The sequence below is a fragment of the Alkalihalobacillus bogoriensis ATCC BAA-922 genome (genome assembly GCF_000621445.1).
In the GTDB taxonomy this organism is placed as follows: domain Bacteria; phylum Bacillota; class Bacilli; order Bacillales; family Bacillaceae_F; genus Bacillus_AO; species Bacillus_AO bogoriense.
In genome coordinates, this window is sequence record NZ_JHYI01000036.1 from 1 (window position 1) to 47,822 (window position 47,822).

Annotated in this window: 42 protein-coding genes and 1 riboswitch; of the genes, 36 read left to right on the forward strand and 6 right to left on the reverse strand. The window is 36.5% G+C overall.

Going from position 1 to position 47,822, the window contains the following annotated elements; genetic code table 11:
• The 8 genes from T323_RS0113605 to T323_RS0113640 form a co-directional block, all read left to right on the forward strand.
• Positions 1 to 223: IS200/IS605 family transposase (locus T323_RS0113605; protein WP_026673788.1), on the forward strand; the 223-nt coding region annotated here is incomplete at its 5' end.
• A 421-nt stretch (positions 224 to 644) separates the two neighbouring features.
• The gene (ganR, locus tag T323_RS0113610) at positions 645 to 1,637 is read left to right on the forward strand and encodes a galactan degradation operon transcriptional regulator GanR (RefSeq protein ID WP_026673789.1); all 993 of its coding nucleotides are present in this window, start codon (positions 645 to 647) and stop codon (positions 1,635 to 1,637) included.
• A 203-nt stretch (positions 1,638 to 1,840) separates the two neighbouring features.
• Positions 1,841 to 3,127: a galactooligosaccharide ABC transporter substrate-binding protein GanS gene (gene ganS / locus T323_RS0113615; RefSeq protein WP_026673790.1), complete on the forward strand. Its 1,287-nt coding sequence runs from the start codon at positions 1,841 to 1,843 to the stop codon at positions 3,125 to 3,127.
• A 95-nt stretch (positions 3,128 to 3,222) separates the two neighbouring features.
• Positions 3,223 to 4,479 carry a galactooligosaccharide ABC transporter permease GanP gene (ganP, locus tag T323_RS0113620; RefSeq protein WP_026673791.1) on the forward strand — a complete coding sequence of 419 codons (1,257 nt, stop codon included), beginning with the start codon at positions 3,223 to 3,225 and terminating at the stop codon, positions 4,477 to 4,479.
• A 3-nt stretch (positions 4,480 to 4,482) separates the two neighbouring features.
• Positions 4,483 to 5,334, forward strand: coding sequence for a galactooligosaccharide ABC transporter permease GanQ (gene ganQ, locus T323_RS0113625; RefSeq protein WP_026673792.1), 852 nt, complete (start codon positions 4,483 to 4,485; stop codon positions 5,332 to 5,334).
• Between the two features lie 35 nt (positions 5,335 to 5,369).
• Positions 5,370 to 7,430 carry a beta-galactosidase GanA gene (gene ganA / locus T323_RS0113630; RefSeq protein WP_026673793.1) on the forward strand — a complete coding sequence of 687 codons (2,061 nt, stop codon included), beginning with the start codon at positions 5,370 to 5,372 and terminating at the stop codon, positions 7,428 to 7,430.
• An 89-nt stretch (positions 7,431 to 7,519) separates the two neighbouring features.
• Positions 7,520 to 10,342, forward strand: coding sequence for a glycosyl hydrolase 53 family protein (locus T323_RS26720; protein ID WP_084309279.1), 2,823 nt, complete (start codon positions 7,520 to 7,522; stop codon positions 10,340 to 10,342).
• A 339-nt stretch (positions 10,343 to 10,681) separates the two neighbouring features.
• Positions 10,682 to 11,737, forward strand: a complete 1,056-nt coding sequence (locus T323_RS0113640) for an LLM class flavin-dependent oxidoreductase (protein ID WP_026673794.1) — start codon at positions 10,682 to 10,684, stop codon at positions 11,735 to 11,737.
• 45 nt (positions 11,738 to 11,782) lie between these two features.
• Here the strand turns inward: T323_RS0113640 and T323_RS0113645 are convergent, their stop codons facing one another.
• Positions 11,783 to 12,757, reverse strand: a complete 975-nt coding sequence (locus tag T323_RS0113645; protein ID WP_026673795.1) for an HD domain-containing protein — start codon at positions 12,755 to 12,757, stop codon at positions 11,783 to 11,785.
• A 224-nt stretch (positions 12,758 to 12,981) separates the two neighbouring features.
• On the opposite strand from T323_RS0113645, the gene T323_RS0113650 reads away from it, so the two are divergent.
• From T323_RS0113650 to motS, 13 genes are all read left to right on the forward strand, one after another.
• Positions 12,982 to 14,148 carry an ROK family protein gene (locus tag T323_RS0113650; RefSeq protein ID WP_026673796.1) on the forward strand — a complete coding sequence of 389 codons (1,167 nt, stop codon included), beginning with the start codon at positions 12,982 to 12,984 and terminating at the stop codon, positions 14,146 to 14,148.
• A gap of 185 nt (positions 14,149 to 14,333) precedes the next feature.
• Positions 14,334 to 14,960, forward strand: coding sequence for a chromate transporter (locus T323_RS0113655; protein ID WP_026673797.1), 627 nt, complete (start codon positions 14,334 to 14,336; stop codon positions 14,958 to 14,960).
• Between the two features lie 2 nt (positions 14,961 to 14,962).
• Positions 14,963 to 15,502, forward strand: a complete 540-nt coding sequence (locus T323_RS0113660; RefSeq protein ID WP_026673798.1) for a chromate transporter — start codon at positions 14,963 to 14,965, stop codon at positions 15,500 to 15,502.
• 126 nt (positions 15,503 to 15,628) lie between these two features.
• The gene (locus T323_RS0113665) at positions 15,629 to 17,233 is read left to right on the forward strand and encodes an ATP-binding protein (protein WP_026673799.1); all 1,605 of its coding nucleotides are present in this window, start codon (positions 15,629 to 15,631) and stop codon (positions 17,231 to 17,233) included.
• Between the two features lie 302 nt (positions 17,234 to 17,535).
• Positions 17,536 to 18,633 (forward strand): ATP-binding protein, encoded by a 1,098-nt coding sequence (locus tag T323_RS28015; protein WP_169737903.1) that lies wholly within the window; start codon positions 17,536 to 17,538, stop codon positions 18,631 to 18,633.
• Between the two features lie 205 nt (positions 18,634 to 18,838).
• The gene (locus T323_RS0113675; RefSeq protein ID WP_026673800.1) at positions 18,839 to 20,005 is read left to right on the forward strand and encodes a TraB/GumN family protein; all 1,167 of its coding nucleotides are present in this window, start codon (positions 18,839 to 18,841) and stop codon (positions 20,003 to 20,005) included.
• A 256-nt stretch (positions 20,006 to 20,261) separates the two neighbouring features.
• Positions 20,262 to 21,443, forward strand: a complete 1,182-nt coding sequence (locus T323_RS0113680; protein WP_026673801.1) for a carboxylate--amine ligase — start codon at positions 20,262 to 20,264, stop codon at positions 21,441 to 21,443.
• 18 nt (positions 21,444 to 21,461) lie between these two features.
• A complete protein-coding gene (locus T323_RS0113685) occupies positions 21,462 to 22,985 on the forward strand; it encodes a Mur ligase family protein (protein WP_026673802.1) in 1,524 nt (507 codons plus the stop codon).
• 53 nt (positions 22,986 to 23,038) lie between these two features.
• Positions 23,039 to 24,883: an asparagine synthase (glutamine-hydrolyzing) gene (gene asnB / locus T323_RS0113690; RefSeq protein WP_026673803.1), complete on the forward strand. Its 1,845-nt coding sequence runs from the start codon at positions 23,039 to 23,041 to the stop codon at positions 24,881 to 24,883.
• A gap of 68 nt (positions 24,884 to 24,951) precedes the next feature.
• The gene (locus tag T323_RS28020; RefSeq protein ID WP_051556530.1) at positions 24,952 to 26,025 is read left to right on the forward strand and encodes a C39 family peptidase; all 1,074 of its coding nucleotides are present in this window, start codon (positions 24,952 to 24,954) and stop codon (positions 26,023 to 26,025) included.
• Between the two features lie 30 nt (positions 26,026 to 26,055).
• Positions 26,056 to 26,781: a cysteate racemase gene (cuyB, locus tag T323_RS0113700; RefSeq protein WP_026673804.1), complete on the forward strand. Its 726-nt coding sequence runs from the start codon at positions 26,056 to 26,058 to the stop codon at positions 26,779 to 26,781.
• 21 nt (positions 26,782 to 26,802) lie between these two features.
• Positions 26,803 to 27,009 (forward strand): hypothetical protein, encoded by a 207-nt coding sequence (locus tag T323_RS0113705; protein WP_026673805.1) that lies wholly within the window; start codon positions 26,803 to 26,805, stop codon positions 27,007 to 27,009.
• 304 nt (positions 27,010 to 27,313) lie between these two features.
• Positions 27,314 to 28,063, forward strand: coding sequence for a flagellar motor protein MotS (gene motS, locus T323_RS0113710; protein ID WP_035178711.1), 750 nt, complete (start codon positions 27,314 to 27,316; stop codon positions 28,061 to 28,063).
• A gap of 103 nt (positions 28,064 to 28,166) precedes the next feature.
• Here motS and T323_RS28025 read toward each other — a convergent pair whose 3' ends face one another.
• Entirely contained in the window at positions 28,167 to 29,207 is a 1,041-nt protein-coding gene (locus tag T323_RS28025) for a D-alanyl-D-alanine carboxypeptidase family protein (RefSeq protein WP_051556531.1), read from the reverse strand.
• 175 nt (positions 29,208 to 29,382) lie between these two features.
• Positions 29,383 to 29,470: riboswitch (cyclic di-GMP riboswitch) on the forward strand.
• Positions 29,471 to 29,604: 134 nt separating this feature from the next.
• Between T323_RS28025 and T323_RS26740 the strand changes: the two genes are divergently transcribed.
• On the forward strand, positions 29,605 to 30,681 hold the full coding sequence (locus T323_RS26740; RefSeq protein WP_051556532.1) for a GGDEF domain-containing protein: 1,077 nt from the start codon (positions 29,605 to 29,607) through the stop codon (positions 30,679 to 30,681).
• A 3-nt stretch (positions 30,682 to 30,684) separates the two neighbouring features.
• Here T323_RS26740 and T323_RS0113725 read toward each other — a convergent pair whose 3' ends face one another.
• Positions 30,685 to 31,404, reverse strand: coding sequence for a DUF1287 domain-containing protein (locus tag T323_RS0113725; RefSeq protein ID WP_084309282.1), 720 nt, complete (start codon positions 31,402 to 31,404; stop codon positions 30,685 to 30,687).
• Positions 31,405 to 31,503: 99 nt separating this feature from the next.
• Between T323_RS0113725 and T323_RS0113730 the strand changes: the two genes are divergently transcribed.
• From T323_RS0113730 to T323_RS26745, 6 genes are all read left to right on the forward strand, one after another.
• Complete coding sequence (locus T323_RS0113730; RefSeq protein ID WP_026673808.1) at positions 31,504 to 31,926, forward strand: GNAT family N-acetyltransferase; 423 nt, start codon at positions 31,504 to 31,506, stop codon at positions 31,924 to 31,926.
• 13 nt (positions 31,927 to 31,939) lie between these two features.
• Positions 31,940 to 32,521 carry a DNA-3-methyladenine glycosylase gene (locus T323_RS0113735; protein WP_026673809.1) on the forward strand — a complete coding sequence of 194 codons (582 nt, stop codon included), beginning with the start codon at positions 31,940 to 31,942 and terminating at the stop codon, positions 32,519 to 32,521.
• Between the two features lie 136 nt (positions 32,522 to 32,657).
• Positions 32,658 to 33,695 (forward strand): agmatine deiminase family protein, encoded by a 1,038-nt coding sequence (locus T323_RS0113740; protein ID WP_026673810.1) that lies wholly within the window; start codon positions 32,658 to 32,660, stop codon positions 33,693 to 33,695.
• 13 nt (positions 33,696 to 33,708) lie between these two features.
• On the forward strand, positions 33,709 to 34,587 hold the full coding sequence (gene aguB / locus T323_RS0113745) for an N-carbamoylputrescine amidase (RefSeq protein WP_026673811.1): 879 nt from the start codon (positions 33,709 to 33,711) through the stop codon (positions 34,585 to 34,587).
• A 436-nt stretch (positions 34,588 to 35,023) separates the two neighbouring features.
• A complete protein-coding gene (locus T323_RS0113750) occupies positions 35,024 to 35,233 on the forward strand; it encodes a hypothetical protein (protein WP_026673812.1) in 210 nt (69 codons plus the stop codon).
• Positions 35,234 to 35,266: 33 nt separating this feature from the next.
• Positions 35,267 to 36,745: a sensor domain-containing phosphodiesterase gene (locus T323_RS26745; RefSeq protein ID WP_281175740.1), complete on the forward strand. Its 1,479-nt coding sequence runs from the start codon at positions 35,267 to 35,269 to the stop codon at positions 36,743 to 36,745.
• Positions 36,746 to 36,805: 60 nt separating this feature from the next.
• Here T323_RS26745 and T323_RS0113760 read toward each other — a convergent pair whose 3' ends face one another.
• Entirely contained in the window at positions 36,806 to 37,204 is a 399-nt protein-coding gene (locus T323_RS0113760) for a DUF4870 domain-containing protein (RefSeq protein ID WP_169737904.1), read from the reverse strand.
• Positions 37,205 to 37,614: 410 nt separating this feature from the next.
• Between T323_RS0113760 and T323_RS0113765 the strand changes: the two genes are divergently transcribed.
• The 3 genes from T323_RS0113765 to T323_RS0113775 all read left to right on the forward strand — a co-directional run bounded on the left by T323_RS0113765 (position 37,615) and on the right by T323_RS0113775 (position 40,428).
• On the forward strand, positions 37,615 to 38,841 hold the full coding sequence (locus tag T323_RS0113765) for an EAL and HDOD domain-containing protein (protein WP_026673814.1): 1,227 nt from the start codon (positions 37,615 to 37,617) through the stop codon (positions 38,839 to 38,841).
• A 145-nt stretch (positions 38,842 to 38,986) separates the two neighbouring features.
• Positions 38,987 to 39,565, forward strand: a complete 579-nt coding sequence (locus T323_RS0113770) for an IMEF encapsulin system ferritin-like cargo protein (protein WP_035178714.1) — start codon at positions 38,987 to 38,989, stop codon at positions 39,563 to 39,565.
• A gap of 11 nt (positions 39,566 to 39,576) precedes the next feature.
• Complete coding sequence (locus T323_RS0113775) at positions 39,577 to 40,428, forward strand: family 1 encapsulin nanocompartment shell protein (protein ID WP_026673816.1); 852 nt, start codon at positions 39,577 to 39,579, stop codon at positions 40,426 to 40,428.
• A gap of 44 nt (positions 40,429 to 40,472) precedes the next feature.
• Here the strand turns inward: T323_RS0113775 and T323_RS0113780 are convergent, their stop codons facing one another.
• Positions 40,473 to 40,937 carry a hypothetical protein gene (locus tag T323_RS0113780; RefSeq protein WP_026673817.1) on the reverse strand — a complete coding sequence of 155 codons (465 nt, stop codon included), beginning with the start codon at positions 40,935 to 40,937 and terminating at the stop codon, positions 40,473 to 40,475.
• Positions 40,938 to 41,082: 145 nt separating this feature from the next.
• Here T323_RS0113780 and T323_RS28030 point away from each other — a divergent pair, with 145 nt between their 5' ends.
• From T323_RS28030 to glnA, 5 genes are all read left to right on the forward strand, one after another.
• Entirely contained in the window at positions 41,083 to 41,463 is a 381-nt protein-coding gene (locus T323_RS28030) for a 2Fe-2S iron-sulfur cluster-binding protein (RefSeq protein WP_051556534.1), read from the forward strand.
• 219 nt (positions 41,464 to 41,682) lie between these two features.
• Entirely contained in the window at positions 41,683 to 43,308 is a 1,626-nt protein-coding gene (locus tag T323_RS0113790; RefSeq protein WP_026673818.1) for a catalase, read from the forward strand.
• Between the two features lie 253 nt (positions 43,309 to 43,561).
• Positions 43,562 to 45,034 (forward strand): degradosome RNA helicase CshA, encoded by a 1,473-nt coding sequence (gene cshA, locus T323_RS26755; RefSeq protein ID WP_051556535.1) that lies wholly within the window; start codon positions 43,562 to 43,564, stop codon positions 45,032 to 45,034.
• A 109-nt stretch (positions 45,035 to 45,143) separates the two neighbouring features.
• Positions 45,144 to 45,896 (forward strand): LysM peptidoglycan-binding domain-containing protein, encoded by a 753-nt coding sequence (locus T323_RS0113800; protein ID WP_026673819.1) that lies wholly within the window; start codon positions 45,144 to 45,146, stop codon positions 45,894 to 45,896.
• A gap of 281 nt (positions 45,897 to 46,177) precedes the next feature.
• Positions 46,178 to 47,530: a type I glutamate--ammonia ligase gene (glnA, locus tag T323_RS0113805; RefSeq protein WP_026673820.1), complete on the forward strand. Its 1,353-nt coding sequence runs from the start codon at positions 46,178 to 46,180 to the stop codon at positions 47,528 to 47,530.
• On the opposite strand, the gene T323_RS29575 is transcribed toward glnA, so the two are convergent.
• Positions 47,453 to 47,812 carry a hypothetical protein gene (locus T323_RS29575; RefSeq protein ID WP_281175741.1) on the reverse strand — a complete coding sequence of 120 codons (360 nt, stop codon included), beginning with the start codon at positions 47,810 to 47,812 and terminating at the stop codon, positions 47,453 to 47,455. The genes glnA and T323_RS29575 overlap by 78 nt on opposite strands.
• Positions 47,813 to 47,822 lie beyond the last annotated feature (10 nt).

Here is a 47,822-nt window from a genome sequence, read left to right on the forward strand (position 1 = left end):
AATGATATTTGATAGGCATGCAAATCTAAAGTATCGATATGGGAACCGAAAATTCTGGTGCACAGGTTTCTATGTGGATACAGTAGGAAGAAATAAAAAGGTGATTGAAGAATATATAAGAAACCAAATACAAGATGATATAGTCGCGGAACAACTAAGCTTGTTAGAGTATGTGGATCCGTTCACAGGGGAAGAAATAAAGCGGAAAAAGAAAGTGAGATAGGCCTTTAAGGTCTGGCCAGTGAAAGTAGTACAATTGGCGAACCATTCAGTAGCCCTTTAGGGCTTGGTCAGTAACAAAGGCTTTCAGCCGCAGAACAAACCACCCGTTCACACGGGTGGTTTTGATTTCAGATACCTCCTCCATTATTTGGGTTAAAATTAGTGGCTCATCGTAAAGTAACGGAACCAATGTCCGTAAAGTTCTACCCTTAGTGTTACCATTCTATAGAAGACTTGATCAGCGTGACAGCAGTCTCAGATTCTCGTTAAAATGGCCTGTTTCTTCTCCTCTTTTCTTTCCGTAATTATTAAGTTATCGTAACAAAAATTTGCAGATACTTGACTTTTTTCGAAAATGAAGTAAAATTTAGTAAAATATTTTACTTAAAAAGTAGAGAAAAATGAGTGGAGGCTTTTTTAAAATGGCAACAATTAAAGATATTGCAGAAATAGCTGGTTATTCAATATCTACGGTTTCTCGAGTGTTAAATAATGACCAAAGTTTATCTGTTCCTGATGAAACGAGAGATAAAATATATGAAGTAGCGGAAAAACTAAATTACCGAAAGAAAACAGTAAGACCGATTGTGAAAAACATTGTATTTCTCTATTGGTTAACAGATAAAGAAGAGCTTGAAGATGTTTATTTTAAAACGATGAGATTAGAAATCGAAAAAATGGCGAGAAAATTTAATGTGGAGCTTACGACTTATAAAATTGGAGACGGCATTGATAGTATTCCTGATAATACAGAAGGGTTTATTGCTGTTGGTACATTTTCAGATAAAGAGCTCAAATATTTACGAGGAATCACGACAAACGGAGTTTTTATTGATTCAACCCCAGATCCAACCCATTATGACTCTGTAAGGCCGGATTTAGTCCAAATAACAAAAAACACGATCGACTTTTTAGTGGAAAAAGGCCATAAGAGTATAGGATTTATCGGGGGAACATATCATAATCCAAATACAGACAAAGATGAGATGGATTTGCGTGAACGAGAATTTCGAAAAATTATGGATGAAAAAGGATTGCTCAATGACCAATTTATTTTTTGCAGAAGAGGATTTTCAGTTGATAATGGCTATTATTTAATGTCTAATGCGATAGAAAAATTAGGGGATGCGTTACCGACAGCATTTTATATTGCAGCCGATCCGATTGCTGTTGGTTGTCTGCAAGCGTTAAATGAAAATGGGATTGCAATTCCTAATCGAGTTAGTGTCATCAGTATCAATAATATAAGTGTTGCAAAATATGTATCTCCTCCGTTAACAACATTTCATATCGACATGAGAGAAATGTGTAAAAATGCAGTTCAATTGTTGTTAGAACAAGTTATAGAAAAGAGAAAACTTGTAAAAACCTTATATTTAGGTTCTGACATGGTTACTCGTAAAAGCACAAAATAAACGCCTGTGCGGCGTTTTTTTTTTTGTGCGTAAAAATGAATATTAGGCAAAAATATGTCTAGTAAATTAATTTTGTAAACTTTTTTACTTGAATGAGTAAAAAAGTTGTTTACATGTTTTCTCCTAGGTGCTATATTAAATTTACTAAAGCGTTTACAGAAAAACGTTTTACTCTACTAACCAATTTGAAGGGGTGTCAAACAATGAAAAAGCATAAAAAATATGTTGGCATTTTAGGTGCAATTGCGTTAAGTTTGTCTCTAGCCGCTTGCGGACCTCAAGATAGTGGTTCTGAAGGCACTGAGCCGAAAGAAGCGCCAAAAAGCAACAACGAGTATGATTTACTTGTATGGGAAGATATTGAAAAAGCAGATGGTATTCGTGAGGCTATTGCAAAGTTTGAAGAAGAACATGATGTAACTGTTCGAATCGTGGAAAAACCATATGCACAACAAATTGAAGATTTACGTCTTGACGGACCAGCTGGAACAGGCCCAGATGTTTTAACAATGCCTGGTGATCAAATTGGAACAGCGGTAACAGAAGGATTATTAAAAGAGCTTTCTGTAGGGGAAGATGTTCAATCTATCTTTACAGAAGTCGCGATGGAATCACAAACAGTTAATGGTAGTGTTTACGGATTGCCTAAAGCTGTTGAAACGACAATGCTTTTCTATAACAAAGATTTAATTGCTGAGGAAGATGTACCAACTACATTAGAAGGATGGTATGAGCATTCAAAAGAAGTAACAGATGGAAGTCAGTTTGGATTTTTAGCTTTATTTGACCAAATTTACTATGCCAATAGCGTATTGAGTGGATATGGTGGATATATCTTTGGAAAAGATGCAGAAGGAAACTTTGACCCGAGCGATGTTGGTTTAAATAACGAAGGAGCAATTGAAGGAGCACAAGAAATTCAAAAGTTTTATAGTGAAAAGCTCTTCCCATCCGGAATTATCGGGGAGCAAGGAATTAATGTGCTAGAGTCATTGTTTACAGAAGGAAAGGCAACAGCTGTAATTTCTGGTCCATGGAATGTAGAGCCATTTGAAAGAGCAGGAGTTAATTACGGTGTTGTAAAACTACCTGAATTAGCAAACGGTGAAAACATGAGTTCGTTTGTTGGGGTAAAAAGTTATAATGTAAGTTCATATTCTAAAAACGCAGAGCTAGCTGAGCAATTAGTGATTTTCCTAACAAATGAAGAAAACTCAAGAACACGCTATGAAGTAACAAAAGAAGTACCAGCTGTACAAGCATTAGCAAATGACCCTGTTGTTGCTGAAAGTGAAGCAGCACAAGCAGTTGCAGAACAATCTCAATTTGCTGAATTAACGCCTAACATTCCTGAAATGAATGAAGTTTGGTCTCCGACTGATGCAGCTCTTCAAACAATTGCAACGGGTAAATCACAACCAGAAGAAGCATTAAACCAGGCTGTAACGATCATAGAAGGACAAATTGAAGCGAAGCATGGTGGGCGATAACGAATAAACAGTGGTGGTGCCAGCCGGAGTCGGTTTTGGCACCATTCATCTATAACGACACCATTCCATGTCGTTATCTTAAATGAGGTGAAAAGATGCAACATCGTAAATTGGCTTTAATATTATCGATTATTCCTGGAGGCGGCCAGTTTTATAATAAACAATGGGTAAAAGGGTCAGTGTTTCTTACTCTCGGTATCTCCTTTTTTGTCGTGTTTGGAGACCTTTTAAATATGGGATATTGGGGGCTAATGACTCTTGGAACAGAAGTCCCACGTGATAACTCTATTTTTCTATTAGCAGAAGGTATTATTGCCGTTATTGTGACAGTTTTTGGTCTTGGTTTCTACTATATAAACTTGCGTGATGCATATAAAAACGGAAAGATGCGTGATCAAAACTTAAGATTAAGTTCGTTAAAAGAGCAATACCATCATTTAATTGAACAAGGTTACCCCTATGTTATTAGTGGTCCTTCTTTATTCATTTTGATTTTTGCTGTTATTTTTCCAATATTATTTAGTTTTGCTCTCGCATTTACAAACTATGATTTATATCACTCACCACCTGCAAATTTAGCAGATTGGGTTGGGTTTCAAACATTTACTCAAATCTTTACCGTTGATATTTGGCGTTCAACTTTCTTTGATGTGTTAGGCTGGACCATTATTTGGACTCTTGTTGCGTCTACGCTCCAAGTTAGTCTTGGGATTTTCTTAGCTGTTTTAGTGAATCAAAAAGATCTTCGTTTTAAAAAGTTTTTTCGCACCGTATTAATTTTACCTTGGGCAGTGCCTGGGTTTGTTACGATTCTTGTGTTTGCAGGATTGTTTAATGATAGTTTCGGAGCGATTAATACGGATATTTTAGCGGCATTTGGCATCGATCCTATACCATGGATGACAGATGCAAACTGGTCAAGAGTGGCGTTAATTTTAATGCAAGGTTGGCTAGGGTTTCCATATATTTTTATCGTTACAACAGGTGTTCTTCAATCGATTCCAGATGATTTATATGAAGCAGCGACGATTGACGGAGCTTCTATCTTTTCGAAATTCCGTAATATTACGTTGCCATTAATTTTAATTGCAATGGCGCCTATTATTATTACTCAATATACGTTTAACTTTAATAACTTCAATATTATTTATCTATTTAATGGTGGTGGCCCTGCAATGCCAGGTTCAACTGCGGGAGGAACCGATATTCTTGTTTCGTGGATTTATAAATTAACACTGCAATCTAGTCAATATTCATTAGCCGCAGCGTTAACTATTTTACTATCAGTGTTTGTAATTACGATTGCATTATGGCAATTTAGACGAACAAATTCATTTAAAGAGGGGGCGTAAGAAATGCAAGGGAATATGAAAACACATAAGTTCTTACGACTGTTCACCTCCTATTCGATTTTGTTCTTTGTCGTTGTTATTATTGTGTATCCACTCCTCTGGACGATTGGAGCTAGTTTTAATCCTGGAAATAGCTTAGTGAGTACATCTATGATTCCGCAAAATCCAACGCTCGATCATTACCGAGAGCTGTTCGCGGGCAAAGAAAGTTTGCAGTATGGACAGTGGTACTTAAATTCCTTAAAAATAAGTTTGTTTACGATGGTTGGAACATTAATTAGTGTTTCGTTTACTGCTTATGCATTTTCACGTTTCCGATTTAAAGGAAGAAAAAATGCGTTAATGTTGTTTTTACTATTGCAAATGATTCCACAGTTTTCGGCATTAGTCGCTTTGTTTGTATTAGCGCAAATGCTAGGAATGGTAAACAGTCATTGGTTATTAATTTTGCTTTATATTGGTGGGCAAATTCCGATGAATACGTATTTAATGAAAGGATATATGGATTCGATTCCAATGGACTTAGATGAAAGTGCGAAAATTGATGGTGCAAGTAATACTCGGATTTTTTGGCAAATTCTTTTACCACTATCAAAACCTATGCTTGCAGTTGTTGCAATGAATGGATTTACGGGTCCACTTGGAGATTTTGTGCTATCCTCAACAATTTTACGAACTCCTGAGGCATATACGTTACCAATTGGGTTATACAATTTAGTAAATGATGTAATGGGAGCTAGCTATACGACATTTGCTGCCGGAGCAATCTTAATTAGTATTCCTATTGCGATTATCTTTTTAATGCTACAAAAATATTTCGTTTCAGGACTTACTGCGGGTGGAACAAAAGGATAAAAAAATGGGTAGTAAGGAAGGACAAGGAGAGAGCTATGGCTAAACATGAGAAATCTTATACGACAAAAGCAAAGTTTATGCTTCATGGAGGAGACTATAATCCTGACCAATGGTTAGACCGACCGGATATTTTAGCAGATGATATTCAACTCATGAAGTTATCACATACAAATACATTTTCAGTCGGAATCTTTGCATGGAGCGCACTTGAACCAGAAGAAGGCGTATATCAATTTGAGTGGTTAGATGAAATTATTGAAAATATTTATAGCATTGGCGGACGTGTCATTCTTGCGACACCAAGTGGAGCACGTCCTGCGTGGATGTCGCAAAAATACCCGGAAGTGTTGCGAGTAAATGCAGCAAGAGTAAAACAACACCATGGAGGAAGACATAACCATTGCTTTACATCAAAAGTATACCGTGAAAAAACTCAATCGATGAACCGCTTATTGGCAGAACGCTATGGCAATCACCCAGCTTTAATTTTATGGCATATTTCAAATGAGTATGGAGGAGATTGCCATTGTGATGCTTGTCAGGATGCATTCCGTGAGTGGTTAAAAAAGAAATATAAAAATCTAGACGCTCTAAACAAAGCATGGTGGGGTCCGTTTTGGAGCCATACGTATTCGGACTGGTCTCAAGTAGAATCACCGTCACCAATTGGTGAAAGTGCTGTTCATGGCTTAAATTTAGACTGGCGCCGATTTGTGACAGACCAAACGATCTCATTTTATGAAAATGAAATCGTTCCTTTACGTGAGCTCACACCTTCGATTCCGATAACAACAAACTTCATGGCAGATACACATGATTTAATTCCGTTTCAAGGGTTAGATTATAGTAAGTTTTCTAAGCATTTGGATGTGATTAGTTGGGATGCTTACCCAGCTTGGCATAATGATTGGGAGAGTACCGCGAATTTAGCGATGAAAGTTGGTTTTATCGATGACCTATATCGTAGCTTAAAGCAACAGCCATTTTTATTAATGGAGTCCACACCTAGTGCGGTGAACTGGCATAATGTCAACAAAGCAAAACGCCCAGGTATGCATTTGTTGTCTTCTATGCAAATGGTATCCCATGGGTCAGATAGTATTTTATACTTCCAATGGCGGAAATCAAGGGGTTCATCTGAGAAATTTCACGGGGCCGTTGTTGACCATGATAATAGTCCGAATAATCGCGTATTTCAAGAAGTTGCCCAAGTTGGTAAAACGCTTGAACAGCTTTCCGATATTGTTGGTACAAACCGAACATCGGATGTTGCGATTTTATATGATTGGGACAATAACTGGGCTTTAGATGATGCCCAAGGATTTGGATTAAAAACAAAACAATATCCACAAACATTGCAAGAGCATTATCGAACGTTTTGGGAAAATGATATTTCAGTTGATGTCATTACGAAGGAACAAGATTTCGCTCCGTATAAGCTATTAATTGTACCGATGCTTTATTTAGTAAGTGAAGAAACGATTGCGAGATTTAAAGCTTTTGTTGCTAACGGCGGGACAATCGTAATGACGTATATTAGTGGGTTAGTCAATGAATTTGATTTAACCTACATGGGGGGCTGGCCAAAAGATTTACAAGACATCTTTGGAATAAAGCCTTTAGAAACAGATACGTTTTACCCGAATGACCGAAATGCGGTCACTTATGATGGTAAGTCATACGAAGTGAAAGATTATGCGACAGTACTCGAAGTCGATTCAGCGAACGTGGTGGCAACGTATGAGCAAGACTTTTACGAAAGCACACCAGCAGTTACGAGTCACCAATATGAAAAGGGACATTCATATTATATTGGAGCACGCTTGTCAAAAGAGTTTCATCGCCAATTTTATGGAACACTCATTGAAAAGCTTGAACTAAAGCCGGCATTTTCGGTTCAACATGGCGAAGGTGTTTCGGTTCAAGTAAGGCAAGCACCAGATAAAGATTTTGTGTTTGTCATGAACTTTACCGAAGAAAGCCAAGTCGTATCATTTCCTTCTTCTGTAACAGACATTATCACAAAAGAGGAAATAGTAGGCGAAGTAACATTAAAGAAATATGAAGTGAAAATTGTAGAATCGGTGAGAAGCTAGGAAACCAACGGGGAGGGGCGAACTCTCCTCCCTATCTAACAACATTGATAACGCTTACATATAAAATACTTAGTAAAGGTGCGATGAAAATGGGGAAACGCGTTAAAAAATCAGTTGTTCAATTGGTTGCTTTTATGTTAGTCATTAGTTCAATTTTTATAGGGTATCAACCTTGTGTTGCTAATGCTAATGAAGATAACCTACTGAATAATGGTAGTTTTGAACAAAGTTTTTGGAGTGAAGAAGGGCACTGGTCAGTAGATACACCGAATTGGGATGGGTGGGATATAGACCATTTTGCCTACGCAGATAATGAATGGGTTGAACCTAGTGAAGGCGAGCATAGCTTGAAGTATTGGGTACAAGGTACGGCAACAGGAACACAGTCTTTTACTGTAAAACAAACGGTATCTTCTCTTCCGGCTGGAACGTATGAACTTTCGGTGAAATCAATGGGGGGAACTGGTGTGGAATCTGGAAAAGTACAACTTTTTGTTGGAGAACAAACCGCAGACCCTATAGCAACTACAGGATTTAATGATTGGGCGACAGTTCGTTATACGTTTGAGGTAGAAGAAGCGCAATCAAATATTAACGTTGGTGCTGTTGTGAGTGGTAATAGTGGTGCTTGGGGCTATGTGGATGATTTTCGTTTAGTAGTGTCTTCATCTGAGTCAGGACCAGCCCCAGTTGAAGCAGACATTTTCGTTGAGCGAGTAGATGGGATTAGCGAAGATTTTATTAAAGGTGTTGATATATCTAGTATTATTGCACTCGAAGACAGTGGTGTTACATTTTATAATGAAGCAGGCGTAGAACAAGATATTTTCACAACGTTTCGTGATGCGGGTGTAAACTATGTTCGTGTTCGGATTTGGAATGACCCGTATGATTCGAATGGTAATGGCTATGGTGGCGGAAACAATGATGTTGATAAAGCAATTGAAATTGGAAAGCGAGCAACAGCGAATGGAATGCAATTATTAGTAAACTTTCATTACTCTGATTTCTGGGCAGACCCAGCAAAACAGCAAGCACCAAAAGCATGGGAAAATATAAGCTTTGAACAGAAAAAGCAGGAAGTGTATGATTTTACAAAAACAAGTGTAGAAGCGATGCTTGCGGAAGGAATCGACATTGGCATGGTCCAAGTCGGGAATGAAACAAATGGTGCATTTATTGGTGAACGTGATTGGACAAAAATGAGCGAACTTTTTAATGAAGGAAGTAAAGCGATTCGAGATATTGATCCTTCTATTTTAATTGCCTTACACTTCACAAATCCTGAAACAAGTGGAAGATATTCATCCATTGCCCAAACATTACATCAAAACAATGTCGACTATGATGTCTTTGCCAGCTCATATTACCCGTTTTGGCATGGGACATTAGCAAATTTAACGTCTGTGTTAACACATGTTGCAGACACGTATGGTAAAAAAGTGATGGTCGTTGAAACATCGTACACGTATACAGACCGCGACGGTGATGGCCATGGGAATACAGCACCACAACGAACAGGACAAACATTAAATTACCCAATTACAGTGCAAGGTCAAGCTACAGCAGTTCGCGATGTATTCCAAGCCGTTGTTGATGTAGGGGAAGCAGGAATTGGAGTATTTTATTGGGAGCCTGCGTGGTTACCTGTAGGACCACCAGAAAATCTTGAACAAAACAAAGAAATTTGGGAAACGTATGGTTCCGGATGGGCAACAAGTTATGCAACTGAATACGACCCAGAAGATGCAGGTGAATGGTATGGTGGAAGTGCCGTCGATAACCAAGCTTTATTTGATTTTGATGGTCATCCACTAGCATCGATTAATATTTTTAACTATGTTGATACAGGTGCAGTTGCTCCACTTCAAATTGATGAAATAAAAGATGCGAGAGTTCAAATCATTTTAGGTTCTGACATATCGTTACCAAATACAGTAGATGTTGTTTACAATAATGGAACAACAGGTACCATTCCGGTAAGCTGGGACATGGAGGCTGTTGACCAAGCTTTAGCTCAAGGTATCGGCTCTTATGTCATTTCAGGAGTGGCTGAAGGAGAAAGAAGTGTGAGGTTATTCCTTGAAATCACACCGGAAAACCTTGTCGTAAATCCGAGCTTTGAAGATTCTGACCGAACGATGTGGGTTAGAACGCACCGGAATGAAACAAGTAATCATACTCAATTTTTAAATAATAGCTCTGATGCTAGGACAGGTAACTATTCTTTACATTTTTATTCAGCAAGTGCGGTAGATTTTCAAGTTGAACAAACAGTCACTGGTTTAGAACCGGGCTACTATAACTTGTCGATGTTTATTCAAGGTGGAGATGCACATCAGTCTGATATGTATTTATTTGCGAATACAAATGATGAAGAATATAAACAATCGACAAATGTTCGTGGATGGGTTCAGTGGGTAAATCCTACAATTGAAGAAATTCTTGTATTAGATGGTATGATTACAATTGGTGCAAGCATTCAAGCCAATGGTGGGGCATGGGGAACACTTGATGACTTTTACTTATACCAAGTAAGACCGTATGAAGATGATGCGGAAGGAGAAGGGCAAGTTCCTCCAGGTAATGGGCAACAACCAGAACCACCAGCAGGCGAGGGGGCTGATGACGATAATAACACCCCACCAAATAGTGGAGGGCAACAACCAGGAACAGATAATGGAGATGGCGATAATACACCTGGAACTGGGTCAGAAGATGATGAGGAACAAACGGAAGAAAGTGAAGATGTAATCGAAAACGATAAAGACAGCGAAACAGAAGTGTCCGATGGTGCGAAGTTACCGAAAACAGCAACAACAATGTTCAACTTCTTACTAGCAGGAATCATTTTGTTAGGAAGTGGAATCGCGTTTTACATTTATAAACGACGCCAGAAGGTGGAATTATAATAAAGCTGCTCCAAAAGGTCTTTACCTTTTGGGGCTTTCTTTTCTAGCGGACATCGTTCCGCTAATAGGTTAAAAAAGATCGAATGTAAAGTCGTATCGGACATCTGTTCCGTTAATGTCGCAAATTGAGAGAGAAACTCTTTAATAATTGTTAAGTAGTGGAATAGATGTCCGTTAAAAAAATAAATACAGGCAAAATCTAGTGTCATAACGGAACAGATGTCCGATAGCGAAAGCTTCCCTTGACTACACCGATAACATAAAAGCACAAAACTTGATATCCCGGACTGAAAAGGGGAAAATAACAAGGAAATGAAGTTTCGGCTTAGGAGGCTCGTTATGGAAATAGGTATTAGTACATTTGTAGAGACAACTCCTGATGTGAAAACAGGTGAAGTCAAAAGTCATGCTGAACGAATACGAGAGGTCGTTGAAGAAATTATCCTTGCTGACGAAGTCGGGTTAGATGTATTTGGTGTTGGTGAGCATCATCGCCAAGATTTTGCTGCGTCAAATCCTGCGGTTATTTTAGCAGCGGCGGCCCCACAAACGAAACAAATTCGGTTAACAAGTGCCGTTACCGTACTTTCTTCGGCTGATCCAGTTCGGGTATTTCAAGATTTTGCAACACTTGATGGGATTTCAAATGGACGAGCTGAGATTATGGCTGGGCGTGGTTCATTTATCGAATCGTTTCCGTTATTTGGGTATGACTTGAAAGATTATGATGAGTTATTTCATGAGAAATTAGAGCTTCTTTTAAAAATATGTGAATCAGAAAAAGTAACGTGGGAAGGGGAATTTCGCCCTGCGATTGAAAATCTCGGAATTTACCCACGTCCTGTTCAAGAGCCATTACCTGTCTGGATTGGGAGTGGTGGAAATACACAATCAGTAATCAGAGCCGGGATGCTAGGTTTACCGCTTGTGCTTGCTATTATTGGAGGAAGTCCAGTTCAATTTGCGCCACTCGTGAAATTATATGAACGAGCAGCTCTCCAAGCTGGACATGACCCAACGAAGCTTCCTGTCGCTTCACATTCCCATGGTTTTGTGGCCGAAACGACAGAAGAAGCGGCTGAGAAATATTTTGCACCAACACAGCAAGTGATGAATAAGCTCGGACAAGAGCGAGGATGGGGGTATTATGACCGGGCAAGTTATGATGCGGCACGAAGCTTTGATGGTGCACTGTATGTTGGAGATGCTCAAACAGTCGCTGACAAAATTATTCATTTACGAAAACAAGTAGGAATTACTCGCTTTATGCTCCACGTCCCTGTAGGCTCCATGCCGCATGATGATGTAATGAAATCAATTGAATTATTAGGAACAGAGGTTGCCCCTCGAGTTCGTGAAGAAGTTTCGAAATGGGAAATAGAAAAGGAAAGCTAAATGAAGAAGGTATCCGAGAATGCTCGGGTACCTTTTCGTTATTTTTTAAATGATGGTAAAGTAATATTGTCGTTGTAACGATCGAATGGATTCCAACAACTGATGTGACTCATGACAAAGGGAAGTGAGTGGAATCCCGTCTACTAACGGTGATTTATCATACACTTTTTTGACATCCACTGTTCTTGTATTTTCACCTGAGACTTGTTGTACTGATATTTTTTCAGGGTAAAACATAATAATAGAAAGGAAATCATGAATCAGTTGAACATGACTGCTTGCTAACAATTGTATGAGTTCTTGGTTTGTTAGCCCTTTGATGACAGAAAGTTCAACATGATGATGCATAGCATAAACTTTGATTGCTTCCGCTAATAAAACGTCTAGCGCTAACAATGTAGGATGAAGAAAGTGCGTATGGTCGAAATGGATCGCTTCCATTATCGTCTTGGCTGTATCGATATCTGCTTCAACATAATGGTGATGAAATGTAATTTTTCGTATGATTTCAGCAGGATGTTTCATTCGTTTTCCGAGCATATAAGAATCACGGAGGAAACTGTCTAAATGGTCAGCGCTTAAATTATATGTTTTATGTGAAAGCGGAGAATCCATATTTAAAATAGCAATAATTCGTAATGGGTCAAACCCATATGTTTGCAAAATAGAACCAATGGCTTCGTCTTTTATTAAGGACTCGGTTAAACCATGATGATTAAATCCTAATGTGCGTTCAACCGCATGTGAAAAAGGAAGATGTCCGATATCATGAAGAAGAGCAGCGAGCCGTAGTTCTTCTTCTTTTTGAAAGAAGGTAGAAATAATTGTCCATACACCAAGTGTATGCTCAAATCGACTATGCTTAGCTGAAGTCGTGAAAGAACCTGTTCCATAATGGGAAAGGAATTTCAGTCGTCGTACGACAGGGGATTGTAGCAGGTCACTTTCCCACGGATAAATCTCGAATGTCGTTTGGTAAAATGGGTCAGTAAATTGATTTTTGTTGGCTACGATGTACATAAATTTTCCTCCTTTACAACGGAAAGGACCGGCTTCATATCCTGTTAAAGATACGAAACCGGCCCATATTTGAGAGTGGCATGCAACCACGGTTTATCAGCCCGTAAAATATATGTAAAATTATACATATAAATTAGTATCTGTCAATCAATATAATCGATACTTTGCTATTTTAGTGGAAATCGCTATACTAGAGCTATTATCGAAGTGTAGTAGGTGATGAAATGTTAAAAGGATTTTTGGAAGACGATTCTATAAAAAATCAAATGTCAAAAAAAATATATCATCTCATTCATCAGCGGGGACCGATCACTAAAAATGACTTACTTCATTTAACGAAAACAAAACAAACAACGTTAAATCGTTTTATGGATGACTTGGTACATTCGAATGTCATTGTAGAATGTGGATATGGGGAATCAAGTGGAGGGCGGCCACCTGTATTATATAAAGTGAATGAAAAAGCAGCTTATATTATCGGAATTGATATTTCAAGAATTCAAACAAAGCTCGTATTAGTTAATCTTGCATATCATACAATTGAACAAACTTCTTTTGCAATGACAGAAAAGGAGACCCCTTCGATTGTTTTTGCAAAAATGAATCAGATTATTACCAAGTGGATTAGTGAGTATAATATAGCTTGGAACCAATTACTAGGCATAGGTGTTGGAACTGTAGGTCCCGTACAGCGAGAAGAAGGGGTTATCGTAAAGCCTGAAGCGTTTCTAGCTCCAAGATGGGAAAATGTACATGTCGCTCGACAATTACGTGAGTATTTCCCAGTAAAAATCATCGTCGATAATGGTGCGAACTCTGCTGTTGTCGCGGAGTATAGTCAATATCCATCTTATGAAAATATATTATATGTCATTGGTGGCTATGGGATTCGTTGTGGTGTGATTTGTAATGGTCAACTTCTACATTCAAAACTAGGAGATTCAAGTGCGTATGGTCATATTATTGTCCATGCTGGAGATACACCAACGACTAAAGGCAAAAAAGGCTCGCTTTCTCACTTTGCAACGTTTGGGGCTATGGTCAAAGAGTGGAAACAGACAATAAATGAAGAAAGGGACGTTACATTCTCGGATTTACTCTATGAGTTGAAACGGGGTAACCCGTCCGTCATCAAAATTGTCGAAAAGGCAGCTTATTACTATGGCATTGGGATAGCAAATATGGTGAATGTGCTTCATCCGGAATTAGTTGTATTACATGGTCACCTAATTTCAGAGTCAAATTGGTATTATCAAGAGGTTGTGAAACAAGCAAAATCTCATTTGTATATTGAAGATAAAAGTTTAATAACATTTAGTAAGGGGACGTTTGGGGCAGATGCGATTGCGATTGGAGCAGCAATCCAAGTGTTTCAGTCTTATTTTGGGTAAAATTTCTTTACAGACGATTCATAAAAAAAATAAAGATTTATAGTTTTTTTACCACTTTAAACCCTTTTGGGTAAAAGTATAAGTGTGGTAAACTAATAATAACTACATCTCTTTTTTTTACAAACTTTTTTCCGATTTGGTTAAAAGGTGAGAGGGAAAGGAAATGAGCAGAAAGAAGGGGTAATATGAAATCGGCGAAAAGCAGAATATTATGGCAGCTGTTCTGGTCATTTTTTAAAATAGGCCCTATTACGTTTGGTGGAGGCTATGCGGTCATTCCTGTGATAGAGCGGGAGCTAGTTGATAAACAAAAATGGGTCAAGAAGTCTGAAATGGATGATGTCATTGCTGTCGCAAGTTCACTTCCAGGAGCCATTGCGATTAACTCAGCAACCTTTATCGGATATCGACTGGCTGGCATTCGTGGTGCCGTTGCAGCATTACTAGGAATCTTTTTACCTACTTTTTTAATTGTTATTGGGATAAGTATCGCTTTTTACCATGTTCAAGACCATCCTAAGGTAGAAGCAGCGTTCCAAGCGATTCGGATTACGGTCATCGCACTTATCGTTTATGCAGCGTATTCAATCGGGAAAAAAGCGATATTTGATAAAACAACGTTATCAATCGTATCCGCATCGTTATTTTGCTTGCTTTTCTTACACATACATCCAGCTTTGTTAATTATAATTGGGATTTTCTTAGGCATTTTTATTATTCAGTGGAAAGAAAAATTAGGCTATCTTCAAAAAACTGAGGAAACTAACCGAGAAGAAAGAAAATATGAGTGGTTTATGGGAGAAGGGATTTAAGCATGGTTTTACTTGAATTGTTTTTTGCCTTTTTTGTTATTGGCATCGTTTCTTTTGGTGGAGGCTATGCGATGATCCCCATCATTGAGTTAGAAGTTATGAAACAAGGGTGGATGACATCACAGCAATTCACCGATATTATTGGATTAGCCGGGATGTCACCGGGGCCTATTGCAACGAATAGTGCCATTTTTGTAGGACACCATGTTGCAGGTATTCCTGGTGCTATTGCAGCAGGGTTTGGAATGGTGTTGCCGTCGTTTTTATTTGTCATTTTGATTTCAATCTTTTTTTATAAAATGAATGATAATAAGCATGTTAAATCAGCTTTTTATGGTTTGCGGCCGATAATTACGGCCCTCATTGTGTATGCCGCGATTCGATTTGCGATTGTAAATGATGTTATTTCCCCTCTTTCATGGAATACAGTCTCTGTTTTCTTTATTTTCTTTTTCTCTTTATTCGCGCTAACAAAGTGGAAGTTGCATCCAGTTTTTGTTATCCTTTTATCAGGTTTAGTTGGTATCGCGATATTTTCATAATTTTTTGGAATGATAATGGTTTTTAATTAGATAAATGAAGGAGATATGTTATATACTATGATGTAGTATTTTACATTCTCTTTTTTTGTTTGTAGGAAAAGGAATGTATAAAATGAGGGGTTTATGATGGTAGATAGTATTGACAATTATATAAAAGTCTCTCACCAAAGATGCTTGAATGAGTTCAACATGACTCCTAAAGATAGGTTAATTCCAAAAGTTTGTATTACGAAAAATAAAATTAAGGAAATCAAGGATAATTTAGGTAATGTCATTTCAGTAGCAAGAAAATTTATGACAAAGCTTATTTCTGACTTAGAACATACACCTGTGTTAATTGTCATTTCAAATAATGAAGGCATTATTTTAGAATTGTACGGAGATGAATCGATAAAAGGTCAAATTGAGTCTTTAGGATTATCGATAGGGATTCAGTTTACCGAAGAAGAGCTTGGAACGAACAGTGTATCATTAGCACTTCATTTAGATCAGCCGATTCAAATGATTGGAAAAGATCACTTTCATGAGAGCTTACATGAAAGTGCGTGTTTCTCTGTTCCTTTTACAAATGGGGGGGAAGTAGAGGGTACAATTTCTGTCATGATGGCAGCACAAAATGCAAGTTCATTTCATCTAGGATTATTAAAATCAGCTGTTGATTCCATTGAAAGAGAAGTAAAAGTAAATAAGCAAAACAAAGAACTATTAATTCTCAATCAAGTTATCGTGGAAAATAGTCGAAATGGAATTATCATTACGAATGAAGATGGGTTAGTTATTGAATTAAACCCTTATGCTGAACAAATATTAGGATGTAATAAATATGATGTGATGCATCAATCGGTCAAAACGATTGACTCTATTGGACATTATATGAAAGATGTAATAGAAGGAAAAATGAAGTACGAGGATGTTGAGATTAAAGTTGCTGACAAAATCCTACTTTTCGATTCGTATCCAATTTATGATGACCGCCATGAAATCATTGGTGCATTCGGACAGCTTCGTAATATAACGGAACGGCTATTATTAGAAAAACAACTCATGGCGAGTGAAAAATTATCAGATATCGGAAAGATTAGTGCGGGGTTAGCGCATGAAATTCGTAATCCATTAACGTCGATTATCGGATTAATGCAGTTGTTTAAAGCCTATCTTAAACCTGAAGATAAAAAGCTTGAAGACTATTTCCGTATTATCTTTAGTGAACTAGAACGGATTAAAAGTTTAGTTCAGCAGTTTGTATTAATGGCTAAGCCGAATCAAAGGGAAATAACAAAGTCTTATACCCAGATTCAAGAACTTATGCAAGATACGATTACCTTAATGGAAAGTCAGCTTTCAAGTAAAAACATTCAGCTTTCCTTTGATTGCACATATAACGACAAGACTTACGTCGATAAAGATAAACTAAAGCAAGTGTTTATCAATATATTGCAAAACAGTTTAGATGCAACAGGAGAAGATGGAAAGGTCTATATTTCGGTACGTTTAAGTGAAGATAACCAATTTATTGAAATTAAAATCGAAGACAATGGCATTGGGATGGATGAAGAAACCGTGAAAAAATTGGCGACCCCGTTTTTCTCAACAAAAGAAAATGGCTTAGGGCTTGGAATGGCAATGAGTTATAATATTATTGAACTGCATAAAGGAAAAGTCTTTGTTCACAGCGAGAAAGGAAAAGGAACGACCTTTACAATATGGTTACCAACGAACGGTTCGCACTAACGGACATTTGTTCCTCTAATATCGTAAACATCTCTGTTTTTCAAACACTATCGGACACTGGTTCCGTTAAATTAATAGAAATAGTAGAATTTCATAGTTGTTTCTGGTGAGTAGCGGAATAGATGTCCGAAAGAAATGGAAAAAAGCCCATGTAGAGCAAAATAGCGGAATAAATGTCCGTTTGGAAACAGCAACTACTCCCAAGTTGCTGTTTATTCACTTAAAGTAAAAATCCATTTCGACAGATAAGGAAAATTCAGGTATAATTGATGAAAAAGGACAAATTTATGTGTGATAAAAACTTGGGAATTCAAAATGATATACAAAATGAATTAGAAAAAGCCAATCATATTAACCAACTCATTTTAGACTCTGTAGCTGAAGGAATTTATGGGATTGATCTGCAAGCGAATGTTGTTTTTTGGAATAAAGCGGCTGAAAATTTGACGGGTTACTTGATTACGGACTTTGCTTATAGTAATTTACACGACTTAATTCATCATACAAATAAAGATGGTCAACATGTTCCGTTGACTGACTGTCCTGTTTTTCATGCATTAACAAATGGGGAGAGCATGTTTATTGAAGATGATATTTTTTGGCATAAAAACGGTACGTCCTTTCCCGTTGAATATACAGTAAAACCAATGCTTGAAAAAGGAAAACATGTAGGAACGGTCATCACATTTCGAGACGTGACTGAAAGAAAGAAGACCGAGCAGCTGTTGCAAGAGTGGGAACAGTTAGCGTTTCTTGCCCAAATGTCTGCAGGAATCGCACATGAAATTCGAAATCCTCTTACGTCGTTAAAAGGGTTCATGCAACTAATCAAATCAAACAAGCAATGGAATGAACATTACTTTGATATTATGGATATGGAATTTAACCGAATTGAATCGATTATTAAAGAACTGTTAACGTTTTCGAAACCGCAACTTTCTGATTATAAAGAAGTGAATATAAAAGAATTACTAGACCAAGTGATTGTTCTCATGCAGCCACAGGCCATTATGAAAAATATTACGATAGAATCTTTATACGAAAGTCCTTTTTATCGGATGGAATGTATTGAACATCAAGTAAAACAAGTGTTCATTAATATAGTAAAAAATGCGATAGAAGCGATGCATAAAAGTGGGAAAATTACAATTGGTTTGAGGAAAGACCAAGAAGAGTATGAAATAACGGTAACGGATGAAGGTCCTGGAATGACTCAAGAAACAATCGATAGGCTAGGCGAACCTTTTTTTACAACGAAAAAAGAAGGAACAGGACTAGGTTTGATGGTTACGAATAATATTATTAAAAACCAGCATCAAGGTTCACTCCAAATTAAAAGTGAGGTAAACAAAGGTACTCAGTTTATTATACGATTTCCCGAAAAGGCTTGTCTTAGATAGACGAGCTTTTTTAACGTCAGTCACTCAACGCTCCTCCTATAGAAAAAAGAAATCCATACATTTTCATAAAATAACAGAAAAAATGAATATAAAAAAACATGAAAAAATAGTACGATATACTAGTATAGATAGAGGTTGAATCATTAACTATAATATACATATTACAAAATGTTGGCGAATCGAGATTAGAGAAGGAAGGTATATGATGTCTGAGGAGAATATTACGCGAATACAGCTCGGAGATAAAGAAATTATTCTTATCGGGACTGCTCACGTTTCGAAAAAAAGTGCGGAGCAAGTAAAAGAAGTAATCGAGTTCGAAAAGCCTGATTCTGTTTGTGTAGAATTAGATGAACAACGATTCCAATCGATTAAGGATAAAAATAAGTGGAAAGAGATGGATATTTTTAAAGTGGTGAAAGAAAAAAAAGCCACATTGTTGCTTATGAATTTGTTTATCTCTTCTTTTCAAAAAAGGTTAGCGAAACAGTTTGGCATTAAACCTGGACAAGAAATGATTCAAGGAATTGAATCAGCAAAAGAGATAGGTGCTTCGCTCGTATTAGCAGATAGAAATATTCAAGTGACCTTTTCAAGAATATGGGGGGGCATGGGGTTTGTAGGAAAGTCAAAATTGTTACTAGGCATATTCTCAGGGATATTTAGCAACGAGACGATTTCTGAAGAAGAACTAGAAAAAATGAAGTCACAAGACATGCTTAACTCGATGTTAGATGAGTTTACAGAATCATTTCCTCAATTAAAAACACCACTTATTGATGAGCGAGATCAATATTTAGCTCAAAAAATTAAAGATGCACCAGGAAAAAAAGTCGTTGCAGTACTAGGTGCTGCGCATGTCCCTGGAATTAAAGAAGAAATTAAAAAAGACCATGATTTACAAGCGTTAACAAAAATACCACCAAAATCAAAGATTCCCAAAATGATAGGGTGGGCGATACCGATTCTAATCCTTGCGATTATCGGTTATACCTTTTATGCGAACCCAGCAGCAGGACTGCAACAGACGATTAGCTGGATCTTATGGAATGGTTCGTTTGCAGCAATTGGAGCTGCCCTTGCATTTGGACACCCACTTTCGATAGTAACGGCTTTTGTTGCGGCACCTATTAGTTCATTAAATCCACTAATGGCGGCTGGTTGGTTTGCTGGTATCGTACAAACTTATTTTAAACGGCCAAGTGTGGGAGATTTTGAAAGCCTATCTGAAGATGTATTTACTGTAAAAGGCTTTTGGGGTAATAAAGTAACTAGAATTTTATTGATTGTTGTTTTAACGAATTTAGGAAGCACATTAGGAACGGTTATTGGTGGCGCCGATGTCATTCGTGTATTTTTAGAAAATATATAACAAATAATGAATAAAAATGCAGTTGTTATAAAAGAAATGTTCGAAAAATACGATCAGAATATACCAAGTAGATAGACAAGGAAATGAGCGAAATTTGCATGTATAGTTTATATTTGGCAATGATACATAATAAACCATAGTATGCCTTTGATATCTAGACAAAAACGACCATTTAGTATTGCAAATTTGCTCACTTCTATGTCAATATGTATATATCGGTGCATACCGAGGGTCAAGTTATATAAGAGGTGAAAGCATGGGTAATAAAGCAGTAATATTAGGAAGTAACTATTATATAGGATTAAGCACAATTCGTTGTTTGGGGGTTCACGGCATTCATACAGTGGCTGTTGATTATTCTGAACAAGAAAGGTATGGTGCGGAATCTAAATACTGCTCTGAGAAGCTTTTATCTCCTCATTATAAAGAGGACCCGGAAGGCTTTATTCAGTTTTTAAAGGAATATGCAAAAAAACAAAATCTTAAACCTGTTCTCATTCCATGTCATGACTCATATGTCGAAGTTATTGATGCTCATTTGGAAGAAATGAAAGAATATTATTATATTCCTCAAACAGAACAAGGATTATATACGAAAGTCATGAATAAAGAAAGATTGCATCAGCTAGCGATGGAAAAAGGACTTGCTGTACCTGAAACAGTTCGGTTACACGAAGATAATTTTATTGAAAAAGTAGAAACGACATTAAAGTACCCTTGTATTGTGAAACCAACCGATTCGCCTTCTTTTGTAGCTAAATTTAGAAAAAAACTTTTTAAAGTTCATAATCGAGAAGAGCTAGAAGAAGCCATTCAAAAAGCAAAAGATGCGAATTTGGAAGTCATTGTTCAACGGATCATTCCGGGATTTGACGACCATATGCATACGTTTGATGCATATTTAAATCAAGACGGAAAAGTGACACATTGGACAACTTGTCAGAAATATCGCCAGTATCCTATTAATTTCGGTGCTTCAGTGTACACAGGACAAAAGCATATACCTGAATTATATGAAATCGGGGCTTCTTTTCTAGAAGCGATCGGCTTTAAAGGGTTTGCTGAAATTGAATTTAAGAAAGACGCTGAAACAGGTCAGTTTTATTTAATCGAAATTAATGCTAGAATTACGAACTTTAATCATTTATTATATAAGATTGGGATGAATGTTCCATATATTACCTATATGGAATTAACAGGTTCACCCCTCCCTCCAAAAGCTATCGATTATAATACGAATCGCGTCTTTTGGTATGCGTTTGAAGATTTACTTGCCATAAGAGATTATGTGAAAACAGGACAGCTTACAATTGGACAAGTATTCACATCGTTTTTTAAACGGAAGGTTTATGCAATTTGGGATTGGAGAGACCCACAACCAGCCTTCTCTTTTACGAAGAATTTAGTCGGGAAAATTATCGGAAGACGAAAAAAATAGTAGAAAGGGGCGTATCTGATGGTTTCATTACAACAATTGTTACATGCAACAGCCGTACAAGAGGCAAAACAAGAACAAGACATTGACATTACAGGAATCTCCTATCACTCAAAAAAAGTGGAAAAAGGTCAGCTTTTTGTATGTATACGAGGATATAAAACAGATGGACATAAATTTTTACCGAATGCAGTAAGCAATGGTGCGGTGGCTGCCATTGTGGAAGAATTTCAAGATGATGTGGAAATTCCACAATTTTTAGTAAAAAATAGTAGGATTGCGTTAGCTCAATTAGGCGCTGCGTTTTATGGAAATCCATCTGGAAAAATGAAAATGATCGGTATAACCGCAACAAATGGGAAAACAACAACGACGTATATGACAAATGCCATGTTAGAAAACCATGGTTATAAAACAGGGTTAATTGGTACGGTTTCGATAAAGATTGACGATACATCAATTCCTTCAGAATTAACAACACCTGAATCTCTTGATTTACAGTTTTATTTAAAACAAATGCATGACAAAGCTGTTAGCCATGTAAGTATGGAAGTATCTTCTGCTGCATTAGAAACCTATCGTGTTGAAAAAGTGGACTATGATATAGTCGCCTTCAATAACATTAGCCGCGAACACATTGATTCCCATGGAACATTTGAAAAATACTTTGAAGCAAAATCAAGTTTAATTACAGAAGCTAATGAAAAAAGTGTAGCTATTTTGAATTTAGATTGTCCATATTCAGCGTCGCTAGCCGATAAAACAAAGGCATCTGTTATTACATTTGGTCTTGAACAGTCAACAGGCCATATTCATTGTAAAAATTTAGATTTAACGACAGGACGAGCAAAATTTACTTATGAGATTAAGAAACCTTTTTCTTATGATCATCAAGAGTTTTCTCCTGGTGAGTTTACCGTTGAACTTTCGGTACCTGGGCTACATTCTGTTTATAATTCAATGGTGGCGATTACCGTTGCTCTTCTATCTGGAGTATCCATCCAAACGATTCAAGAAACAATGAAGGCATTTGGTGGAGTAGAAAGACGCTTTGAGTTTGTGTACGAAAAAGATTTTAAAATTATTGATGACCATTTCGCCAATCCAGGAAATATCAATGTGACATTACAAACGTTAAAATATATGGATTTTGATCAATTGCATCTCGTATATGCCATTCGTGGAGAACGAGGACCTACAGTGAACAAAGAGAATGCAGAAGCGATTGTCGAATGGGCAAAAAAATTAAACTTAGAAGAAATCATTGCTACTAAAAGTGTGTCTCATGTAACGGATAAAGATAAAGTGACAGATGAGGAAGTTAATGTGTTTATGGATGTTATGTTTCAGGCAAACATCAAAGTAACTTTACTTGAAGAGCTACCAGATGCTACGGCTTATGCCCTTACAAAAGCAGGGCAAGGAGATTTAGTTCTGTTAGCTGGATGTCAAGGTATGGATCATGGTGCGGAAATTATGTTGCACCAAATTAATAAACAAAATCCTGAAGATCCGCAATCCACTTCTCTCTCTTTTACAACATAACAAAAAGCGTTAACAATAAATGATGATTGATTCATAATGAAAGGTGATAGCACATGTGTGGGTTTGTAGGGTTTGCTCATAGTTCAGTTGATAACAAAACAGAAACGATCGAGAAAATGATGAATGCCATCATTCATAGAGGCCCTGATAGTGGTGGGGTTTATTCAGATCAGGATGTGACATTTGGTTTTAGAAGATTAATGATCATTGATTTATCAGAAGAGGCAAGTCAGCCGATGTTTAATGAAGATAGGCGGTATGTCCTTGTTTTTAACGGTGAAATTTATAATTATCAAGAATTGCGGGAAGATTTAATTGAAAAAGGTCATTCTTTTCAAAGTCATAGTGATAGTGAAGTCATCATCCATGGTTATGAAGAATATGGTGTAGACTTACTGCAAAAAGTCCGTGGAATGTTTGCCTTTGCTATTTGGGATACAAAGGAAGAAACATTATTTATGGCGCGAGATTTTGTAGGGATTAAGCCATTATACTATTCACAAAATACGACAGATGGCTCTCTTCTTTTTGGTTCAGAAATTAAATCTTTTCTCCATCAACCTGCCTTTAAAAAGGAATTAAACAAAAAGGCGCTCAAACCATATTTAACGTTTCAATACTCGGTTTTAGATGAAACGTTTTTTAAAGGTGTTTTTAAGCTAAAACCTGGCCATTATATGATTTATAAAAAAGGAAGTATGGAAATTAAACCGTACTGGGATATTTCTTTTGATGAAAAAGAAAATAGTTTAGACCATTATATTAAAGAAATTAAAGCAACGTTAAAAGAGTCGGTGGAATACCATAAAATTAGTGATGTGAAAGTTGGTTCATTTTTATCTGGTGGTGTAGATTCTAGTTATATTACCGCATTGCTCATGCCAAATAAAACTTTTTCTGTCGGATTTAAAGACCATGAAGGGATTTTTAATGAAACAAATTTAGCAGAGCGACTGTCTGATATATTAAAAATTGAAAATAATAAAAAAATGGTTGATGCAGATGAATTTTTTGAAAAAGTACCGACGATTCAATATCATATGGATGAACCTCAATCGAATCTATCATCTGTTCCATTATATTTCTTATCAGAGCTTGCTAGAAAGCATGTAACGGTTGTATTATCAGGCGAAGGCGCCGATGAAATATTCGGTGGGTATGTATGGTATCAAAATTCACCAAAGATGGAGAAGTATAAAAAGATTCCATTTGGCATTCGACGTTCACTTTCTTCAATAAGCAAAAAGCTTCCTGAAAACCGTATTACATCTTTTCTCGTAAAAGGCGGTCTTAAAGTAGAAGAGCAATTTATTGGACAAGCGAAAGTGTTCGAGGAACAAGATGCGCTAACCGTATTAAAAGAAGATTATCGAAATGCGCCATCCATTGAAAGTATCACGAAAGAATATTATGACAATGTGAAAGATAAAGATGACTTAACAAAAATGCAGTATATTGATATGAAACTATGGTTACCAGGAGATATATTGCTTAAAGCCGATAAAATGAGTATGGCTCATTCGATTGAACTTCGTGTTCCGTTTTTAGATAAACAAGTCATGGAAATGGCGTCCCATATCCCAGCTCCTTTACGAGTGAATGAAACAAATACAAAGTTTGCACTAAGGGAAGCTTCCAATGAAGTGTTACCAGAAGAGTGGGCGAATCGGGAAAAAGTAGGGTTTCCAGTGCCGTTTCGTTACTGGATCAGGGAAGAAAAGTATTATAATCTAGTAAAAGAAGTGTTTCAATCAGAAGAAGCACATGAGTTTTTTAATGTTGAGGAACTCATGCGTTATTTAAATGAGCATTTCGAAGAAAAACATAATTATGCCAGATATATTTGGACTGTGTATGTATTTTTAGTATGGTATAAAAAATTTTTTAAAGAGTTATAAAGTAAGGATTAATGCTGGTTTTCCCTTTTATGAGGGTACTTTATATCTAAATAGGAGGGATGTACGAGATGAAAAAAATAGTCACCGTGTTAATGTTGCTACTTCTACTTGTTTTCACAGTTGGTATGTTCAATCAAGAAGTCCTAAAAAATAGTAGAGATTATATGAGAGATCATAGTGTGTTCGAGGCTGCTAGTCAATTAATCAAGAAAACAAAACAAGGAACAATCACAATTGAAAATGTCGATGTGATGCAGGAACCAGTTCGAGCTGCAGAGTATGTGGTAGTGAACAAAAGTACAGATGAAGAAGTGGCTGTGATCGTCACAGATGATAATGGGATAGGAACGTCGAAACCGATTCCGTTTGGGAAAACGTATCAAGTGATCCAGCGCTCTGTTGCTCATCCTTATCAATTACAAGAAGATGAAGTTGTTATTGAATTAGAAGAAGATTACGAGCTCAAAATTGAGAATGAGCTTTTAGATTATGTAAAGGATATTCAGTATACGGACGGAAAGATTCAAATTACAGAATCGTATATTCCGGTAGCTACCCTCATGCAAAACCCTGAATTGCCAAATGGTTGTGAAATTGTTTCTTTAACAGCCGTTTTAAACTATTATGGTTATGATGTTTCAAAAACAACGATGGCTGACGACTTTTTACCGAAACAACCATTTGCTAGGCAAAATAATAAGTTATATGGTGCCAATCCGTATGAAGCCTATGCGGGTGAACCGAGAGACAGATCAGGTTTTTTCGTTTATGCACCACCGATTTTGCAAGCTGCAGAAGACTTTATGAGTACTGTGGATAGCAATCATAAAGCGATTGATGTAAGTGGGAGTACAAGAGAAGAGCTTATTGAATATTTGAAACAGGGCATTCCTGTCGTCACATGGATGACATTAGAGTTAGATGCTCCAAGAGTGACGTATTCTTGGTATTTTCATGAAACAGAAGAATTTTTTGAAGCACCAGTTAATTTACATGCAACAGTCTTAAATGGCTTTATTGGGGAAGATAAGGTACATGTCATGGACCCATTAAAAGGTCAAATGGTGTATAGCGCAGAAAATTACTTTACTAGCTATGATGCATTAGGTAGCCATGCTATGATCCTAGTCGAAGATGAATAATCCTTAATTTGAGATAAAGTAGGTTATATAATGAAACAAAAAAGCTTAGGTGTGATAGGTGGGATGGGACCTAAGGCAACATCAGTTTTCTTTGAAAAAATCGTAGATAATACAGTTGCCAACAATGACCAAGACCATATTGATATGGTAATCCTAAATCATGCTTCATTACCAGACCGAACGAATGTCATATTAGAAAACCAATCCACTCAGTTTGTTGAGCTCTTAATGAAAGACATTCATTTACTAGAAAAGGCCGAAGTGTCTCATATTGCAATACCATGTAATACGGCCCATTATTTTATTGACGAGCTTCAAACAAAAACAACAATCCCAATTATCAATATGGTTGAGGAAACAATTCGAGAAATCCAAAGGAAATATGGAAAAGGAAGTAAAGTAGGGATTTTAGCAACAAACGGTACGATACGAAGCGGCACATATAAAAAAGCATGTGAAAAATATGGGATGGAGTTAGTTGTTCCAGATGAAGCGATGCAAAATAATGTCATGAGTATTATTTACACGAATGTAAAAAGTAAGTTAAATGTAGATTCTACTGAAACAGAGGCCATTATTCATCATCTTCATCAAAATGAAGGATGTCATTGTGTCATTTTAGCTTGTACGGAATTTTCTTGTATTGAGTTAAGCGAGGAGATTATGAAGGATTGTGTGGATGCGATGGATATTCTTGTAAACCGTTCGATTCGCTTTTCAGGAAAACAATCGAAAATAAAGCCAATTTCAAAGTGAAGTCAGCATAGGAGGTATGACATGAATTCAATTGAAATAGTGAATCTAAAGGAGTTCATTCATGACTCGTTTTCTGGTGGAGTGATGGTTAGGGAGTTAAGACTAACTCAAGCTGAGGCATGTTATGTAAAAGAACATTATGTTGCGATGGATGTTGAAATAATGGATGACTACCGAGGAGAAGAAAAGCAGTGGTATAAGCTTTCAATTGGAATAAAGGAAAAGTAATGAAAGGTTGTCCTTTGGTTGAAACCAATGGACAACCTCTTTTAAAAGATAAGAAAAATTTTTTGGTCTAGTAGCGAAGCTTTGAAAGCTTATTCATGAAGATCACTTATGGTTCACTGTCAAAAGCAGGCAGGGCTCCGCACTTCGCTTGAAAGAAAAGACGCTCCAGCGTTTTTCTTACTTCAAGGAAATATTACCGGTATAAATAGTATTAAACAATGAGTAGAAAAAGACGATATAAACAAAAGAAAACAATCTTTTTATGATGAGATAGATGCGTAATGGGACGGAGAGGAGGATGACAATGAAGCGTAAACAACGACAAGAGGATAAAGGGGCTCCAAAATGGATGGTCACCTTTTCGGACTTAATGACACTCATCCTTGTCTTTTTTATTTTGCTTTTTTCGATGTCGGTTGTCGATGCAGAGAAGTTCAGAGCCATTGCAGAATCCTTTCAACAACGTCAAGTGTTAGACTTTTTACCATCCGCAATTGACTTTGAATCACCAAAAGAGGATCGTGGGGAAGAACGTCGTGAGCCATTTGCTGAAGGAGAGTTTGGTGAAACTGAACATGACCAAACGATGGATGAGCTATTGCAAGAGGTCCAAGAGTTTCTTGAAACAAATGAGCTGACAGAAGTGATTTCAGCTACTCGGGATGATCGTGGAGTTGTTCTTGTCTTAGAAGAAAGAACATTATTTAATCCAGCAGAAGCTGATATTTTACCAGAAGGACAAGCATTTTTAAATAAAGTCGGGACATTGTTAGTGGCAATTCCAAATATGATTAAAGTTGAAGGTCATACAGATTCAGTACCGATTTCAACCTTTCGTTACCCATCAAACTGGGAATTATCGGGAGCAAGAGCTAGTAGTGTAATCCGTTACTTATTAGATAATTATGATTTAGAGCCAAAACGATTTGTTGCCACTGGCTATGGAGAAACAAGACCTGTTGTTCCGAACACAACACCAGAAAACTTACAACGTAATCGTCGTGCCGTCATTATCATTTTAGATCCGACTTATAATGATGATAATACATTCTAAAATAAGCTTTCACAACTTCACTGCTAAATCAAAATTTTTATGCTTTCTTATCTTTTAAAAAAAGCATCCTAACGGTTATTTAAACCGAAAGGATGCTTTTTTCTTAATTCAGATGCTCTTCAATATATTCTTCAAGTGTAATGTCCAATTCGAATATGTTAGCGGCATGCTCTTTGCCAACAAAGCGAAGATGCCAAGGTTCATACGTGTATCCTGTTATATCCTCTAGGCCTTCTGGGTAGCGAATAATGAATCCATATTTATGTGCATTTTCTGCAACCCATTTTCCTTCTTCTGTCTTCCCGAAATCTTGAGTGAGTTGGTAACCGACACTTTCACTTGTGACATCCATCGCTAATCCGGTTTGATGCTCACTTTCTCCTGGAAAGGCACTAAACTGATTAGCCCATTGGAATCCTTCTCGTAAAACATAGTTCGGAAAAATATGCTTTTGGGTAGCAAAGCTTCGATAGCCTGAAAGTGCTTTAAGCTTAATTCCATTGTTGTAACTATCTTTAAAAAGCTCTTCTAATGCTTCGGCTGCTTCTTCTCGTAAATGATTTCTTTCTGCTTTATCTTCATAAACAAATGCAACATCAGGAATGACGAGGTTGCTTGGTGTATAATCTCGAGGAAGTCGGTATTGCTTGTTTATAAGGACGAGTATGTCATCTGGGTTTTTAACTTCTAGTTTTTTACTTGAGTCATAAGGGATTTCTTGCATCTCAGTATTAGATACCCAGCCCTCTAAATCATTTGCTGATATCTTAAACCAACCTTCTGTTTGCTCAATAACAAATACATGGTCTCCAAAATCAAGTGTGCCAATGACATCTGATGTTTTATCTTTTTTTTCATAAACGGATACACCAGAATTTGATAATGCTAATGCTTCAAATAGCATCGATTCTGGAAGCTCAACAGCAGAAGCTAATAATTCCTCTTCCCTTTTCTCAACTTCTTCCATTTCTTCGTTTGTTTTGTCTTGAAGTTGGTCGGGTTTTTCTTTTTTCTCAGGCTCTGAATCCTTCGCCTTTTCTTCAACCATATTTGCCTCTCCTATTGTATTAACGGAAGTTTCTGTATATAGATAACCTAAGATTAATAAAATCGGAATCATCACGGCGACTATCCATTTAACCATTTTTTCGCCTCCACTTATTATCTACTAGACTATCATTTTACTTGTATTTGATAGATTTTTAAAGAGGGTGAATATGTGAAATTATTGGGTTCTAGAAAAAAGGATGTGCTGTTAAAAATTAGCGTGTTTTAATATGAAAAATATGCTATATTTATAGTAAATACGAACTAAAAATAGTAGAAAAAGGCAAACTTTTTGAAAAAAGAGGACGCAAAGCTACGGATCTAAGGTTGCGCAACAACTATGATAGCCGGGTTTCCTAACATTAGGCGACACTACTAGTGGTCGTTTTTTTTTAGATGTTAGTTAACATATACTGTTTAAACGATGGGACTTGGTCAATTTCTTATGTTTAACACTGAAGAAACATAAGGAAAAAGAGAAGGAAGTGGTTGCAATGAAAAAATTGCTTGTAAAGGCATTACGGTCAAATCATGCGCTAGAGGTGTTATTTTCTTCATTGCGCTGGTTTTTTTTACTAATGTCTGCCATCGTTTTTTCGACACAAATGAATGATAATACAGAAACATACTTGATTGTCTTATTTGTAGCTTTAGTCACTTTTGGCGTAATATACATGGGATTATCTGATTATTGCCTTTATCGAAAACCTGAAAACTCCTCAATATACAAAATAATGACCAAAGGTGGCCCGTTTTTCGATTATATCGCGTTCTTATGTTTAGTGGCTTTAACGGGAGGTCATGAGAGTCCATTATTTCCAATTAGTTATTTAATAATTTTACATGTATGTGTTTATTGGCGATATAAAGGAGCTATGATTTGTGCTGGACTTCTAATCATCGGTTTTACAGTGGTTGTTCTTTTACACGGTTTTCCGACTGAATTATCAAGTCAAATCTCCTTTTACACAAAGCTGATATATTTGTTTTTAATCGGGTTTCTCGGAGGGATTATTGTTTCTAGGGAACGAATTCATTATGAAGAAAAGTCGGAATATGAAAGTATGGCTAAACAAGATTATTTAACAGGTTTATTCAACCACCGCTCATTCCAAGAAGATTTAAAAACAGCCCAAATGAACCGAAAGAACAGCTTTCTTGTTTTAGCTGATATTGACCATTTTAAAAAAGTGAATGATGCATTTGGCCATGTTATGGGTGATAAGGTGTTACGAACGATTGGCCATATCATATCTGATATAGTACCAGAAGATATCGGTAAAGGTTATCGCTATGGAGGAGAAGAGTTTGCCATATTATTATATATAGATGATATCGAACTCACAGATTTTTATTTAAGAGCAATCAAAAAAAAGATCGAAAAAACAATCTTTCATACAGATGAAGGTGAATTTTCAGTAACGATGAGTTTTGGTTGTAACCAAATCAAAACCGAAGGAAGTCGTGATATTGTCGAGTGTGTTGATAAATTGCTGTATGACGCCAAACAGCTGGGAAGAAATCGCATTGTTTATGAACCAACAATATGTATAGAAGAAGCAACCCACTAAGGTTTAATTAGTTGGGTTGCCTTTTTCATAAGAGAACCGAAAGTGACCAGCAATTGGCGTGCTAAAAGAAGTAAGTTTTACTTCAGCTGCAAATGGAGGATTGTTATGGATCATATAAGGTGTGCCATCCTTTGCCCGTTTATCGGATATAATTCCAACATGGTGATATCCTTCTAAGAACACGACAATATCTCCTGGTTGCCACTGTTTTAAATTTTCAACATCATTTGGAATTAATTCTGTTGTTAATGACTCAGTGTGGCGAGTGAAAAAAACAAACTGGTTAGGGACTCGACGAAAATCAATATTTGGGTCAGGTTGCCCTTGTACGCGTGGATATTGATCAACTTCATTTGATATATCTTCGTCCATTAGTTCCTTTAAGTTAATGTCAGCTCCTAGTAAGCCGCGCCAAATGACATCCGTACATACTCCTTCATTTTCTGGTGGGTAACCGCCAGCATAATAAGCACTTTTGTATTTTGTTCGTTGCTCAACTTCTTTTCTTGCTGCTTGCACAATGTCTATGGGGTCTGGAACCCCATTTTGATTTTCGTCAACTAGTGAATATGTGCTTTCTACATTAAGTCGAGTTTGAAAAGGATTTTCAAAATGTAGACCGACATAATCAAGGAGAATTGCTTTTTTATAAAAAAAAGAAAAAGAAAATAAAGTGATAAAAAGAACGGCAATAAGTAAAGTGACCCGTCGTTTTTTCGTCATCATCCACCTCTGATATTTCTAAATATTTACTTTTCTTATAACCATTTTAGCACTGCTTGAATATAGTGGGAAGGTGAATCTTTTCAAGGAGTGGTTTCTATGATCGTTAGGCTAGCAACAGAACAAGAGCGGGAACTCATTCAACAGTATGAAAGCGTTGTACAGGTGGAAGCGACGAATGGATACGGTGATGGCTCGATTTCAAACCATACAAACTGGGATTACCCTTGTTATATTTGTATAAATCAAAACATAATCGTAGGTTGGATTGTTTTGGCGAAAACAAAAGCAGCGTTTACTGAAGAAATAACGGGTATGATAATAGAGCTATATGTTTTTCCTCAATACCGAAAATCAGGTTGCGGGACATTGTTAATGGAATATGCACTCGCTTATTTTAAGCAGTGTGGGATTTCAAAAGTCCAGTTAAACGTATTTTCAGGAAATCCGGCAAAACGGCTCTATGAAAAATTAGGCTTTCAAGATGTATCAACATTAATGGAAATTAAATGGGGCGAGTAGGAGGGATTTTCGATTGGACATATTACCACAGTCCTATTATGAACAACCAACATTACAGTTAGCAAAGTCGCTTCTTGGAAAACGATTAGTTAAAGAAACGACAGATGGGTTAGCTTCTGGCTGGATTGTGGAAACAGAAGCTTATATCGGCCCTCATGATCAAGCTGCACATAGCTTTGGGAACCGTCGGACAAAAAGAACGGAAGTCATGTTTGGACCACCAGGTTATGTTTATACGTATGTGATGCACACCCATTGTTTAGTGAATGTTGTAAGTGGTAAAATAAATCAACCAGAAGCCATTTTAATTCGAGCGGTGGAACCATACGAAGGCATACACCTAATCGGTAAAAGAAGACCAAATATAAAGAAAGAAAAAGAAAGAACAAATGGCCCAGGAAAGCTTACAAAAGCATTAGGTATCGATATGTCTGATTACGGGGGAGCCTTTTTTGAACGACCTCTTTATATTACAGAAGGAAAAAAGGTTGAAGGAATAAAAGAAGGGGTCAGAATTGGGATTCCGAATAGCGGGGAAGCAAAAATGTATCCATGGAGATTTTTGCTGGACAAGAACAAGTTTGTTTCCAAATAGAAACCGCAGTCGCTTGTGATAAAAAAATGTAGATGAAGTAGACTAAAAGGATATTGAGCTACATAAAAAAGTAAGATATGATGGATCAGAAATCGGTAGTAACGATAAATTTATTTGATGAAGTGAGTTGGATGAAATGAATGTTCCAAAACAATTACATTATTATATGCCTGCGGAATGGACAAGTCATGAACGAACGTTAATATCATGGCCTGTTCAACAGTCAATGTGTTTCCCTGATGATTATCAAACTGTAACAAAAGGCTATGAGCAGCTTATACGGGCAATGGCTGACTTTGAACCTGTCACTGTCCTTGTAAATGAAGAAGATATCGAAAATGTTAAACAGTTGTTCTCAGATGTTGAAGCGGTAGACATTGTTCATATTGAACATAATGATGCCTGGCTCCGTGACAATGGACCAACGTTTATTGTAAATGATAAAGGTGAAAGGGCAGGAATAAACTGGATTTTTAATGCATGGGGAGAAAAATATTCTCCATGGGATTTAGATAATAAAGTTGCACCAGCTATATTACAGCATTTTAATATTAAACAATTTGATGCGCCAATCGTAATGGAAGGGGGTTCTTTTCATGTCGATGGTGAAGGGACATTATTGACAACAGAAGAATGCTTGTTAAATCCAAATCGGAATTCAGATAAGTCAAAAGAAGAGATTGAACAATTGTTGAAAGACTATCTTCATATTGATAAAGTCATTTGGTTAAAACAAGGGTTAAGTGGTGATGAAACAGATGGCCATGTCGATAACGTAGCATGCTTTGCTACTCCAGGAAAAATATTGATTCAAGTATGTAATGACCCTGAAGATGAAAATTATCAGATTACACAAGAAAATCTGGAAATATTAAAGAATGCAACAGATGCAAAAGGAAGAAAAATTGACATTATTGAGATAAAGCAGCCTCCTCAGCAACATCATGATGGAAGCCGATTAACATTAAGCTACTTAAATTTTTACTTTGTAAATGGTGGCATTATCCTACCTGTATTTGGAGGAGAAGCAGCAGTCACAGATGAAGAGGCGATAGCGGTGCTAAAACAAACATTTCCAGACAAGGAAATTCGCACAATTGATGGAATGGCCGTCATTAAAGAAGGTGGTAATGTACACTGTACAACCCAACAAATGATTGCCGGAAATGAATAAAGGGGTGAATGAAGTGCGTCTAGTTAAAGTAGCAACAACTCAAATGAGTTGTTCATGTGATATCCAAGAAAATATTGAAAAAGCAGAAAAACTTGTTCGTGAAGCCGCATGTCAAGGAGCTCAAATTATTTTATTACAAGAGCTTTTTGAAACACCTTATTTTTGTCAAAAAGAAAAATCAACCTATTATGATTATGCTACAGAATTGGAAAGCAATAGGGCAGTGACCCATTTTAAAGCTATTGCAAAAGAATTAAAAGTGGTATTACCGATTAGCTTTTATGAAAAGAAAAATAACGCAAGATATAATTCTCTTGCTGTCATTGACGCTGATGGTGAAATCCTCGGGAAATACCGGAAAAGTCATATTCCTGATGGTCCTGGTTATGAAGAGAAATTTTACTTTAATCCAGGAGATACTGGATTTCAAGTGTGGAAAACGAGGTATGGGAAAATTGGTGTAGGGATATGTTGGGACCAATGGTATCCTGAATCAGCAAGGTGTATGACGTTAATGGGAGCAGAGCTTCTCTTTTTTCCAACAGCGATAGGATCGGAACCGCAAGATCAATCCATTGATTCTAAAGACCATTGGCAAATGTGCATGTTAGGACATGCCGCAGCAAACTTAGTTCCTGTAATTGCTTCTAATCGAATTGGTGTGGAAGAAGATGACGAGTCAAAAATTACGTTTTATGGCTCTTCCTTTATTGCTGGACCACAAGGAAATAAAATCGAAGAAGCCAATCGAACAGATGAAACTGTATTAGTTACGGAGTTTGATTTAGATGAGTTAGAAAACCAACGAATCGAATGGGGCATTTTCAGAGACCGTCGTCCTGACTTATATAAAATTATCACTTCGTATGATGGAGAGTTGATTATAAAGTAAATACTAATGATGTTTTGCCCGTTAACCATAAGCTTGTGATGGTCAACGGGTTTTTTGCACTAGCTATTTCTAACGGACATCTGAGCCACTATTTTGTAAAAAAATCTTGTTTACCCGATGTGCTATTGGACATGAGTTCCGTTACTTAAGAGAAATCGAAGCATTTTGTCAAGATTTACATCAAGTAGCGGAATAGATGTCCGATACAACATGAAAAGGCTTAGTTTTCTATCATATAACGGAACCGATGTCCGAACTCCTAAATTGTTTGAATAACAGCCGAGTTTTTTGTTTCATTTGGTAACTAAATATCACTATAGAAGTACTATTATAACTATGATATGGGTAATTTTCATAGTATACTAGAACTATAATAGTTTTGCAGATAAACTTTTATGATGACAGTTAGTAACAAAAGAAAGGAAACAGGCTTCATATGTATATTTCATACACAGAGATTAGCTACTATAAAATGTTTGAGGAAGCTTCTGAAAAGCTGTTAGCTACAGTGGGTACGTTAATTAAAGATGGTACGTTTTTTATTTCTCATGTCGATGAAACCAACTTTTCAATTGTGAAAATGTTAAACCGAACGGGAATTAACTTAACAGAAGGAAAGCGAATGCCACTAGAGGATGCGTATTGAAGTATTATATATCATGGTGGCCGTGAGCCGCTCATAATTGAGGATTCCAAACATCATAACGTCACATGTAACCTGCAAGTGACAGAAGATTTAGAAATTAGGTCTTATTTAGGAGTGCCCATTTTATTACATGATGGAAAAATGTTTGGAACACTTTGTGTATTGCGGAAAGAAAAATCAAGTTTTACTTCTGATGAAATTAATACCATACAAAATATGGCCATGTTTCTTGGCTATTTAATTGATTTAGAATATGTGACTATTCACGATTCATTGACAAGTTCGTATAATTTGAACTTTACGACAAAGTACTTTGATGATTATATTAAAGGGAAAATTTGCAAATGGGCCATGATTTTTATTGACCTTGATAATTTTCAATATGTCAATGATACACTTGGACATAAAATGGGAGACATTCTTTTACAAAAGGTGTCCGAGCGTATGGTGACAGAATTAGAAGGTGATATCGTAAGTGCAAGATTAGGAGGAGACGATTTCGTTTTACTTCTTTCTGGTGAAAACGACAAGACAAAAGTAGAGTCGTTTTTAGAAGCGATTCTTGAGCTTTTTTCAAAACCCTTTCAAGTTGAAGGCCGTGACGTTTCAATAACGCCGACAATGGGAGTAAGCTTGTATCCGCAGGACGGTCTTGACGCTGAAACATTATTAAAGCATGCAGATATGGCTTTACAAGAAGCGAAAAAGAGTGGTCAAAATCATTATAGTTTTTTTAATCAAAAGTTAAATGAACATATATCAAAAAAGGTTCAACTAACAAATGACTTACCAAAAGCGTTATCAAATAGAGAGTTAGTGTTACATTATCAACCTCAATTCAATATGGAAAAAAAGATGACGGGTATTGAAGCGCTACTACGTTGGAATCATCCTGAACTCGGAATGATATCTCCACTTGATTTTATTCCGATAGCAGAAGAAACAGGCGCAATTGTTGAGATCGGAAAATGGGTAATGGAAACCGCATGTCAAAATGTAAAAGAGCTCCATCAGCACGGTCAATCTGATATCAAGGTAGCTGTTAATTTATCAGTGAAACAATTTCAGCAAAAAAAAATCGCAGATGAAATCCTTACAATACTAGAAAAAGTAAAGCTGCATCCTTGTTATTTAGAATTAGAAATTACGGAAAATATGGCGATCACGAATATGAAAAGGACGACGTTTTCGTTAGAACAAATAAAAGCACTTGGAGTACGAATTGCAATTGACGATTTTGGAACAGGGTATTCTTCATTAAGTTATTTAAAACGATTTCCACTAGATGTCTTAAAACTCGACCGCTCTTTTATTCATGATATTACGGTTGATCAAAAGCAATTTGCAATTGTAAAAGCTGTCATTGACATGGCGCATGCACTTGAACTAAAAGTGGTTGCTGAAGGAATTGAAGAAGAAAGCCAATTCCACTTGTTAAAACAAATGGGTTGTGATGAAGTGCAAGGGTATTTATTAGGGAAACCGACTCCTTTTATAAGATTGCTAAAGTAGGTTTAAACAAAGAGAATAAGAGGTATAAAAAGAAGAGAACGGTAGTCCGTTCTCTTCTTTTTATTTGTTCACTTGCTTTTCTGCAATATCCCCAACAAAAGGAAGCTTATATTGTTCCCCATTGTAAGCTTTGTACATGAGAACGACCCATAAAACAAAGTAAATAAGGTTAATGAGACTACCAAGTATCCATCCAAAAGGAATCTGACTAACAACAATGTTTAGAACGGTAAGACCGCCAAAAGCAATAATCGATTGCAACGCATGGAAGCGAACCGTTTTGTTTTCTTTTTCAAGAAGAAATATAATTAGTCCTGATACAAATGCAGCAAGGTAACATAAAAAGCTTGCTATGTTTTCTTCTAAGCCAAACACAGATTTTTTCTTTTCAGATGGTGGTGTTTCTGTGTGTACAGGTGTAAGTGATGAGGATGATTGTTTCTCAGTTTCTTGTTCCATTATTTCCCCTCCTAAAAGTAGTAGTTTCAACTATAATAATAGTAACAAATTATATTATTGAAAAATATTCCACGAAAGTGCCAAAATAATGCTATTTAGAACTAGCATACTAGATTTTATATGGTACAAAAAGCTCATTTTGCTAATTTGTTCATGTGACAACACGATTACTAATAGTAAAGTAGTACATTCGAAAAACGACCCATATGGTTACTTTCCTTTTGCGTCTATCTATATTCCTAATTCAACTCCGACAAAATAAGACTTTATTCGCGTTCTAACTTTCAAATTTGTACAAAAAATACTATAATATAGGAAATATATAGAGGACGGTATAGGTCTTAAATAGGGCAACCAACAAAGACCTTCATAAAAAGTTCAAAAAATCACAAGAATTAGGAGTAATTGTTATGGATGTGTATGTAGCAAGGCAACCCATTTTAAATAAAAAACAAGATGTGTTTGGTTATGAATTATTGTACCGTAGCAATAGCGAACAAAACTTGGCTCTTATTGATGGAGACCAAGCTACATCTGAAGTGATTATTAATGGTTTTTTTCATATTGGATACGAAGAATTAACAGAAGGAAAACTTTGCTTTATTAACTTTACAGAAAATTTATTAAAAAATGAAATTCCAACTTTTACAAACCCAGAAAAAGTCGTAATTGAGATATTAGAAACCGTTGTTCTGACAAAAGAAATTGTTGAAATCTGTAAAAATTTTAAAAAAATCGGATATAAAATTGCGCTCGATGATTTTATCCTATTAGAAGGAAATCATTTTCTCCATGAAATTCTTCAAATTATTGATATTGTGAAAGTTGATATTCGAAATACGTCAAGGGCAAAGCAGTTACAAATATTACACTTCTTACAAAAATATAATGTCGTTTTGCTTGCTGAAAAAGTGGAAACAAGAGAAGAGTATGAACAATGTCTTGAAGATGGGTATGATTATTTTCAAGGGTACTTTTTTAGTAAACCCGTTATAATAACGGGACAAGATGTTCCTTTTTACAATCCAGTCGTAATGAATGTTTTACACGAGTTGTCCAAACAAGAACCGGATGTTGATAAAGTAGCTAAATCGATTGAACATGACCTTTCTTTATCTTATAAGCTATTAAAACTAATTAATTCTCCTGCTTTTCGAACAAAGTCAAATATAAAATCGATTAAACAAGCGATTGTTTTATTAGGATTAGAAGAAGTGAAAAAATGGCTTTTCTTCCTTGCGGTTCGTGAATCGAATAAACAACATGTCCCAACGGAAGTGATTAAGATGAGTTTTCGCCGTGCAAAAGAATGTGAATTAATTGCACAAATGAAAGGAAATCACGCCGAACAATCAAGTTATTTTTTAATCGGGATGTTTTCATTAATTGAAAGTTTATTAAATAGTCCAATGGAGAAAATTGTAGCGCAATTGCCATTAGATCAAGAGATGAAGGCGGCAATGCTTGGGGTTCAAAATAAATATAAAGATGTACTAGATATTGTCGTTTCTATCGAACAAGCGAAATGGAGTGAGGTTGAACGCCTAGCTAGTAAATTAGGGCTATCGCAGAAAATATTATTTGATATCCATTCCAAGTCCATTGTTTGGACAAAGGATGTATTTTTAGAAATATAGTGATTAAAATGGCTTGTTGAACATCATGTTTAATGAGTCTTTTTACTGAAAAAAAATACTAGTGAGAAAGAATTCCCTGCTAATGTTTTATTCTTATAGGAGATAGGGTAAAATAATAGTAATTTATGACAATGGAGTGAGAAACGTGAGTGAAAATTTTCCAAAGTTAGAAGGGATACTTGAAAGAACGAAAGACGCGCTTTTAGGATTTATGGATATCATAACTCCAGTCATTGAAAATGCAAAAGATGACCATGAGAGATTATACTGGCATCATATTTATGAAGAAGAAGAACACAGATTAGATCGTATTAATGTGTTGCTTCCAAAAGTAAAAGATGTCCAAACAAAAGAGTTAGACCCCAGCCAAGGTGAATTTATCCGATTACTACAAGATGTAAGTTTGGAGAAGTTTGGATTACATAATTTTTTAGAGCATCTTGATTTATCCCTTTTTCAATTTAAAAATACCGAACATGGCGAACCGATTCAAAAAATGAGAGATATGACAGCGGAAGATTACCAAGAAATAAAAGGAATCATGCAAGATTTAAATGATAAGTATGATTTAACAAGCTTAGCTGCATCAACGCCAACGGATGAAAAAGAGGGAAAAGCAGATCATTTAAAAATTGATATGTATACTCAATCAGAAAGCCAAGCTACATCACACTCAAATGAACTTGGTTATAAAAAGAAATTTACAGTAGGAAGCTTAAAATAAGGAGGAATACGATGAAAACGAAATTGTATGCAGATGCACCATTAAACGAAAAACAATGGAATGAATTAGATGCAACAGTGATTGAAAGTGCGCGTCGACAGCTCGTTGGACGACGTTTTATTGACCTGTATGGTCCGTTAGGGGAAGGGGTTCAAACGGTTACAAATGATATTTATGAAAATCAAGAATTGGGAAATATTAGCTATCACGGTGAGTCAACGGAATTGTCATCACCAACACGACGTGTAAATTTAAGTGTTCCGCTTTTATATAAGGATTTTATGCTGTATTGGCGTGATTTGCAATATGCTAAAGCATTAGATAATCCAATTGATTTTTCTGCAGCTGCACATGCGGCACAGCAATGTGCATTACTAGAAGATGATCTTATTTTTAATGGTTCAAAAGAGTTTGATTTACCGGGTGTACTAAATGTAAAAGGAAAGTTGACACACCTTCGCTCAGATTGGATGACTTCAGGAAATGCATTTAGTGATGTAGTTGAAGCAAGAAATAAACTTTTGCGAATGGGACACACAGGACCATATGCTCTCGTCTTATCTCCTGAACTATATGCTTTGCTACACCGCGTTCATCAAGGAACAAACGTCCTTGAAATTGAACATGTCCGCGAACTTATGACAGCAGGTGTTTTCCAGTCACCGATGATTAAAGGGAAACGTGGTGTCATTGTGGATGCAGGAAAACAAAACTTAGATTTAGCGATCGGCCAAGATTTTGAAACGGCATTTATTGATGATGAAAACATGAATCACGTTTTTAGAGTGTATGAGTCAGCCGTGTTACGCATCAAACGTCCAAGCGCGATTTGTACGTTAGAAGACCCTGAAGGAAACGAATAAAAATAAGGTGTGTCAAAGTGATTCTTTGACACACCTATTCTATATTACGCTATGGAATAAACTTTTTTAGGTGGAGTAATAAAGCTTACATCAACGTGTTCTTTTGCGGCTTCATATCCGATATCGTCAATGATTAACTTAGCTTCTTCTAAGAAAATCGTCGTATAGCTGCCTTCATTCACTTCATATAATCGTTTTAAGTATTTTAGTTTTTCAGCTGTTTTTGTTTTCTTGTATATTAGATTATGCGCATCAACAATTTTCTTATGAACAGGTGCGGAAATCACGCTGATTTCAGAAACATTTATAATCATATGTTGGCCATCGCTTGTTGCAAAACCAAGCGAGTAAAATGTTGAACCTAACATATCTACATTTGTAATAACGGCATTTTTATATTCTTCTCCTGAGCGGAGACGAATAAACTGTGTTTCAATTATACCACCAATTTTTCTTTCATTCGACAGTAACGCATAGATGTCTTTTAACCCATTTACTTGCTTTTGCATGTGGTACCCTCCTCGAATAAAGAAAACATCTGATAACAATTCTCATTATCATTGTAAATGATTCTCATTAGCAACGTCAATAGTTTTTTGAAAGTGCTGTTATTTGGAATTTGCTTGAGCTTCAAAAAGAAAGGAGGCATAGACATTGCCAAAAAAACTTACAGTAGGATCATTAATTGAAGGGAAACAAAACAGAATACAGATTGAAAACGCTATAGTTGAGAAAACGAATGTAAAAAAGGAACAAAAAAAAGAACCGGCAGAAGCAAAAGAAAGAATAATTCAGATTGAGCAACATGGACGTCGGTATGAAGTTAAATCTGAACAAAACGTGAGTGTGTTAGAACAAGCCTTAAATCAAAAAGTACCAATTGATTATAAGTGTAGAAAAGGCTCATGTGGGAAGTGTGAAGTTATGATTGTGTCTGGACATGACGTGTTATCAAAGCGAACAGATAAAGAAATAGAAAAATTACAAGAGCCTACTCATAGATTAGCATGCCAAGCTATTTTTCAACTTTCTTAATAGAGGGTATGTATGTGATTCTAGTCCTATTCATGGAACAGTTTTCAAGTTTGAGTGCTTATTAACAGTGAAGCTTTGGAAACTTATTCTTGAACGAAAAGACGCTCCCACGTTTTTTTTTCGAATGAACAAAACCGAATTAAAAAATAGAGATAATTGCATATAATAAGTAATACGAGGAAATAATACCCATTGTAACTATAGAAAGGTGGGTATGAGTTGAAAAACAATAATAATGAACATGAAAACACAGGCACATCTGTTAATGGTGCTGGTGGACCTTCAGATTCAAGAGTAACAGAAGGAGAAACACAGGATACATTAACTACACGTCAAGGTCACCCTGTTGTCGACAATCAAAATGTTAGAACTGTAGGAGACAGAGGACCAACAACACTTGAGAATTATCAATTCCTAGAAAAGATTTCACATTTTGATCGTGAGCGTATTCCTGAACGTGTTGTTCATGCCCGTGGAGCAGGTGCTCATGGTTATTTCGAGGCATATGGAACCGCTGGAGATGAGCATGTTTCCAAATATACAAGAGCGAAATTATTTCAAGAAAAAGGAAAAAGAACACCTGTTTTTGTTCGTTTTTCATCTGTTGTTCATGGTGGACACTCCCCAGAGACGCTTCGAGATCCAAGGGGATTTGCTGTTAAGTTTTATACAGAAGATGGAAACTGGGATTTAGTCGGAAACAACTTGAAAATATTTTTTATCCGTGACCCTTTAAAATTCCCGGATATGGTCCACGCGTTTAAGCCTGATCCAGTAACAAACATTCAAGATTTAGAAAGAATGTTTGATTTTATTTCAAATTCACCAGAAGCCACACATATGGTTACATTTTTATTTTCACCATGGGGAATTCCTGCAAATTATCGGCAAATGCAAGGCTCAGGTGTTAATACATATAAATGGGTGAACAAAGAAGGAAAAGGTGTGTTAGTAAAGTATCATTGGGAACCAATTAAACAAGGAATTAAAAATTTGACACAAGAAGAAGCTGAAAAAATCCAAGCGAAAAATTTTAATCACGCTACCCAAGATCTATATGAAGCGATTGAAAATGGAGATTATCCAGAGTGGGAACTCTGTGTTCAAATTATGAGTGATGATGACCATCCCGAATTAGACTTTGACCCACTTGATCCAACAAAATTATGGCCACCAGAAAAGTTTCCTTTCTTACCAGTTGGCAAAATGGTGTTAAATAAAAATCCTGAAAATTATTTTGCAGAAGTAGAACAAGCGGCTTTTGGAACAGGTGTACTTGTTGATGGATTAGATTTTTCTGATGATAAACTATTACAAGGTCGTACATTTTCTTATTCAGATACACAGCGGTATCGTGTCGGTTCAAATTATTTACAGTTACCAATCAATGCGCCGAAAAAGCATGTCGCGACAAATCAGCGTGATGGACAAATGACCTATTTTGTAGATAAAGGACCGGGCCAAAATCCACACGTTAATTATGAACCATCAACACTAGATGGATTAAAAGAAGCGACGAAATCGGGTGAACCACATGAGCCACATGTAGAAGGCAATTTAACACGTAAAAAAATCGAAAGAACAAATGATTTCGGACAAGCGGGTGATACGTACCGTGCCTTTGAAGATTGGGAAAAAGACGAGTTAATCAATAATTTAGTAGGAGCTTTACATCCCTGTGATCCAAGAATAAAAGAAAAGATGGTTTCCTATTTTACTCAAGCCGATAAAGAATATGGTCAACGTGTTGCAGATGGGCTTGCTAAAATGAGTTCGATGAAAGCGAATAATGATATGGGTGTTGAAATGGCAAAAGAAATGGGCCATGACGCCGATCCGTATTAAAGCTTACTAAAAGAAAAGACCAGGTGGGAATGTTATAAAGGAATGAGTGCGACCTTTTATGACATTCCCCTTTTTGGTTTGCATTGCTTTTCTTTCCTTAAAGTGGTATGATTAAGTTTGCTTTAAAAGATCGGACTATAAGTGTAAATCAGACAGTACAGCTTATACCATATTCCGCTCGGTAGGAATAATGGTGTTTTTTTTAGGGCAATTTTAAAAAGAGGATAGCGATATATAAAGGAGATGGCTTACGTTGACAACGTTTTACGAATTTGGTCTTAACCATAAGATTGTTAAGGCTGTAACAGATATGGGGTTTGAAGAAGCTACCCCAGTACAAGAACAAACGATCCCGGTTGCGTTAACGGGTAAAGATGTAATTGGACAAGCACAAACAGGAACAGGAAAAACAGCGGCATTTGGAATTCCATTAATTGAGAAAGTCGATATTGAAGAAGCGACGATTCAAGGAGTAGTGTTAGCGCCAACGCGGGAGTTAGCCGTGCAAGTTGCAGAAGAAATGAATAAATTAGGTCAAGTTAAAGGTGTGCACACACTACCGATTTACGGTGGTCAAGATATACGCAGACAAATTAAAGCTCTACAAAAACGACCACATATTATTGTTGGTACACCTGGCCGTTTTATGGACCATATGAGAAGAAAAACTATCCGATTGAACAACATCAAAATAGCTGTTTTAGATGAAGCTGATGAAATGTTAACAATGGGATTCATTGAAGATATTGAAACGATATTAAATGAAATACCTGAAGAAAGACAAACATTATTATTTTCAGCGACAATGCCAAAGCCAATTGAAAAATTAGCTCAGAAATTTATGAAAAACCCTGAACTAATTGCCGTTAAGGCGAAGGAAATGACAGTTCCAAATATTGTACAAGAATATATGGAAGTTCCTGAAAAACAAAAATTCGATGTGTTGTGCAGAATGTTAGATATTCATGCGCCAGAATTAGCAATCGTTTTCGGAAGGACAAAACGACGTGTAGATGAATTAGCAGAAGCGTTATCAAAGCGTGGCTACGACGCAGAGGGGATCCACGGCGATTTAAATCAAGCAAAACGTGACAGTGTCTTGCGTAAGTTTAAAGCAGGGACGATTGAAGTCCTTGTCGCAACAGATGTCGCTGCACGTGGATTAGATATTAGTGGTGTCACACATGTGTATAACTTTGACATCCCTCAAGACCCAGAAAGCTATGTTCACCGTATTGGTCGAACAGGACGAGCGGGAAAAACAGGTCTTGCTTTAACGTTTGCATCGCCACGTGAGATGGATCATTTAAAAACGATCGAGCGTGTGTCGAAGAAAAAAATTCAACGCAAATCGGTTCCAACATTTGCTGAAGCAATTGAAGGTCAACAACGCTTGACGATTGAACGTTTACTAGAAACTGTAGAACAAGGTGATGCACAAGCGTATAAACGGATGGCAGAACAATTACTCGATGATCATGATTCTGTTAGTCTTATCTCAGCAGCGTTAAAATTACTGACGAAAGAACCAAGTAATGAACCGGTACAATTAACAGCTGAAGCACCGCTTCGTGTGAAGAAAAATAAATTCAATGGTGAAAGAGGCGGGGGTTCAAGAGATAAAAAAGGTGGATACCGTCGTTCATCTTCTAGAAAGCCAGATTCAAGAAAACCAGATAGATCATCAAACGACCAAAAACGCAAAAAGAAAAAGTATAGCAAATAATACATGCCCATATTTCCTATTTAGGAAATATGGGATTTTTTCTAAGGAAATAAAGACATGAATCCTCCTATTGATGAATAGGATAAAATCAAAAGGGGGGTTGTCTATTATGGTTCATGGTTCAAGACTTCAAGTCTATTGTGTAAGAGAAGGAGATACACTACTTAGTATTTCGTCGTTCTTCCATATTCCGTACCAAGACCTGCTGCTCGTTAATCCGTATATTTCTTTTGAAGATTTACAAGTAGGACAACTAATCTATTTACCGCTATCTTTTTATAATCCATATTGTCAGGAAAATGCGATTCGCTATACGTTACGAGCTGGTGAAAGTTTATCAAGCATCGCGGAGAAATATGATTCTTCATATGAAACGATTTTACAAGCTAACCGAAACTTGCATCCATATCGATTATTTGAAGGTCAAGTTTGGTGCATTCCGATGCACTGGGATGTTTATGAAAGCCAAACAGAAAAAGTAACCTTTATTTACCCTGGATTATGGGAAGAAAAACAAGTGGAGAAAGGAATTCAGCTAGAAGGAGAATATGGATTTGTTAATGTAAAAACAGTATATAGTAAAACACTATCAGTCCTTGATATTTGTCAACATTATGCATTTAAGTCAAAAGCCCACTTCGGTTCAAAGTCCCTAATCGAACAAATTCGTGTCCAAAATGAACTAGGCTATATTATTTTGCCATCAACTGACCAAAAGAAGACCATGGGTAATGAAGCCGCCCTCGTCCTTTCTTATCCGTTTCTAGAAATTGGAGATCCTTTTACATACCTTATCCTCGTAACAAATCAAGAATTTATTTATTCTATAACAAGAAGTTTACAATTTAACATAATAGCCTAAAAGGGTTCCGTACCCTTTTGGGCTTATTTCTTTGGTTAAAGGTGGATAAAAAATCTGCCTCACTTCTTTATGAAAGCATCCATTTGTATTTGTATATAGAAACCTGTACTGTGGCAAAAAAACAAAGCAAACTAAGGGGATGACGCAGAGCAAAAGCAGTAGGGTAAAATACCTTGTTAGATTATCTAACAAGAGTTGTTGAAAAAGTCTGAATTTCTATTAAAATAAATAACTAACAAGGGATGTTAATTAAATTCACAAGAAAAGGGAAGTGTTATAACATGAGTACAGCTCTAGGAACTCAAACTTTGGAAAGCATTAAAGAGACGATCGAAGCGAAAAACGTTGAACTTTTACATTTGCAATTTGTTGATATTGAAGGAACGTTAAAACATGTGACAGTTACAGCAAAACAAATTGACGCTGTTGCTGAAGGAAAAATCATGTTTGATGGTTCATCAATCACTGGATTTTCGCCAATTAATAAATCAGACCTTTACTTGCAACCAGATTTAAACACATTTGCAGTGCTCCCTTGGTCTGTAGAAGAAGGGTACTCAGAAGGTCGTTTTTTGTGTAGTGTTACAAACCCAGACGGAACTGACTTTGAAGGAGACCCGCGTAACGTCTTAAAAAAAACGGTGGAAAAAGCAAAAGATGCAGGATACGGAATTAGTGTAGGTCCTGAGTTAGAATTTTTCTTATTTGAAACCGATGAAACTGGCCGACCAACATTACAAACACAAGATTTTGGTGGATACTTTGAGCCATCTCCTCATGACTTTGGTGAAAAAGTACGTCTAGCAATCTATCGTACATTAAAAGAAATGGGCTTCACAATTGAAGCGTCTCACCATGAAGTAGCAAAAGGACAACATGAAATCAATTTTAAATATGCAGATGCTCTAGGAGCAGCTGATCTTGCTACAACATATAAATGGGTTGTAAAAACGGTAGCAAAACAATTTGGCTTACACGCATCATTTATGCCAAAACCAATTGCAGGTGAAAACGGAAGTGGAATGCACACAAACGTTTCACTATTCGATTTAGAAAAACAAGAAAATGCATTTTTTGACCCAAGTGATGAGCGTCAACTTTCGGAAAAAGCGTATCAATTCATTGCTGGTTTAATTGATAATGTAAAAAGCTTTGTTGCGGTAACAAATCCGCTAGTTAACTCATATAAACGTCTAGTTCCAGGATATGAAGCACCATGTTATATTGCTTGGTCTGCCTCCAATCGTTCTGCTTTAATTCGTATTCCAGCGACTCGTGGGGCAGGTACTCGAGTAGAAATTCGTTGTCCAGACCCATCGGCTAACCCTTACTTAGCATTTGCTGTTGTAGCATCAGCTGGATTAGATGGTGTAACACGTGGGTTAACACCTCCTGTCGAAGTGATTGATGATATTTTCAGTATGTCAGCAAAAGAGTGTGAAGAGCGTGGAATTGACAACTTACCAGCAAGCTTAGAAGCTGCACTTGCTGAATTAGAAGAGGGTAGAATTGGTAGAGAGACATTGGGAGACCATGTTTTTGAAGAGTATATTGCACTAAAACGTAGTGAATGGGATAGCTTCCGTACAGCCGTAACAGGTTGGGAAGTTGAAACATATCAAACGAAATTTTAATATAAAAAGCTGTCGAGACGCCCTCGGCAGCTTTTTTTGACATATAGGAAAGCGTATAAATTTTGGTCTAGCAGTGAAGCTTTGAAAGCTTATTCTAGATAAGCGAAGGAACCGTAAAGTTCTCCAAAGAGTTTTAGATGTATTCTCGCTTTTCTTTATGTACAAAACTAAACAGTAGGCTGTCATGACAAATAAAATTTGATTCCAAATGCCTTGCGGCTTAGTGCTTTGTAGTTTCACGAGTCTCAAGTGTTGCTTTACCCATTTAAAGAATATCTCAATTTGCCAACGG

Bases quoted from the DNA above. Each gene is read 5' to 3' on its own strand.
- ganR (WP_026673789.1), top strand. From the start codon at position 645: ATGGCAACAATTAAAGATATTGCAGAAATAGCTGGTTATTCAATATCT.
- ganS (WP_026673790.1), top strand. From the start codon at position 1,841: ATGAAAAAGCATAAAAAATATGTTGGCATTTTAGGTGCAATTGCGTTA.
- ganP (WP_026673791.1), top strand. From the start codon at position 3,223: ATGCAACATCGTAAATTGGCTTTAATATTATCGATTATTCCTGGAGGC.
- ganQ (WP_026673792.1), top strand. From the start codon at position 4,483: ATGCAAGGGAATATGAAAACACATAAGTTCTTACGACTGTTCACCTCC.
- ganA (WP_026673793.1), top strand. From the start codon at position 5,370: ATGGCTAAACATGAGAAATCTTATACGACAAAAGCAAAGTTTATGCTT.
- T323_RS26720 (WP_084309279.1), top strand. From the start codon at position 7,520: ATGGGGAAACGCGTTAAAAAATCAGTTGTTCAATTGGTTGCTTTTATG.
- T323_RS0113640 (WP_026673794.1), top strand. From the start codon at position 10,682: ATGGAAATAGGTATTAGTACATTTGTAGAGACAACTCCTGATGTGAAA.
- T323_RS0113645 (WP_026673795.1), bottom strand. From the start codon at position 12,757: ATGTACATCGTAGCCAACAAAAATCAATTTACTGACCCATTTTACCAA.
- T323_RS0113650 (WP_026673796.1), top strand. From the start codon at position 12,982: ATGTTAAAAGGATTTTTGGAAGACGATTCTATAAAAAATCAAATGTCA.
- T323_RS0113655 (WP_026673797.1), top strand. From the start codon at position 14,334: ATGAAATCGGCGAAAAGCAGAATATTATGGCAGCTGTTCTGGTCATTT.
- T323_RS0113660 (WP_026673798.1), top strand. From the start codon at position 14,963: ATGGTTTTACTTGAATTGTTTTTTGCCTTTTTTGTTATTGGCATCGTT.
- T323_RS0113665 (WP_026673799.1), top strand. From the start codon at position 15,629: ATGGTAGATAGTATTGACAATTATATAAAAGTCTCTCACCAAAGATGC.
- T323_RS0113675 (WP_026673800.1), top strand. From the start codon at position 18,839: ATGTCTGAGGAGAATATTACGCGAATACAGCTCGGAGATAAAGAAATT.
- T323_RS0113680 (WP_026673801.1), top strand. From the start codon at position 20,262: ATGGGTAATAAAGCAGTAATATTAGGAAGTAACTATTATATAGGATTA.
- T323_RS0113685 (WP_026673802.1), top strand. From the start codon at position 21,462: ATGGTTTCATTACAACAATTGTTACATGCAACAGCCGTACAAGAGGCA.
- asnB (WP_026673803.1), top strand. From the start codon at position 23,039: ATGTGTGGGTTTGTAGGGTTTGCTCATAGTTCAGTTGATAACAAAACA.
- T323_RS28020 (WP_051556530.1), top strand. From the start codon at position 24,952: ATGAAAAAAATAGTCACCGTGTTAATGTTGCTACTTCTACTTGTTTTC.
- cuyB (WP_026673804.1), top strand. From the start codon at position 26,056: ATGAAACAAAAAAGCTTAGGTGTGATAGGTGGGATGGGACCTAAGGCA.
- T323_RS0113705 (WP_026673805.1), top strand. From the start codon at position 26,803: ATGAATTCAATTGAAATAGTGAATCTAAAGGAGTTCATTCATGACTCG.
- motS (WP_035178711.1), top strand. From the start codon at position 27,314: ATGAAGCGTAAACAACGACAAGAGGATAAAGGGGCTCCAAAATGGATG.
- T323_RS28025 (WP_051556531.1), bottom strand. From the start codon at position 29,207: ATGGTTAAATGGATAGTCGCCGTGATGATTCCGATTTTATTAATCTTA.
- T323_RS26740 (WP_051556532.1), top strand. From the start codon at position 29,605: ATGAAAAAATTGCTTGTAAAGGCATTACGGTCAAATCATGCGCTAGAG.
- T323_RS0113725 (WP_084309282.1), bottom strand. From the start codon at position 31,404: ATGACGAAAAAACGACGGGTCACTTTACTTATTGCCGTTCTTTTTATC.
- T323_RS0113730 (WP_026673808.1), top strand. From the start codon at position 31,504: ATGATCGTTAGGCTAGCAACAGAACAAGAGCGGGAACTCATTCAACAG.
- T323_RS0113740 (WP_026673810.1), top strand. From the start codon at position 32,658: ATGAATGTTCCAAAACAATTACATTATTATATGCCTGCGGAATGGACA.
- T323_RS0113750 (WP_026673812.1), top strand. From the start codon at position 35,024: ATGTATATTTCATACACAGAGATTAGCTACTATAAAATGTTTGAGGAA.
- T323_RS0113760 (WP_169737904.1), bottom strand. From the start codon at position 37,204: ATGGAACAAGAAACTGAGAAACAATCATCCTCATCACTTACACCTGTA.
- T323_RS0113765 (WP_026673814.1), top strand. From the start codon at position 37,615: ATGGATGTGTATGTAGCAAGGCAACCCATTTTAAATAAAAAACAAGAT.
- T323_RS0113775 (WP_026673816.1), top strand. From the start codon at position 39,577: ATGAAAACGAAATTGTATGCAGATGCACCATTAAACGAAAAACAATGG.
- T323_RS0113780 (WP_026673817.1), bottom strand. From the start codon at position 40,937: ATGCAAAAGCAAGTAAATGGGTTAAAAGACATCTATGCGTTACTGTCG.
- T323_RS0113800 (WP_026673819.1), top strand. From the start codon at position 45,144: ATGGTTCATGGTTCAAGACTTCAAGTCTATTGTGTAAGAGAAGGAGAT.
- glnA (WP_026673820.1), top strand. From the start codon at position 46,178: ATGAGTACAGCTCTAGGAACTCAAACTTTGGAAAGCATTAAAGAGACG.